The organism is Streptomyces sp. NPDC047081 (genome assembly GCF_040643775.1).
Taxonomy (GTDB): domain Bacteria; phylum Actinomycetota; class Actinomycetes; order Streptomycetales; family Streptomycetaceae; genus Streptomyces.
Map to the genome: position 1 here is coordinate 112,711 of NZ_JBEYUY010000020.1, position 57,671 is coordinate 170,381.

The window sequence follows — 57,671 nt, forward strand, 5'->3', positions numbered from 1 at the left end:
TCCACCATGTCGGGGTGGCAGCCGAGGCCCTCGACGAAGGCGTCCAGGATCCTGGGGCCGCCGGTGTGGGACACCACGAACCGCGGTGCGGGGTCGCAGCCGGGCGGCGCCGTGCGCTCCAGCCAGTCGGTGACCAGCGGCATGGCTTCCCGCACCACGCGTTGCAGCTTCGGCGAGTTGAAGCCGTGCAGTCCGTCGCCGTCCACGTAGGTGCCCACGGTCCCGTGGGTGTCCGGGTGCACGTACTCCCAGGCGCGCAGGAGCTCCATGCGGGGGCCGGCGGCTTCGCTGCGCACCACGCAGGCACCGGCGGCATCGCCGAAGAGACCCTTGAGGATCATCCCGTCCAGGCCCGTGTCGGCGCCGTGCAGATAGTGGCTGAACGCGTCGACGCAGACCACGAGCACGCGGGAGTCCCGGCCGGCGGCCATCAGATCCAGGGCGCGGGCGAGGGCGAACACGCCTCCGGCGCAGCCCACTTGGCTCACCGGCACCCGGCGGACGGACCGGGGCAGCCCCAGCCGGTCCATGAGCGGGACGTCCAGCCCCGGCAGGCTGTGCCCGGTCGAGCTGAGGACCACCAGGCCGTTTATCTCGCCCGGGTCGAGACCCGTCTCCAGGAGTGCCTGCTCCGCGGCCCGTTCGGCCAGGTCCAGGCACTCGCGAAGGTGTGCGCGCGCCCGCTCGGCGAGTGAGGACGGCACGCCGAACTGCTCGGCCAGGGGCCGGGTGTAGCAGCGCGTCCGGACGGTGGTGGCCCGCATGACCCGCCTGATCTGGCGGATCTTGGGATGGTCCGCGTACAACTCCTCGATGCGCTCCATGAGTTCGTCGGTGGTGACCTGATGACGGGGCAGAACGACTACGGGTGCGCTGACGACTGGCACGACGTCTCCAAGGGATGTCGGAAGTCTGCTGGGAACTGCGGGCCGGTCACAACCCGCCCGGGCCGCCCGCGCCGTGGCGGCGGCCACCGCCGCACCCGGCGGCTCTCGCCGCGGAAGTCTGCGCACGCCGAACACCCCCCGGTGTCTGACCGTGCTCCCCCCGTTGGGAGCGCCTGTGCAGCGCGGAAATGAAGAACGCAGAGCTGAGATCGCTGTTCCGAACTGCGGCACGCGACGACCCGGAGCATGCTCGTGGGGGAGCTCCGCCGTCTGGATTACGTGCCGTCTCCAACGTGACCGTACGACAGAGGAGTTGGCTCCGGCAAGGGCGAATTTCAACGCCTGTGGAATCCAGCGGTCGGTCACCGTTCGTCCAGCTCTCAACCACATTTGCGCCCGGGGCAACCACCGCTCACGAAGATATCAACACTCATTGAAATCATTGCTTGTTGAGTTTACTCTGACGGGAGGATCGCCATCGCCACGACGAGAGAGGGACGACCGCCATGTACGCACCGGCGCGCCACCGCGCGGACCCCGACCCCTGGGTGGAACGAGCGGCCTGCCGCGACGCCGACCCCGACACCTTCTTCCCGCCGGCCGGCGGCGCGGAGGCCTCCGACCGGGAGGCGGCGGCCAAACGGCTGTGCGCCCGCTGCCCGGTGACCAGGGAGTGTCTGCGCGAGGCACTGCAGCACGAGGAGGGCACCGGGATCTGGGGCGGCCTCAGCGTGCGGGAGCGGCGCGAGGTGCTGCGCGTCGCGGGGACGTTGGAGGAGATCACCGACGAGCTCGCCGCGTTCCTCGCGGGCGGCGGACGCCGGATCAGCGCGCCGGTTCGGGAACGGCCCGCGTACGTGTGGTTCCTGCGCCGGCACGGCTGGTCGCCGGGCCGGATCGCGGGCGCGCTCGGACTGTCCTTCGGGCAGGTCCAACAGGCCTGGCGGGCCGCGGAGTACGCGTTCGTGTGCACGCGCGGGCCGGTGAGCCGGATACCGCGGTTCTGCCTTCCGGCGCCGCGGGTGGGTGCCGGGCGGGGTGCCAAGTCCTGCTCACCCCAAGGGCGTTCACCGCGCACGGAGTCGGCCGTCGCCGATGTGGCGCGGGCGTCATGAGCGTTGCGGTGTCGGCCGATCCACGCGGTACGGCTCCTGCCCCGGGCGCGTCGAACGGGCCCCGGAGCACGGCTCGTACCGTGGTCACCGACGACGGCGCCGAGCTCGTCGTCCACACGCAGGGTCCGGCGGAGGCACCGGCCACCGTCGTGCTGTGTCACGGGTGGACCATGGCCGCGCGCGACTGGCGGCGGCATGTCGACGCGCTGACCCGGCCCCGGTCCGGTTTTCCCGCGCTGCGGGTGGTCGGCTACGACCAGCGGGGGCACGGGCGTTCCACCCGGGGCGACGCCGTGCTCGACATGGCGCTGCTCGGGCGGGATCTCGGCCGGGTGCTGGACACGGTCACGGACGGGTACGACGGGCCGGTGGTGCTGGTCGGGCACTCCATGGGCGGCATGGCGATCCAGCAGCTCGCGGTGGAGCGGCCGGAGCTCTTCGGGGGCCGGGTGGCCGCCGTCGGGCTGTTCTCGACCTGCCTCGACGGGGTGGGCGCGGTCACGGCCGACGCACCGCCCGCGCGACGGCGGGCGCATGCCGGGTGGCGGGCGGTCGTCGCGGGTCTACTGCGCTCGCCGGGGTGGGCCAAGGCCGTGCACCGGCTGCTCACCGGGCCGTTGACGCATCCGTCGACTGCCCCGCTGTGGCGCGTCCTGTTCGGCGCGCGGCACGGCGGGGACACGGCACGTACGGACGCACGGGCGCTGCGGGCGGTCCCGCCGCTGGCCGTCGCCGAGTTCTACGCCGCGCTCACCACCCACGACTGCGCGGGACGCCTGTCCGCGCTGGGCCGCGTGCCCACGCGGGTCCTGGTCGGCGCGCGGGACTACTACACGCCACCGGAACAGGCGGCACGGCTGGTCGGGGACATACCGGGAGCGGTGCTGCAGACGGTGCCGCAGCAGGGGCACGATCTGCCTTATGAGCGGCCGGTGTTGGTGTTGGAGACCGTGCATGCGTTGCTGCGTGAGATGGCGGGGGGTGGGGGCGGGGTGGTCGGGGTGCGGGGGGCTGGCGACGGTGCGAGGAGCGAGGCCGCCGGTGCGAGGGGCGGGGCGGGTGCGGTAGGTGGTTCGGCCGTATCGGTGAGCGGTTCGGTTGTTGGGACGGGTGGATCGGCTGCTGAGACGGGTGGATCGGCTGTCGGGGCGGGCGCGGAGGCGGCCTCGCCGGTGAGCGAGGCCGTTGGCCGCACGCCTGGTGCGGTGGCCGGGAGTCACGAGTCCCGGTCGGCGGGCGTTCTTCCCATTACGGTCGTCCGGTGACGGCGGGGTTCGCGCAGGGCGCGTCCGGGGCCGAACCGTCGTTGCGTGACGAAGTGTTGACGGCCCGTCGGATCGTGGTGAAGGTCGGGTCGTCCTCGTTGACGACGGCCGTCGGCGGGCTCGACTCGGACCGGGTGGACGCGCTGGTGGACGTGCTGGCGCGGGCCCGGGGTGCGGGTGCCGAGGTCGTACTGGTGTCATCCGGGGCCATCGCCGCGGGGCTCGCGCCGCTCGGGCTCACGGAGCGTCCCCGGGATCTGGCCCGGCAGCAGGCGGCCGCCTGCGTCGGGCAGGGGTTGCTGGTGGCGCGGTACACGGCGTCGTTCGCCCGGCACGGGCTACGCGTGGGCCAAGTCCTGCTGACCGCCGACGACATGGGCCGCCGCGCCCACTACCGCAACGCCTACCGTGCCCTCTCCCAGGTCCTCGCCATGGGCGCCGTACCGGTCGTCAACGAGAACGACACCGTGGCCACCGCGGAGATCCGCTTCGGCGACAACGACCGGCTCGCCGCGCTCGTCGCGCATCTCGTGCGGGCCGATCTGCTGGTCCTGCTCTCTGACATCGACGGCCTCTACGACGGCGACCCGCGCCGGCCCGGGGCCACGCTGCTGCGCGAGGTCCGCGGGCCCCAGGATCTGCGGGGCGTGGAGTTCGGCGGTGCGGGCAGTGCCGGGGTCGGCACCGGTGGCATGGTGACGAAGGTGGAGGCGGCGCGGATGGCGACCGCGGCGGGCGTTCCCGTCGTACTGACGGCCGCTTCGCATGCCGCCGACGCGCTGGCCGGGCGGGAGACGGGGACGTTCTTCCACCGCACCGGGGACCGGGGCGCCGACCATCTGCTGTGGCTGGAGCACGCGAGCAGTCCGCGCGGGACGGTGCAGTTGACCGGGCGGGCCGTGCACGACCTCGCCCAGGGCCGCGGGCCGCTGCCCGCGGAGGACGTGACGCGGGTGGAGGGCCACTTCGTCGCCGGCGACCCCGTGGAGCTGGTGGACGAGGAGGGGCGCCTGGTCGGCCGCGGGCTGGCCTCGCTCGCCGGTCAGGAACTCGCCCTGATCCGGGGCCGTTCGGGCCGCGCGGTGGTCCACCAGGACGACCTGGTCCTCCTCCCGACGGCCACGCGCGCGGAAGTGCCGGCCCAGGTGCGGCGACGGGTGAGCGTACGGATCCGCCCGGCGCACGAGACGGGTCAACCCCCGGCGCCCGTGGAGGAGTTGCAGCGACCGTCGGCGGGGTGAGCTTCGCGGACGGGAGCGCGCGGGATCAACTCCGGCAACGGGAACGGAAACGGGAAAGGGAACGGGAGACGAGCCTCGCCGACGAGAGCCTCGGAACGCCGAAGGCGGCGGTCGCCCCCGATGGGGTGGCCGCCGCCTCGATGTCCGCCCGCCTGGCTGCGTGGCCGCCAGCGGCCTAGCCGCCTGACCGCCTGACCGCCTAGCCGCCTGCTAGTCGATCCCCCGCACGATATGCAGCTCGCGCGGGTCCTCCTCGACCCCGGCCAGACCCAGCCACGGCACCGGCGGCTTCGGCTGGCGTTCGTGGCGCGGGTCCTCCTCGTACAGCAGCCAGCCCGTCGGTTTCGTCTCCGTGATGATGCGAATGTGCATGAACCGGCCTCCCGTCTACGGCAGCGGGGCGGCGGCTCCGCCCCGGATGTGACCGTCGCCCACCAGGACGTACTTGGTGGTGGTCAGCGCGGCCAGTCCCATGGGGCCGCGCGCGTGGAGTTTCTGGGTGGAGATGCCGAGTTCGGCGCCGAGGCCGAGCTCGCCGCCGTCGGCGAAACGGGTGGAGGCGTTGACCGCGACGACCGCGGTGTCCAGCGAGGCGACGAAGCGCCGGGCCGCCGACTGGGAGTCGGTGACGATGGCCTCCGTGTGGCCGGTTCCGTGCCGGCGGATGTGGTCTACGGCGTCGTCCAGGGAGGCGACGACCGCGGCCGACAGTTCCAGGGCGAGGTACTCGCAGTCCCAGTCGTCGGTGGTGGCGGGTACGACCCCTTCGTGGAACGCCCGCACTTTCTCGTCCCCATGCACGAGGACTCCCCGCTCGGTCAGCTCCTTCAGCGCCCCGGGCAGGAAGTCGGCGGCCACGGCCTCGTGGACGAGCAGCGACTCGGCGGCGTTGCACACCGACGGGCGCTGGGTCTTCGCGTTCAGCAGGATCGCCAACGCCTTGTCGAGATCGGCGTGTTGATCGACGTACACATGGCAGTTGCCGACGCCCGTCTCGATCACGGGGACCGCCGATTCGCGGACCGTGGTGCGGATCAGTTCGGCGCCGCCGCGGGGGACGAGGACGTCCACCAGGCCGCGCAGGGACATGAGTTCGCGTACGGAGTCGTGGGTGATGCCGGGAACGAGCTGTACGGCGTCGACCGGGACGGCGGTGCCTGCGAGGGCCTCGCGCAGCGCGGCGACCAGGGCGGCGTTGGTGTGCCGGGCGGTCGAAGAGCCGCGCAGGAGGGCGGAGTTGGCGCTCTTGAGGCAGAGCGCGGCGGCGTCGACGGTGACGTTGGGGCGGCCTTCGTAGATCATGCCGACCACGCCGAGGGGCACGCTCACGCGCGTTACCTGGAGGCCGCCGGGCATGACGGAACCGCTGACCACCTCGCCGACCGGATCGGGCTCGTCGGCCAGCGCCCGCACAGTCCGCGCCAGCCCGTCGAGCTGCTCCCGCGTCAGCCGCAACCGGTCCAGCACGGTCTCCGACCGCCCGGCGGCCCGTGCCTCGACGACGTCCCGCTCGTTGGCGGCGAGGATCCCGGCGGGGTCGAGGGTCAGCCGACGGGCGATCGCCGTGAGCGCGGCGTTTCGTTCGGCACCGGTGGTGAGAGCGAGCCGCCGGGCAGCGGTCTGCGCGGCGACGGCGACTTGACGCACGGACGGGGCGGCAAGAGCGGTCACAGGGTCGGCGTCCGGGCACGGCGCGGCGGCAGGCACAGTCGCGGGGTCGGCGTCCGGCCTCTCGGCGGGGACAGTCGCGGTGTCGGCGTCCTGGCGCGGCGCCGCAGCGTCGGTCACCGCATCCGCAGAGCCACCCCCACCCCCTCCCCCACCCGTCCCCTCCGCGTCGGCCCGAACCTGTGCTCGTGTGGTCATCGCTCGTCCTCCTCGGTCGGACGGACCGTCTGTGGCGGGAAGACGTCCCCGGGTGTCGTCGTGGGCGGGTAGCCGATCAGGTCGATCAGGAGGGACCAGGCGAGGGCGTCGGCCTCGGCGGCGTGGGTCGTACCGTCGGGTTCGGTGTTGTTCATGGCGTCGGGTCCGTGTTGTTCATGGCGTTGTCCTCCTCGGGGCCGGGCGCGCCTGTGTCAGCCGTAGACGCGGAAGCCGGCGCCCGTCTTGCGGCCCGAGCGGCCCGCCGCCACGAGGTGGCCCAGCAGGGGCGCCGGCATCGTGGCGGGGCGGCCGTCGGCGTCGTGCAGCACGCGCTGGATGCTCAGGGACACGTCGAGGCCGATGACGTCGAGCAGTTCGAACGGCCCGAGCGGATATCCGCAGCCGAGCTTCATCACCGCGTCGATCTCGTCGGCCCCGGCGTAGTGGCTCTCGGCAAGCCGCACCGCGCCGTTGAGGTACGGGAAGAGCAGTGCGTTGACGATGAAGCCCGGCCGGTCCATGCACTGCACGGGGTGCTTGCCGAGCCGTCGGCAGACCTCGCGGGCCGTGTCGACGTGCCGGGCCGCGGTCTCCAGCGACGGGATCACCTCGACCAGCCGCATCACCGGCGCCGGGTTGAAGAAGTGCATCCCGATGACGTCCTCGGGCCGCCCGGAGGCGAGACCGCACTCGATCACGGGGAGGCTGGAGGTGGTGGTGGCGAGCAGCGCGCCGGGGCGGCAGACCGTACCGAGACGCCCGAACAGCTGCTTCTTCAGCGGGAGTTCCTCCGCGATCGCCTCGACGACCAGGTCGCAGTCGGCGAGCCTCTCCAGGTCGCTGCTCGGGTCCAGCCGCTCCAGCGCGGCCATCTGGTCCGCCTCGGTCAGCCTGCCCCGCCGTACCGCCCGGCCGGTCGAGGCGGCCACCGCCTCCCACGCCGACTTGGCGCGGGCGTCGGTCCGGCCGACGAGCAGCGTGTCGATGCCGGCCTTGGCGAAGACCTCCGCGATTCCGGTGGCCATGGTGCCCGTGCCGACGACGCCCACCCGGCGCACCAGGGAGGCACCCCGGGAACGGCGGGTGGGGGCGGGCGCAGCGCTGCCGGCCTGTTCCCGGTAGTCGTAGAAGCCACGTCCGGACTTACGGCCGAGCAGGCCCGCGAGGGCCATGTGGCGCAGTCGGCGGGCGGGGCGGAGAGCGGGCTCGTCGTGGCGGACGGCCAGGGCGTCGAGGACGTCGCAGGCGGTGTCCGTGCCGATGACGTCGAGGAGTTCGAACGGCCCCAGGGGCAGTCCGCAGCCGAAGCGCATGGCGGCGTCGATGTCGTCCCGGCCCGCGGCGCGCTGGTCGTACATCGTGACGGCCTGGTTGAGGAAGCCGAAGAGCAGCGAGGCCGAGACCAGCCCTGCCCGGTCGCCGACGGTGACCGTCTCCAGGCCGAGGGCGCGGGCCAGTTCGCGGGCGCGGGCCACGGCGGACGCGTCCGCTATGACGGTACGGGCGATCTCGCCGAGGCCGGCCGCGGGCAGTGGCAGATGCAGGCCGACGACGCGTCCCGGCCGGCCCGAGGCCGCGGCGAGGTCGGTCAGGGAGAGCGCTGAAGTGGTCGTCGCCAGGACGGTGTCCGGCGGACAGGCGCGGTCGAGCTCGCGCAGCACCTCGGCCTTGGCGTCCCGCCGCTCGGGCACGGCCTCCACGACCACCCGTGCCGACGCGAACTCCGCCCAGCCGCGCGCGATCCGGATGTGCCGCCCTGCGGCCCTGGCCTGCTCGGGCGTCTCCCACAGCCCGTCGAGCACCTCCCGCAGATCGGGCCGGGCATCCCGTACGACGACGACATGCCCGGCGAGCACGGCCCGCCGCACGATCGCGCCACCGATGACACCGATCCCGACGACACCGAGGGTGCCGTCGCCGACGCCGTCGGAGCGAGCCGACGCCGAAGTACCGTCCAGCACAGGGCCATTGGCACCCACGGCGCCGACAGCATCGGAACCGACCGACTCCGAAGTACCGCCCGATACAGCGCCGCTGACACCCACAGCGCCCACAGCTTCGGAACCCACCGACTCCGAAGTACCGCCCGGCAGAGCGCCGTTGGCACCCACCGCGCCGCCCGCCCCGCCCCGCTCCGCGTCCGCACGCCCCCTCACGCCGCCACCCCGCTCAGCCGAGCCCCCGCCGCCCGCTGCGCCGCCGCCCGGAACCGGTTGATCGCCGGCTCGTGGCGGGACCGGAGTTCCGGGTCGCGGACGCCGAGTCCCTCCGTCGGGGCCAGGCACAACACCCCCACCTTTCCGTGGTGTTCGTTGCGGTGGATCGACTCGACCGCGTCGGCCACGTCCTCCAGGGCGTAGGTGCGTGACAGCGTGGGGTGGATGCGGGCCTTGGTGATCAGGCGGTTGGCCTGCCAGGCCTCGCGGTAGTTGGCGCAGTGGGAACCGACGATGCGCTTCAGGGACATCCACAGGTACCGGTTGTCGTACTCGTGGACGTAGCCCGCCGTCGACGCGCAGGTGACGATCGTGCCGCCCTTGCGGGTGACGTACACGGACGCGCCGAAGGTCTCCCGGCCGGGGTGCTCGAAGACGATGTCCACGTCCTCGCCGCCGGTGAGTTCGCGGATGCGGGAGCCGAAGCGGCGCCACTCCTTGGGGTCCTGGGTCTGCGGGTCGCGCCAGAAGCGGTAGCCCTCGGCGTTCCGGTCGATGATCAGTTCCGCGCCCAACTCCCGGGCGAGCGCCGCCTTTTCGGGCGAGGAGACGACACACACCGGGTTCGCCCCGCCGGCCAGCGCGAGCTGGGTGGCGTACGAGCCGAGTCCGCCGACCGCGCCCCAGATGAGGACGTTGTCGCCCTGCTTCATGCCGGCCCCGTTGGGGGTGACCAGCTGGCGGTAGGCGGTGGAGTTGACCAGTCCTGGTGCTGCGGCCTCCTCCCAGGTGAGGTGCTCGGCCTTGGGCAGCAGCTGGGTGGCCTTGACGAGGGCGAGGTCGGCGAGCCCGCCGTAGTTGGTCTCGTACCCCCAGATGCGCTGCTCGGGGTCGAGCATGGGGTCGCCATGGCCCTCCGCATCCTCCAGTTCGACGGAGACGCAGTGCGCCACGACCCGGTCGCCGATGCCCCAACGCCGCACCCCGGGCCCGCACTTGACGACGACGCCGGACAGGTCGGAGCCGATGACATGGAACGGCTGGTCGTGCCGCGCGGCGAGGCCGCCGAGGCGGGCATAGCGCTCCAGGAGGGCGAAGGTCGGCACCGGCGAGAACAGGGCACTCCACACGGTGTTGTAGTTCACGGCGCTGGCCATGACGGCCACCAGGACCTCGCCGGGGCCCGGTTCGGGCGTCGGAACCTCCTCGATGTGCACGGAGTCGGCGGGCCGCCGCTCGTGCGGCGGCACCCCCTCGAACCTGCCGGCGTCCTCCTTGTGCAGTACGGCGGCCCGGAAGGAACCGGGCACCCCCAGGGCCGCCACATCGGCCGGCACCGAGTCCGGGGACTCGATCACTTCCACCAGTTCGCGCATCACCGGGCACCACCCTCCACGGGCAAAAAACTCAACAAAGAATGAACTCAACGAAGAGTGAGTTTTCCATGAAGTCAGGGCCCTAGCAAGCCCCGTCAGGGCCGCGGGACGACCCCCGCCGACACTCGAGGCCCCTTGTCCGCGGATCGACCGGCATGCAAAACTCATCACCAGTTGATTTCTACGGTCGTTGAATTTTGTTCGAGATCCGGGCGCCCAAGGGAGAAGCCGTGACGCCGCATCAGCTCGAATCGCTGCAAGCAACCGCCATCGCCGGCATCGCCGGCATCCTGATCGCGGGCACGGCCCTCGCCCATCTTGCCCGCAAGGTGCGCCAGCCCGCGGTCATCGGTGAGATCACGGCCGGCATCCTGCTCGGCCCCAGCCTGCTCGGACTGTTCCCCGGCGACCTGACACACCGTCTCTTCCCGGACAGCGTCCGGCCCTTGCTGTCTATGGTCGCCCAACTCGGCCTGTTGCTGTTCATGTTCACCGTCGGCTGGGAGTTGGACTGGGCGTCGATGCGCCGCCGCAAGAGCTCCGTGGTCGGGGTGACCGCGGGCAGCATGCTGGCTCCGCTGCTGCTGGGCATGGGTGTCGCCGCGCTCCTCTACCACAACCACTCGGTGGTCAACGGCGAGAAGGTGCCGATGCACTCCTTCACGCTCTACCTGGGCGTCAGCATGTCGATCACCGCGTTCCCGGTGCTGGCCCGCATCCTCAAGGACAACGGCCTCAGCCGCACCGGGATCGGGGCGCTGGCCCTGACCAGCGCGGCCTTCGGCGACGTACTCGCCTGGTGTCTGCTCGCCGCCGTCGTCGCGATCGTCACGGCGTCCGGCCCCTCCGGGTTCACCGACACGCTGTGGATGTCGGCCGGTTACGGCGCCTCGATGATCGTCGTCGTACGGCCGCTGCTCGCCAGGGCCGTGGGCCGGATCGCCCGCAAGGGCACGGGAGTTCATCTGGCGACACTGGTCACGGCGGGGTTACTGCTGTCCGCGTACACCACCTCGAAGATCGGCATCCATCCCATCTTCGGCGCCTTCGCCTTCGGTCTGGTCATGCCGCGCAAGCCGCAGGTGCTGCTGGAGGAGCGGATGCTGAAGCCGCTGCAGCACGCCGGGGAGCTGATGCTGCCGGTCTACTTCATCATCACCGGCCTCTCGGTCGACGTCGCCGACATGTCGCTCACCGCCTGGGGCGAACTGGGCCTCATCCTGGCCGCCGCCGTCTGCGGAAAGATCCTCGGTGCCGGGCTGCCCGCGAAGTCGTTCGGGCTGAGCTGGCGTGAGTCGACCGGCGTCGGCGTGCTGATGAACACCCGCGGACTGACCGAGCTGATCATCCTCGGCGTCGGTCTGAGCCTCGGTGTGCTGGACGACACGCTGTTCACCGAGATGGTCCTCATGGCCCTCATCACCACCGCCATGACCGGCCCGCTCCTCCCCCACCTCTTCCCCTCGGTACGGATGGGCCTGGTCAGCTCACGCCCCGCGGCTTCCGTGGTCCGCCTGCCGAAGCCGGCGGACCAGGCCGGCGACCTGGCCGGTTGAAGCGACGCACAGACAAGGAGATGGTCAGGTGCACCCCGTCATCAGCACGCTGTCCCGGGTCTTCGACATGCCGTCGGAGTTCATCGGCGACGAGATGCAGCTCCGTGCCGTGGCCAGCTGGGACGACCTCACCGCCGTGGAGCTCCAGGTCCATCTGGAGCACGAGTTGGGCACCACGCTCGACGACCACCTCATCGAACGCATCGAGTCCGTCGGCCAGTTGCGCGAGTTCTACGACGAGCGGCTGGCCCAACTCGCGGGCGCGAAGGCCCCGCCCGACGCGTCCGCGATCGCCCCGCCGCTGCCCGGACCAGCGCTGCCGGAGGACGCCTCCGAGGTGGTGTTCGGCGAGACCGGCATCTCCGAGGTGGACGCGGTGCGCGGCCGGCTGTCCTACCGGGGCTATCCCATCGAGGAGCTGATCGGCCGGGTGACCTTCGAGGAGGTCGTCCATCTGCTGATCCGGGGCTGGCTGCCCGACCCGGACGAGCTGGCCGGCTTCCGCGCCCGGCTCGCCGCGGCCCGTGAACTGCCCGCCATGGTCGCCACCAACCTGGTGCTCAACGCGGGCTGCAGCACCTCCTCCGTCCTGCGCACCGCGGTCTCGGCGCTCGCGGTCGCCGCGGAGGCGGACGCCGACCCGGCCGCCCACATCGACCTCGGGGAGCGCATCATCGCGCGCATCCCGACCATCTTCGCGACCCAGCAGGCGGCCCGCTCGGGACGTAAACTCCCGCGCCCGGAGCCGGAGTTGTCGCACGCCGAGAACATCCTGCACATGCTCGGCCTGCCGCGGGACCCGGAGCGGGTGCGCCTGGTCGACCTGTGCCTGGTGCTGCAGGCCGAACACGGCTGCAACGCCTCGGCGTTCGCCGCCCGGGTCGCGGCCGGCACCGGCGCCGACACCTTCGCCACCATGTCCGTGGCGCTGGCCACCTTCACCGGCCCGCTGCACGGCGGCGCCGCCCACCAGGTGATCGACCTGGCCCGCGAGGAGAACAACCCCAACACGGCCGCCGCCTATCTGCGCGGCCGGGTCGACCAGGTGCGCGCCGCCCGCGCCCGCCAGGTCTCCTCCGCCGAGGAGGACCCCCGGGTCCGCCCGCTGCGCGAGGCCGCCCGCAGCTTCCGCGGCGGCCCCGACGACGAGCACGTCCTCAGGGTCCTCGACGCGGTACGGGCGGCGGCCCACCCGTCCAAGGGCCCACGCCCCTATCTGACGGTGGACTGCTACGCCGCCGCGATCTACCACATGCTCGGCATGCCCTCCGACCTGTTCGTGCCGATGTTCGCCGCCGCCCGGGTCCCCGGCTGGCTCGCGCACGTCGCCGAACAGCGGGCCCAGCAGGGCGGCATCCAGCCGCGGCTGCGCTATGTCGGCCCGCGGAACCTGCGCCTGCCCTCACCCGAACAGAACTGACAGCGACCGCCGACGGGAGGGCGCCCCCTTCCCCGTACCCCAGGAGAAGATGTGGAGTTCGGCTGGAACGAAGACCAACAGGCCCGCTACGACGAGGTGTTGGCGGCGACCCGGGCCGCCTTCCCCGCGCCGCCCGGCGGCGGGTTCTACAGCCGCAAGGACTGGCTGCTGCTCGGCGAGATCGGCCTCCTCGGGGCCTGTCTGCCCGAGGACTACGGCGGCCAGGGCCTCGGCGCCCTCGACACCGCCCGCGTGGTGGAGGCGGTGGGCCGCGGCTGCGCCGACACCGGCCTGGTGTTCGGCGCGGCGGCGCACACCTTCGCCTGCGCGGTGCCGATCGCCGCGTTCGGCACCCCGGAGACCAGGCGCCGGCTGCTGCCCGAGCTGGCCGCGGGCCGGCTGATCGCCGGGAACGCGATGACGGAGCCGGAGGCCGGCTCGGACTCCTCGCGGCTCGGCATGACGGCGACCGCCGTCGACGGCGGGTTCCTCCTCAACGGCACCAAGAGCTTCGTCAGCAACGGCCCGGCGGCCGACGTGTACGTGACGTACGGGACCGTGAATCCGAAGGCCGGCTTCCTCGGCGTGACCGGCTTCGTGGTCGACCGCGCCGCCGAAGGGGTCGTGGTCGGAGCGCCGTACGAGAAAATGGGCATGCACTCCTGCCCGGCCGGGGCCGTCACCTTCGAGGACTGCTTCGTGCCCGAGGAGCAGGTGCTCGGCGGGGTCGGCGCGGGCGCGGCGATCTTCCAGCACTCCATGGGCTGGGAGCGCGCCTGCCTCTTCGCCCTCTATCTCGGGCTGCTGGACCGGCTGTTGGAGCAGTGCGTCGCGCACGCCAGGTGGCGGCGGCAGTTCGGGCGCCGTATCGGCGAGTTCCAGTCGGTGTCCAACCGCATCGCCGACATCAAGGTGCGCCTGGAGGGTGCCCGGCTGCTGCTGTACCGCGCCTGCTGGTCGATGGACCGGGGCGAGCCGTCCGTGCTGGAGATCGCGCTGTCGAAGCTGGCCGTCTCCGAGGGGGTGCTGGCCTCGGCCGCCGACGCGGTCCGTGTCTTCGGCGGGCGCGGCTATCTGCGCGAGGACGGCGTCGAGGCCGCGCTCAGGGACGCCGTGCCCAGCACGATCTTCTCCGGAACCTCGGACATCCAGCGACAACTGATAGCGAAGGAGATAGGGCTGTGAGGCTCCACCGACTCGTCATCGACTCGGCCCGGCGCGCCCCGGACGCGCCGGCCGTGCGCACCTCCCAAGGGGTGCACAGCTACCGGGAACTCGACGAACTCGCCGACCGGTACGCCGCCGCCCTGCACCGGCGCGGGGTGCGGCCCGGCGACCGGGTGGTGCTGTGGACCCACAAGAGCGTCGACGCCGTGGCTCTGATGCAGGGCGCGCTGCGCGTCGGCGCGGTCTACGTCCCGGTCAGCGCCAACAACCCGGCCGCGCGGGTACGCCGGATCGCCGCGGGCTGCGGCCCGGCCCTGGTGGTGGCCGACGCCGACGGCATCCGGCGCGCCGCCGACACCGACTGGCCCGCCGAGCTGCCGCTGGCCGCCTTCGACGACGTACGCCAGGAGGCGCCCGCGTCGGACGCGCCGCCGGTGCACGAGAACGAGCCGGACGACCCGGCGTACATCCTCTACACCTCCGGTTCCACGGGCGAGCCCAAGGGCGTGTGCATCAGTCACCGCAACGCGCTGGCCTTCGTCGACTGGGCGGTCGCCGAGACCGGCGTCACCGCCTCCGACCGGCTCTCCAACCACGCCCCCTTCAACTTCGACCTCTCCGTCTTCGACCTCTACGCCGCCTTCAAGGCGGGCGCCTCCGTCTTCCTGATCCCGGAGGGACTCGCCTACGACCCCGCCCAGCTCGGCGCGCTGCTGCGCGAGCAGCGGATCAGCGTCTGGTACTCGGTGCCGTCGGCGCTGATCCTGATGATGCAGCGCGGCGACCTGCTGTCCGGCGACGCGCCCGAGGCGCTGCGGGTGTGCGTCTTCGCGGGCGAGCCCTTCCCGATCCAGCAGGTGCACGAGCTGCGCAAGGCCTGGCCGGACGTGCGGATGTTCAACTGGTACGGCCCGACCGAGACCAACGTCTGCACCAGTTACGAGGTGACAGAGCGCGATCTCGGCTCCACCCGTGCGCTGCCGATCGGCGCCCCGGCCTCCGGTGACCGCATCCGGATCCATCCGCCGCGTGCGCGCGAGGGCGAGATCGTGGTCGCCGGTCCCACGGTGATGCTCGGCTACTGGGGCCGCGAACCGCAGCAGGGCCCCTACTTCACCGGGGACATCGGCCGGATGGGACCCGACGGGATGCTGGAGTACGTGGGCCGGCGCGACCAGATGGTGAAGGTGCGCGGGCATCGGATCGAACTCGGCGACGTCGAGTCCGTCATCGCCGCGCACCCGAAGGTGGCCGCCGCGTCCTGCGTGGTCGTGGGCAGCGGCCTGGACGCCAGGATCCACGCGGTGGTGGTGCCGGACGGCCCCAGGGGCCCCGGTCTGCTGGAGCTCAAGCGGGACTGCGCGGACCGGCTCCCGCTCTACATGGTGGTCGACGCGGTGCACGTCGTCGACGAACTCCCGCTGACCGCCAACGGCAAGACGGACCGCCAGGCCCTACTGGATCGGATCACGGCCGATGACTGAGCAACTGGACCCCATGGAGAGTCTGTTGGACCAGGTGGACATCAACACCTTCCGTTCGGTGATGGGTTCACTGCCGACCGGGGTGAGCGTGGTCACCAGCATCACCGCGGAGGGCGAGCCGCGCGGGCTGACGTGCAGCGCGGTGTGCAGCGTCTCGGCCTCGCCACCGCTGCTCCTGGTCTGCGTGAAGCATCCCAGCGCCACACTGGAGGCCATCCACGAGAGCTCGGTCTTCGCGGTGAACTTCCTGTCCTCCGGGATGGCCGACGTCGCCAAGACCTTCGCCTCACCGGTGCCCGAGCGCTTCGAGGGGGTCCCCTGGACCCAGGGCAAACGGATCGCCGCGCCGGTACTGCACGCCACGGTGGCGACCGCCGAGTGCATTCTGACCAGCAGCTATCTGGCGGGCGACCATCAGATCCTGGTCGGGCGGCTGGTGCACGGGGATGTGAGCACGGTGCATACGCCGCTGGCGTACTGGAGGGCACGGTTCTCCGAGCTGGCGGAGGGGACTTCGGCGGCCTGAGCGCTCCACCGGCTGTGCGCGTGTGCGGCTCCGCCGCGGGGCCGCGCCGTGCCGTCTTTCGGCTGCGGCGCCAGCCGCGGCTGATCGCGCCCACGCGGCGGAGCCGCAGGTCGATGCAGCCCCCTTCCCCTTCGGGCGCTGCCGACCGCAGCCGGCTTCGCCACTTTCACCGAGCCCCTCCTGTACGACGCCGCCGGCCTTCCCCGCCTCGCAGGTGGGGAAGGCCGGCGGCGTCGTACGTGCGGCTCAGCGGGCTGCGGCGGCCAGCGGCAGGGCCCGCAGCACGCCCCCGACGTAGGCATGGAACGCCGGGTCGTCGAGCAGGAAGTGTCCGCCGGGCAGCCATTCGATCCGTACGTCGCCCGAGCCGTGGTTCTCCCAGTCGCGCAGTCCGGCGTCGTCCACCATCGGGTCGTCGGTACCCGCGCTGACCCACAGGGGGCAGGCCAGCGGCGGGCCGGGCAGCGGCTCGTACGTCTCGGAGAGGGTGAAGTCGGCGCGCAGCACCGGGGTGAACAGCTCGATCAGCTCGGGCCGTTCGAAGAGCTGCGGCGGGGTGCCGCCGAGCCGACGCACGGCGTCCAGGAACGCCGGGACGGCCAGCCGGTGGATGTCCGGGAAAGTCCGGCGGGCGGTGGGCCCGTTGCGCCCGACGACGAGCACGGCGGCAGGCGGGCGGCCCAACGCGGCCCAGTGGCGGCCGAGTTCGTAGGCGAAGGCGGCGCCCATGCTGTGCCCGAGCAGCACGTAACGGCCGGTGGTGTGCGGGGCGGAGGCGCGGACCAGATCGTCGAGTACGTCCCCGAAGTCGTCGCGGACGGGTTCGGTCATCCGGGTCCCGTGCCCGGGCAGTTCGAGCAGCACGGTACGGGCGGCGCCGGAGACGGACTCCCGCAGGCTCGCAAAGGCCCGCGCGGCGCCGCCGGCATGGGGCAGGCAGAGGAGGGTGGGAGCGTCCGCGGGAGCCGCGGGGGCTGTGGTGGCCGGACCAGGTGAGCTCAGGGACATGTGGGTTTCTCCTTCGAAAGGGGCGCCGGAGGGCACGGGTGGTGCCGGTCGGCACGGAATGGTGAAGCGCGGAGCAGGCCCCATGCACGGGAGCGCTGAGGGGCCGTCGAGCGGGGCGGGGGCGGGACAAGGCGCAGCCGGGGCCGCACAGGCGGAGGCACAGGTGCGCATTCCGGCGAGTGGAACAGCGGGTATCGAAGTCCGTAACACCGAGGGCGCGGAGGCCAGCCGGGGCGGTCGGCGAGGGGGCGCCGTTCATGACGTGGCCGAGGCAGGCCCGCGGGTGCCCGAGGTACGCCGTCCGGTCGGCGGTGCGGCGGGGCACGGTCGGGTCCTCACGGGAGCGCGTCGGCCGGGATGAGCGGTGCCGGGCTGCCCGGATGGTGCCGTGCGGGGGCGAGGCGGTAGGGGGCGCTGGTTGGGGTGACGGCCGCCGCAGCGAGCCCGGCGGTCAGCTGCGCGGGCCCGGCGCCTGACGGCATCCCCAGCACCCGTACCACCTCACCCCCACCCGCGACCGCCACCGCCGCCCTGAACTCCGGCCCGACGTCGACGAGTTGCAGCCCCCAGGCACGCGAAGCGCCCCCCGGCACCCGGTGCAACCGCACCGGCCCACCGCGCCGCTCCCCCGGTGTCACCCACACCGCCGTGAGGTCCCCCGCGAGCCCGCTGCCCAGCGCCTTCAGCACCGCTTCCTTGCAGGCCCAGCGCGTGAACAAGCCGTCGTACAGGGCGCCTTGCGCAGCGACGCCGTGCCGGCCGTCCTCGTCTCCCTCGGACTCCGGCCACCGCGCCGCCTCCCACCCCGACAAGATCTGCCGGCGCAGCCCCGCCGGGTCCCGCAGCGGTCGTACTCGCTCCACGTCGACCCCCACCGGCCCGTCCCGGCTCACCGCGACCAGGGCCAGGCCCTCCGTGTGGGAGAGGCTGATCCGCAGGCCGGGGTCGCCGGAGACATACGGCTTGCCGAACTTTCCCGTTGCGAAAGCGACTTGGGACGCTGAACGGCCGCCGTACAGCGCCGTCACCGCCCGCAGCGCCGCGTGCGAGCACGCGTACAGCACGCGCGAGCCCGGCACGATACGGCCCCAGCGCCGCCGTTCCTCCGGCGACAGCAGCCCGGCGCAGCGGTCCACGAGCGCCTCCCGCCGGGGTCCGGCAGCAGGCTCCGGGATCACCCACACATGCACCTCGCCGGGTGGCGGGCCCCCCGTAACGCCGTGTCTCACCGCACTCATCGCCCCTCCAACCTCGGGTTCATCCCACGCAGTTGGCCCCTTGACGCAGAACTCAACACTAGTAGAGTTCATCAGGAAATGACATCATCAGGCGTTGAAATAATCGGAGGCACGGCGTGGCCAGTGACCGCGAAGAACTGCTCACCCAGCTGACCGAGTTCATCCAGGAGCGGCTGCTCGCCGAGCCCGACCCGCAGGGCCTCGCGCCGGACACCCCGCTCCTGGAGTGGGGGATTCTCACCTCGATGAACACGGCCCAGCTGCTCACCTACATCCGGGACGAGCTGGGGACCAACATCCCGCCGACCGAGCTGACCGGCACCAACTTCCAGAACCTGGACAGCATCACGGACCTGGTGCTGACCCTCCGCTGACCCGCGCGCACACGGCCGGCACGTACTGCGCGGCCGCCGCGGAACACCGCCCGACACCACACCACGACAGGAGAACACCTTGTCCGAGGCATCCGAGAACCAGGCGTCCTACGACTACGACATCGGCATCATCGGTGGCGGCCCGGCCGGTTCCACCGCCGCCTCCTACCTCGCCAAGGAGGGCCTGTCGGTGGTGGTCTTCGAGTCGGAGACCTTTCCGCGCGAGCACGTCGGCGAGTCCCTGGTGCCGGCCACCACCCCGGTGCTGATCGAGACCGGCGCGATGGAGAAGGTCGACGCCGCCGGCTTCCCCAAGAAGTACGGTGCCGCCTGGACCTCCGCGGAGGACCGGGACATCGACCACATGGGCTTCACCGGCCTGCACCACGACTTCCGCGCCGCCGAGGTGCTGTTCAGCGAGCGCGACCAGGCCGGCGTCGACCGCGACCACACCTTCCACGTGGACCGCGGCAAGTTCGACCAGATCCTGCTGCAGCACGCCGAGAGCCTGGGCGCGAAGGTCTACCACGGCGTCCGCGTCAACCGCGTCGACTTCACCGACCGCGACCGCCCGGTCATCCAGGCCAAGGTCGGCAACCAGCCGGTCGGCGTGCCGGTGCGCATGGTGATCGACGCCAGCGGCCGCCGCACGATGATGGGCAACCAGCTCAAGGTCAAGGAGCCGGACCCGGTCTTCAACCAGTACGCGGTGCACACCTGGTTCGACGACTTCGACCGCAAGGCGCTCGCGGTCGACAAGGACCAGGCGGACTACATCTTCATCCACTTCCTCCCGCTGGAGGACACCTGGGTCTGGCAGATCCCGATCACCGACACCATCACCTCCATAGGTGTCGTGACCCAGAAAGCCCGGTTCAAGGAGGCCAAGAACGACCTGGAGACCTTCTTCTGGGACACGATCGGCAGCCGCCCCGCCCTCCAGGACGCGCTGAAGAACGCCAAGCGGGTCAAGGACTTCAAGGCCGAGGGCGACTACAGCTACGCCCTCACCAAGATCGCCGACGACTCGCTCGTGATGATCGGTGACGCGGCACGCTTCGTGGACCCGATCTTCTCCAGCGGTGTCAGCGTCGCGCTCAACAGCGCGCGCCTCGCCGCCGCGGACATCATCGCCGCCCACAAGGCCGGCGACTTCCGCAAGGAGCGCTTCGACGGGTACGTCAACACGCTCCGCGGCGCGGTCAACAACTGGTACGAGTTCATCTCGATCTACTACCGCCTGAACATCCTGTTCACGGCGTTCGTCCAGGACCCGCGCTACCGCCTGGACGTACTGAAGATGCTCCAGGGCGATGTGTACGACGGCGAGCCCAAGGCCCTCGCGGCGATGCGGGACATCGTCGAGGCGGTGGAGAAGGACCCCACCCACCTCTGGCACAAGTACCTGGGCACGCTCAAGGCGCCGTCGGCCGCGGCGAAGTTCTAGCCCGTACGGCCCCCACCGGGTGGCGCGGCGCGCACCCCGCGCCGCCCGGCCCCTCCCCTTCTCTCTCCTCACCACGACCCGTCCGTTCGCTCCGGAACAAGGGGGATCCATGCCCGCCCGCAACGCAGCCAGTACCGACCCGGCCATCGCTCTCGTCGGCATCGGGTGCCGTTACCCGGGCGGTGTGGTCGATCCCGAGTCGTTCTGGCGCGTGCTGCGCGACGGCGTCGACGTCATCGGGGAGATCCCGCCCGAGCGGTGGGGCCCCGAGTACATCAGCGAGGACGGCGCCGCGCCCGGCACCGGCTACTGCCGCTGGGCCGGCGTGCTGCCCGGACTCGACGAGTTCGACGCGGACTTCTTCGGCATCTCCTTCCGCGAGGCCCGCGAGATGGACCCGCAGCAGCGGCTCCTCCTGGAGGTCTCCTGGGAGGCGCTGGAGCACGCGGGACTGACGAAACCGCAGCTCGCCGGGTCCCGCACCGGGGTCTTCTTCGGCATGCTCGGCATGGACTACACGCTGCTGCACTCCAAGACGCGCGGTGTGCAGGCCATCGACCCCTACTACGCGAGCGGCAAGGAGTTCAGCTTCGCGCCCGGCCGGGTCGCCTACACCCTGGGCCTGCACGGCCCGGCGCTCGCGGTGAACACCGCGTGCTCCTCCTCCCTGGTCGCCGTCCACCTGGCCTGCCGCAGCCTGGCCAGCGGCGAGGCCGACACGGCGCTCGCGGGCGGCGTCAACATCCTGGCCGCCCCCGAGCTGTCCATCTTCATGAGCAAGGTGCAGGCCCTGTCCCCCACGGGCCGCTGCAAGCCGTTCTCGGCCGCGGCGGACGGGATCGTACGGGGTGAGGGCTGCGGGGTCGTCGTACTGAAGCGGCTCGACGACGCGCTCGCCGACGGTGACCGGGTGCTCGCGGTGATCCGGGGCAGCGCCTTCAACCACGACGGGCGCAGCGCCGGTCTGACCGTGCCGAACGCCGGTGCGCAGGAGGCCCTGCTGCGGGACGCGCTCGCGCGGGCCGGGGCCACGCCGGAGCAGGTCGCGTTCGTGGAGACCCACGGCACCGGCACCCCGCTCGGCGACCCGATCGAGGCGTACGCGCTCCAGCAGGTCTTCGGGCCCGGCCGCGAGGGCAGGCTGCACATCGGCTCGCACAAGGCCAACTTCGGCCACACCGACGCCGCTGCCGGTGTGGCGGCGCTCATCAAGACCGCGCTGACGGCACGCCACCGGCTGGTCCCGCCGCAACTGCACCTCGGCACGCCCAACCCGGCGATCCCCTGGGGCGACGGGCCGCTCAGCATCTCCGCCGAGCCCGTGCCGGTCGACGGCGCGACCGAGGAGACGCTCTTCGGTGTGAGCGCCTTCGGGCTCAGCGGCACCAACGCGCACCTGCTGCTCTCCGCCCCGGCCACCGAGACCGAGCCGACCCTGCCCCAACAGCCGGGCCCTCAGGTGCTGTTGCTGTCCGGCTCCAGTGAGCAGGCGCTCCAGGAGCGGGCCAGGGACCTCGCCGACGCGCTGGACGCCGAGGACCGTCCCCCGCTGCCCGACTTCCTGCACACCGCGGCGGTACGGCGCTCCCACCACGAGGCGCGCGCCACGGTGATCGGCGCCGACGCGGACGAACTGCGGGCCTCGCTGCGGGAGTTGGCGCAGGGCGAGCCCGACGAGCGGACCGTCACCGGTACCGCCGAGCCGCGGCGCCGGCACCGGACGGTGTTCGTCTTCTCCGGGCAGGGCTCGCAGTGGCGCGGCATGGGCCTGGATCTGTGGGACCGGGAGCCGGTCGCCGCGGCCTCTCTTGAGCGCAGCGACGAGGTGCTGCGCGGCGCCGGGCTGCCGGGGCTGCGCGCGCTGCTCGGGGAGAGCGACCTCGCGGCCACCGAACTGGCCCAACCCGCCGTTGTCGCACTCCAGCTGGCGCTCGCCGAGGTGTGGCGGGCGCGGGGCGTGGAGCCGACCGACGTGATCGGGCACAGCCTCGGGGAGATCTCCGCGGCCTGCTTCACCGGCGCGCTCGACCTGCCCACCGCGCTGGACCTCGCCGTGCGGCGCGGGCGCATCATGAGCGCCGCCGCGGGGACCGGGCGGATGCTCGCGGTGGCGCTGTCGGAGGAGGACGCGCTGCAGGCCGCGGCCGGGACCGGGCGGGCGGTCACCGTCGCGACGGTCAACGGACCGGCCGCGACCGTGCTCGCCGGGTCCGAGGAGGACCTCACGGCCATCGCCGCGCTGCTGCGCGAGCGGTCGGTCTCGGCCCGCTTCGTACCGGGCGACTACGCCTTCCACAGCCCGGCGATGGCCCCGTACGCCGAGCAACTCCGTGCGGAACTGGCCGACTTGACGCCGACTCCGCGCCCGGAGGCCTTCGTCTCCACGGTCTCGCCGGACGAGCCGCCGGCCGTCCTGGACGCGGACTACTGGGCGGCCAACGTGCTGCGCCCGGTGCGCTTCTGGCCCGCCGTCAGGAACCTGATCGCGAGCCAGGGCGCCGACTTCGTCGAGATCGGCCCGCACCCGACGCTCGTACGACCGCTGAACGACGGTCTGGCCGCCCTGCGCCGGCAGGGCGTCGCGGTCGGCTCGCTGCGCCGGGACACCGACGGCGGCGCCACCCTGCTCGCCGCCCTCGCCGAGCTGCACTGCGCGGGCGCGGACGTCCGCTGGGACGAGCTGCTGCCCGGACGGCTGACCGACCTCCCCCGGCATCCCTGGCAGCACGAGTCGTTCTGGCTGCCGGAGGTGACGCCCGGCATGCAGTACGCGGCCGGGGCGCGGCCGGAGGCGGGCGTGCGGCCGGCCCGGCTGGCGGTGCAGCTGATCGACGAGTCGGGCAGGCCGCTGGGGCCGGCCCGGCAGCTCGACCTGGCCGACGACACGGCACCGGTGGCCGCCGGAGCGGACCTCACGACTCCGGTCGTCGCAGGAGCAGGACTCACGACTCCGGTGGAGATCCCCCCCTCCGCCGGTGACTCCCCGGTCACGGCCCCGACCCCCGACGGGGCCGACCGGGAAGTCGATCAGTCCGCCGCCGCCACCGCGAGGAGGCGGAGCGGGGCGGCGGCGGACAACTCGCCCGCGGGCGGCACCGACCGGTTGCGCAGGTCGCTCATGCGGCGCACCTCCGAGGTGCTCGCCGGGGTGCTCGGGCAGGATCCGGGCCGGCGCATCCCGCCGCGGCGCGGCTTCGCCGACCTGGGGCTGGACTCGCTGACCATCGTGGAGTTCGTGGACCGGCTCGGTCTGGAACTCGGCCTGGACATACCGCTGTCCACGCCGTTCGAACGGCCTTGCCTGGACGAGTTGGTGGACCATCTGCTGCCGCAGGTGGCGGAGCGGGAGGCGGCGGCCGGCAGCGCCGAGGAGGCGCCCTCCGCCGAGGCCTCGCCGAGTGCGGAACTCGCCGTGTCCGAGCCCCCGTTGGCCGAACCCACCCCCGCCTCCTCCCCCACTGACGACCCCATAGCCGTCGTCGGCATGAGCTGCCGTTTCCCCGGCAGCCCCTCCGTCGGTGACTACTGGCAGCTGCTGCTCGACGGCCGCGTCGTCATCCGGGACGTGCCCTCCGACCGCTGGGACGGGCAGGCCTTCCTGGCCGACGGCCCCTGGACGCCCGGCACGATCACCTCCCTGCGCGGCGGCTATCTCGACGACGTCCGCGGTTTCGACGCGGCCTTCTTCCGGGTCTCCCCGCGCGAGGCCCGCAGCCTCGACCCGCAGCACCGGCTCTTCCTGGAGGTCGCCTACGAGGCCCTGGAGGACGCCGGGGCGACCCGGGACCGGCTGCGCGGTTCGGCGACCGGCGTCTTCGTCGGGATGAACAGCTCCGACCACTCCCAGCAGGTCGCGAACCGCCTCCAGGACGTCGACCTCTACTACGGCACCGGCAACTCCTTCGCCGGGGCCGCCGGACGGCTGTCGTACTTCCTCGGCCTGACCGGCCCCAGCATGGCGGTGGACACCGCGTGCTCCTCCTCGCTGACCGCGGTGCACCTGGCGATCCAGAGCCTGCGCTCCGGTGAGAGCGACCTCGCGGTGGCCGGCGGCGTCAACGTCATCCTCAGTCCGGTCATCCCGGTCTCGGTGTCGGCCGGCGGCGCGCTGTCACCGTCCGGCCAGTGCCGCACCTTCGACGAGGCGGCCGACGGCTATCTGCGCGGCGAGGGGTCCGGGGCGGTCGTACTGAAGCGGCTGTCGGCCGCGCTGGCCGACGGCGACCGGGTGTACGCCGTGCTGCCCGGCAGCGCGGTGAACCAGGACGGTGCGAGCAGCGGGCTGACCGTGCCGAACGGGACGGCACAGCGGGCGCTGATCCAACAGGCCCTGGAACAGGCCGGGTTGAGCGGACCCGAGGTCGGTTACGCGGAGGCGCACGGTACGGGCACGCCGCTCGGCGATCCGATCGAACTGCGGGCGCTGGCCCAGTCGTTGCGGCCACAGGGCACGGACGGCGTCGCCCCGCTGCTGGTCGGCTCCGCCAAGCCCAACATCGGGCACCTGGAGGCGTCCGCGGGGATGGCCGGCCTGATCAAGGCGGTCCTGGCGGTGCACCACGGGCGGATCCCACGGCACGTCGGCGTCACGACCCGTCCGACGCCCCAAGTGCCCTGGGAGCGACTGGGGTTGGCGCTGGCAGAAGGCGCGGACAGCTGGCCCGAGCCCGGCCGTCGCCGGATCGCGGGCGTCAGCTCCTTCGGCTTCACCGGCACGAACGCGCATATCCTGGTCGCCGAAGCGCCTGTGGAAGCGGCCCACCAGACGGCCCAACAGGCGGCGCCTGCGGCCCGTTTCGCCCTCCCCCTCTCCACGGCCCACGAGTCGGCTCTGCCCGCCGCGGCCCGCCAGTATCTCGACCTGCTGGAGTCGGCCGACGCGCACGCGCTCGCCGACCTGGCGTACACCGCGGGCGCGCGCCGCAGTCACCTCGACCACCGTGCGGTCGCCGTCGGCCGGGACGTGGTCTCGGTCCGGTCGGCCCTGCGCGCCCTGGCCAAGGGCAACGAGCACCCCGGCTGGCTCACCGGGACCGCCGACGCCCCCCGCTCCTGTGTGTTCGTGTTCTCCGGCTTCGGCTCGCAGTGGGCCGGCATGGGCCGTCAACTCCTCGACAGCGAACCGGTGTTCCGTGACGCGGTGCTGGCCTGCGAGGAGGAGATGCGCAAGTGGATCGGCTGGTCGCCGCTGGCCTCGTTGCGCGGGGAGCCGGACAGCCGGCCGTTCGACGAGGGCATCCCGCAGGAGCTGATCTTCACCGTGCAGGTGGGGCTGGTCGAGCTGTGGCGCAGCTGGGGAGTCGAGCCGGCCGCGGTGGTCGGGCACAGCATGGGCGAGGTCGCCGCGGCCTGGGCGGCCGGGGCGCTGACGCTGGCGCAGGCCGCGGAGATCCTCTGCCTGCGCTCACGGCTGCTGGACACGCTGGTCGGCACCGGCGGTTCGGTGGTCGTGGGGCTCGGCCGGGAGGAGCTCGCGCCCTATCTGGTGCTGTACGAGGACAAGTTGGGCATCGCCACGATCAACGGGCCGCGCACCACGGTGGTCGCGGGTGATGTGGACGCGCTGGAGGAGCTGACGGAGGAGCTGGCCGAGGCGAACGTCTTCGTACGCCGGGTCAAGGTCCCCGTGGCCCCGCACTCGCCCCTCATGGAACCGCTGCGCGAGCGCCTGGTGTCCGGCCTCGCGCACCTCACTCCCGCCGAGGCCCAAATCCCTCTGTATTCGGGGGTGATGGGCGGCGAGGTGTCCGGCCTCGACCTCGACGCCGCCTACTGGGGCCGCAATCTGCGCGACACCGTGCTCTTCCAGGACGCGGTGAGCGCGGTCGAGGACGCGGCGGACCGGGTGTTCGTGGAGGTGTCGCCGCATCCGGTGCTGGTCTCCGGCACCGAGGAGTCCCTCGCCTCGGCCGGCGCGGGGCGCCCGCCGGTGCTGCCCTCGCTGGTCCGCGACGAGGACGAGGTGGGCGCGCTGCTGACCACGCTCGGTGCGCTGCACGCGCACGGGGTGCCGGTCGACTGGGCCGCGTTCGCGGGACCCGGCCGCAGCGTGGTGGACGTCCCGCCCTACCCCTGGCAGCGCAAGGAACACCGGCTCCCGGACCTGCCGGTGGACCGCACATCCGCCACGGGCACGCTGGTCGGCCCCCCTGTCCGCCCGGCGAACGCCCCCTGGACGGCACTGGTCCCGGTGACGGTCGACGGCACGCGCAGCCCCTGGCAGACAACGGGCGAGGGCTCCCGTACGACGGTGTCGGCACCGGCCCTCCTGGAGGCGGCCCTCGCGACGGCAGCGGCCACCGGCTCGGCGACACCGACCCTGAGCGACATACGCTTCGGCACCCCGCCCCGCACGGACACCGACAACCGCGCGACACTGCAGGCGGTGGCGGACACCCGCCAGTCCACACTGGTCCTGCGCTCACTGGCGGAGGACGCACCGCTCGATCCGGCACTGAGCGCGACGGTGGGGGCGGCGGAGGACTTCGGGACGGGCAGCGGCTTCGATACGGCGGTGAGCGCCGCGGACCTGGCGGCGGCGCACGGGACGGCCGCGGACACGACCGCCACGCGCGGCAGCACCGCGAAGCCTGCCTCCGGCACCGCAGAACCTTCCGCCGCGCACGGCAGCATCGCAAAGACTTCCGCCGCGCAAAGCCCCGCCGCGGACGCGACGCTCGCCCCCGAGCCCGGCGCGGACCTCGCCGCCACCTCGTCCCACAGCACCGCGCGCCCGGCCGGACCGGCCGAGCTCCGGCCCGGCTCGGCCCACGCCCACACGCCCGACCCCCTCGCCGACGACGAGCCCCTCCGGGCCACGCTCGCCGACGCCTTCCCCGCCCTCGGGGTGGAGTCGGCGGGCAGTGGCCGGGGGCTGGCCGAGGTCACCGTGCGGATGCCGGACGCGGCGGCGCGGCACCGGCTGCCCGCCGAACTGCTGCGGCTGGCCCTGTGGTTGACCGCCGACGGCACGACCGAGCGGGCGGCCGAAGCGCGCGTCGCGAGCATCGGGTCGGTGCGGGTCAAGGCCGCGGTCGACGGCACCGTACGACTGCTTCGTGGGCCGGTGCGGCCCGGTGCCGACGGGGCGCCGGAAGCGGATCTGACCGTGTTCGACGCGGCCGGCCGTGCCGTGCTGGAGCTGGCGGGGCTGCGGGTGTCCTCCCCCGAGGCACCGGTGGCCGCGGACGCGGGGCGGGACCGGCTGGAGAGCCTGCTGTACCGGATGGTGTGGACGCCGGCGGGCCAGCGGTCGGCATCCACCGACCAGGACGGCACCGCCCAGCCCGCGACCCGCTGGCTGGTGTGCGGCGACACGGAGCACCTGGCCGGAGCGGTGGCCGAGCAGCTGCGGGCGGCCGGCTGCGATGTGCGCCGGGTGCGCTCGCGGGCCGGTGGCGGCCGGGCTCTCGCTCTCACCGACGCCCAGGCCATTCCGGCGATCACCACCCCGGGCGACCGGCAGACCACCCCGTCCACCGCCGACCCACGCGACCTCACCCTCGACCCCACCGACCGCGACGCCTGGAACACCCTCCTCGCCGTCCACGCCAACGAACCCACCACCGGCATCTGCGACCTGTGGCCCTTGGAGGACCTCGACTCGCGGCCCGCCGGCTGGCACTCGACGGTCGCGCTGACCGCCGCGCTGGCCGAGGCTGAGGGGCCGACGGCTCGCCTCTGGCTGGTCACCCGGCACGCGCTGCTGCCGACCGGGCACGCCGGCTACCCCGACGGCAACCAGGGCGCGCACGCGGGGCTCGGCCGCACGCTGGCGATGACCCGCCCGGACGCGTGGGGCGGACACGTCGACCTCACCCACGGCAGCTCGGAGGAACTGCGCACCCTGGTGACCCGTCTGCTGGGCGCGCCCGGCGACGAGCACGTCCGGATCGAGCACTCGGCGGTCCAGGTCGGCTCCCTGGTCCGCGGCGCACCCCCGCAGCGGACCGCGCGCAGGACCCTCCCCGCCGACCGCTGGCACCTGGTCACGGGTGCGGGCGGCGCGCTGGCCCCGTGCGCGGTGGACTGGCTGATCGGTGCCGGCGCCCGGCGCGTCGTCCTGGTCGACACCGAGTCCGTGTCAACTGCGGGAACCGCACCCGACCGGATCGCCGCCTGGCGCGACCTCGGCGTCGAGATCCGCACCGCGGCCACCCACGGCTCGCGCCCCGAACTCGCCTTCCTGGTCGAGGAGTTGCGTGCCGAGTGCGGTATCGCCTCCGTCGTCTGCGCGGGCTCGCCCGGCGCCGCCGTACCGCTGGAGGAGACCACCGAGGCCGTCCTGCGGGGCGAGTTGAACCGGGCGGAGACCGCCGAGGTGTTGCATCGGCTCACCGCCAAGGACCCCGTGCGGCTGTTCGTGCTGCTCGGTTCCGTGCCCGGCACCTGGGGCGGTGCCGTCACCGGCGCCTCCGCGCCCTCCGACTGGTCGCTGCGCGCGCTCGCGGCGCGACGCCGGGCCGCCGGGCTGCCGGTGACGCATCTGGAGCTGATGCCGCTGGTCGGCAGTGAACTCCTCGACGAGCGGACGACGTTACTGCTGAAGACCAGCGGTATCGGCCCGCTGGAGGAGCAGGACCTGGTCGCCGCGCTCGATCTGCTGGCGTGGGACGACTCGGTGCACTGGGCGGTCGCGGACGTCGACTGGCAGCAGTTCCGCACCGCGCTCGCCGACGCCCCGCACCGGCGGCTGTTCGCCGAGGTGCTGGGCGGTGCGCAGCGCGCGGACGGCACCGGGTTCGTGGCCGGCCTCGACGCCCTCGACCCCGAGCAGCGCCGGGACCGGACGCTGGACTGGGTGTGCGGGCAGGTGGCCGCGGTGCTCGGGCTCCCGGAGGACGAACTCCGCGCAGACCAGGGCTTCTTCGATCTCGGCATGGACTCGGTGATGTCGCTGACGCTGCGGCTGAGGCTCGCCCGCGAGCTGGACGTCGAGCTGTCCTCGACGGTCGCCTTCGAGCACCCGACGGCCCTCGCGCTCACCGCCCATCTGCTGGAGCGCCTCGGCTACCCGGCCGACGCACCGGACCGGGCAGGCCAGGACGACGGGCCCGCCGAACCGGCCGCCGCCGAGGGCACGGGCGACCTCGACGATCTCGACGACGACGAACTGCTACGCCAGTTGGAGGCGGAGATCTCCGACTCACAGAACTTCGGGTTTGAGGAGAACTGATGACGAAGAGCCACGCCGAGCAGCCGAGCCAGGACGTCCTGCGCGGCCGGCTGAAGGACTCGCTCGGCACGATCCGCAGCCTGCGCGCCCGCGTCCAGGAGCTGCAACGGGCCCAGCCGCTCGCGGTGATCGGCATGTCCTGCCGGCTGCCGGGCGGCGCGAGCCCCGAGGAGTTCTGGCAGTCCCTGTCCGACGGCCGCTCCCTGACGTCGCAGTTCCCCGAGGAGCGGCATTCCGTCGCCGGTTTCTACCACCCGGACCCGGACCACCCGGGCACGGCGTACACCCTGTCCGGGAACTTCCTCGACGGCCCGGTGGACGCCTTCGACCCGACGGTGTTCGGCATCTCGCCCCGCGAGGCCGCGGGCATGGACCCGCAGCAGCGCCTGGTGCTCGAACTGGCCTGGGAGGCCATGGAGAACGCCTGTCTGCCGCCCGCCGAGCTGGAGGGCTCCCGGGTGGGTGTCTTCCTCGGCGCCAGTACGAGCGACTACGTCCGGATGCGGCAGCAGAAGGGCGCGATGGCGGACGTCGACGCCTACCAGCTGATCGGCGAGCCGAGCTTCCTGGCCGGCCGGGTCTCGTACACCTTCGGTTTCCAGGGCCCGAGCATGGTGATCGACACGGCGTGCTCGTCCTCGTTGGTGGCGCTGGAGCAGGCGGTGCAGAGCCTGCGTTCGCGGGCCTGCGACACCGCGCTGGTGGGCGGTGTGAACCTGATGCTGTCGCCGTACGGGTTCGTGCTGGTCAGCAAGTTGCGGGCGCTGTCGCCCGACGGGCGCTGCAAGACCTTCGACGCCTCCGCGGACGGGTACGCGCGCGGCGAGGGCGGTGCCCTGTTCGTGCTGAAGCGGCTCAGCGACGCCGAGGCGGCCGGAGACCGCGTCCTGGCCGTCGTGCGCGGGGTGGCCACCGAGCACGACGGCCGCAGCAGCGGTCTGACCGTGCCGAACCCGGCCGCCCAGCAGAACGTCATCACCTCGGCGCTGAAGAACGCCGAGGTCGCCGCCGAGGACCTCTCCTACGTCGAGGCGCACGGCACCGGCACCCAGCTCGGCGACCCGATCGAACTCCAGGCGCTCAACGCGATCACCAGCGTGAACCGCCCCAACGACCGTCCCCTGCTGGTCGGTTCGGTGAAGACGAACATCGGCCACCTGGAGCCGGCCGCGGGCGCCGCGGGCATGCTCAAGGTCGTCCTGGCGCTCCAGCACGACACCCTGCCGAGGCATCTGCACCTCAACGACCCCAATCCGCAGATCCCTTGGGAGCTGCTGAACGTCAAGGTCACCACCGTCGACACGCCGTGGCCCGAAGGCCCGCGGCTGGCCGGCGTCAGCAGCTTCGGCGCGAGCGGCACCAACGCGCACGCCGTCCTCGGCGAGGCCCCCCGGCCCGCACCCCGCGAGGGCAACCCGCGCGAGGTGGGACTGCTGACCCTCAGCGCCAACAGCCCCGAGGCACTGCGGGCGATGGCACGGGCTTACGAGGCTCCGGTGCGCGCGGCCGATCCACGCACCCTGTCGGACATCTGCTACTCGACGCACGTCGGCCGCGCCCGGATGAAGCACGGGCTGACCGTGACCGGCGACCGCGACCAACTCGCCGCCGGGCTGGCCGCGTTCGCGTCGGGCGAGCGGGCCGAGCAGGTGGCCGTGCACGGTCCGGCCGGCGCCAAGGCACGCAGGGTGGGCTGGCTGTTCACCGGGCAGGGCTCGCAGTACGCGGGGATGGCGGCCGAACTCGCCGCCACGGAGCCGGTGTTCGCGGAAGCGCTCGCCGAGTGCGTGGCGGCCCTGGACCAGTATCTCGACGAGCCGCTGGGGCCGGTCCTCGCGGGCGCCGGGGACGGTGAGCGGATCAACCGTACGGGCTTCACGCAGCCCGCGTTGTTCGCCGTGGAGTACGCGCTGGCCCGGATGTGGGAGGCGTGGGGTGTGCGGCCCGGCGCGCTGATCGGGCACAGCCTGGGCGAGATCACCGCGGCCTGCGTGGCCGGGGTGCACTCATTGGAGGACGCGGCCCGGCTGGTGACCGCGCGGGCCCGGCTGATGGAGGCGCTGCCCGCGGGCGGGGTGATGGAGACCCTGGTCTGCGACGAGGAGTCGGTGCGCGCGGCGCTCGCGGAGGCGGGCCCGCTGCCCGGGACCTCGGTCGCCGCGGTGAACGGGCCGACGGACGTCGTCCTGTCCGGGCCCGAGGAGGAGGTCGGCCGGGTGGTCGGCGTACTCGCGGCGCGGGGCGTCAAGCACCGGCGGCTGAACGTCTCGCACGCCTTCCACTCCCCGCTCATGGCACCGATGCTCGACGAATTCCGGTCCGTCACCGAGAGCCTGACGTTCCATCAGCCGAAGTACCCGATCATCTCGAACGTCACGGGCCGCGAGTGGGGTCCCGAGCAGCTGAGCCCGGCCTACTGGTCGGAGCACGTGCTGGCGCCGGTCCGCTTCTACCAGGGCGTCACCCGCCTGTACGAGACGGGCTGCCGCACCTTCCTGGAGCTCGGCCCCGCCCCTGTCCTGCTCGGGCTCGGCGCCCGCTGCCTGCCCGAGGACGGGGTGGCGTGGATCCCCTCGCTGCGCCGGGACCGCGAGGACGCGCACATCGTCGGCCAGGCCCTGGGCGCCCTGCACCACCGGGGGGTCGTCGTCGACTGGCAGGCCGTGCACGCCGCCGAGCAGCCCCGCCGTACCACCATGCCCAGCTACCCGTGGCAGCGCGAGCGCTACTGGTTCAACGACGGCGACCCGTCCGGCGAGGCGTCGGCGCTGCCCGCCGACGAGGGCCCGGGCGCGCTCTTCGAGGGCCATCTGATGTCCGGGCCGCCCACCTTCTCGCCCCAACTCGACCAGCTCTCCGAGGTGTTCGTGCAGACCGGCCCGGACGGCCGCCGTCAGGTGTCGGCGGGCGGGTTCTGCAACTGGGCGCTGGCCGGTGCGGCCAAGCTGCCCGGCGCGCAGCCCCGGCTGGTGGACCGGTTCGTGGTGGGCGAGCCGCTGCTGCTCGACCCGGAACACCGGCCCGCGAAGATACGGGTGTATGTGCTGCCGCAGGACGACGAGGGCCGTTCGCTGTTCCTGTGCTTCTCGCGGCAGGGCGTCGAGTCGGTGGAGTCGGGCAGCTGGCGGCTGCACGCCCGCGGGGTGCTGGTGCGCCGGCCGCCCACCGACACGGGCGGCGACCTGGAGTCCATCCGGGCCCGCTGCGTGCCGGCCGACCCGGCCGGGATCAGCGTGCCGGCCTGGGCCGAGCCGGTCGTCAACGAGGTCTACCAGGGCCCCGGCGAGGTCCTCGCCGAGGTCAACCAGGAGGCCGAGAAGCTCCCCCGCGGTGCCCTGCTCGACCTGACGCTGGGCCTGCTGCGCCAGTCGGAGCACGCCCCCGAGCCCGCTGCCGCGCTGCCGACCGCGGTCCCGACGGGCACCCGCCGCTACGTCCACGGCTGGCTAAGCGGGCCGGGCGAAGTCGGCTGCGGTTCGGCAGCGCCCCAAAGGGGCGCGGGGAACTGCGCGACCAGCCACGACGGCGCCGCAGACGAGCCACGACACACCGCCGCACATCCAGCGGAGCGCTCAGCCCCCTCCCCCGGCGAGGGCGGGCTGCGCGGCGGCCTGGAGATCCTGGGCGCCGACGGCAGCGTGCTGATCGCCATGCGGGACGTGCAGCTGCGCCCGTCGGCCGAGCCCGCCGCGCCCGAACCGGCGCGCGCCGAGCACGCCGAGACGGTGTGGGAGGAGGTCTGGCGGCCCGCCGACCCGGCGCGCTTCACCACCCGGAGCCTGCGCGGGGAGCGGGTGCTGCTGCTGGGCGGCGGTGAGCTCGCCGAGGACGTCACCAAGCAGCTGGTGCTGCGCGGCGCCGACGTGACCCGCTCGGACGCCGCCGCCGACACGGCCGTACTCGCCCTGAAGCTGAACGGGACGTACGAGCACGTCGTGCTGCTCGGGGCGCTGGAGCTGCCGGTGTCCGGGTTCGACGCCGACTCGGTGCGGCTGGCGCGGGAGAGTGTCGAGCACGTGTTCCTGGCGGTGGCGCGGACGCTGGCGGAGCGGGAGGCGCCGACCCGGATGTGGGCGGTGACCCGGGGTGCCCAGTGGACCGGGGCCGGACAGCGTGAACTGTGCGTGCCCGCAGGGCCGTTGTGGGGGCTCGGCAAGGTGGCCGCGCTGGAGCATCCCGAGCTGTGGGGCGGTCTGCTGGACCTGGATCCGCGCGGTGCGGCGGACGAGGCGGAGCAGATCGCGACGCTGCTCGCCACCGAGACCGCCGAGGACCTCACGGCCCGGCGCGGCGGCGAGATCCTGGTGCCGCGCCTCGTCCCGGTCGCGCCGGCCGAGCAGCGCCCGCCGCTGCGGCTGAGCGACCTCGGCAGCTACCTCGTCACCGGCGGTCTCGGCAGCCTCGGTCTGCTGGTCGGCGAGTGGCTCGCCCGCTCCGGCGCGGGCACCGTCGTCCTCATCGGCCGCACCGGACTGCCGGACCGCTCCCGCTGGGAGTCGCCCGACCTGGACGACGCGACGGCCGCGAAGATCGCCGGGGTACGGCGCATCGAGGCGCAGGGCGCGGAGGTGCGGGTCGAGGCGATCGACGTCTGCGACGAGATCGCGCTGCGCTCGCTGACCGACCAACTCGGCCTGGCCGGACGCCCGTTGCGGGGCGTCGTACACGCGGCGGGTTTGTCCGAGCCGCAGTTCCTGCGGGAGAGCGACCCGGAGACGTACGACCGCTGCCTGCGCCCGAAGGCCGACGGCACCTGGGCGCTGCACAACGCGACCGTCGACCAGGACCTGGACCTGTTCGTGTCCTTCTCCTCGATCGCGTCGGTGTGGGGCTCGCAGCATCTGGCGGGCTACTCGGCCGCCAACGCCTTCCTGGACTCCTTCGCGCACTTCCGCAACCTGCGGGGCCTGGCCGCCACGACCGTCAGCTGGGGGCCGTGGGGCGCGCGGTCGGGCCTCGCGGACGACTCGGTGATGGCGTTCCTGCGCTCCATCGGGCTCGTCCAGCTGGACCCGGAGCACGCGCTGGAGCTGCTCGGCGCGGCAATCGCCGACGGTGTCGCGCACCGCACGGTGTGCGCGGCGGACTGGGCGCTGTTCCGGGACCTGATGGAGGCGCGCCGGGAGCGGCCGGTCCTCGCCGAGATCCGCAGCGCGCCCGCCACCGGCGGTGCGGGCGACGATCCCGAACTCGGGCCGCTGACCGCCAAGTTGATCGGTCTCCCGTACGCCGAGCGGCTCGCCGAGCTCAACGAGTACATCCGCGTCCAGCTCTCCGCGATCCTGCGCATGGAGCTGGACACCCTGACCGAGGACACCCGCCTCGCCGACATGGGCCTGGACAGCCTGATGGTGATGGAGCTGATCAGCCGCTGCCGGGACGACCTGCGCCTGGAGATCAGCAGCCGCGACTTCTTCGCCTGCCCCGGCATCCACTGGGGCGCCCATCTGCTGGAGCTGGTCGAGGCGAAGCACCCCGCGCCCGCCGCCCAGGCGTGACCGACCGGCCTTCCGCCCCGACCACTGGAGGAACGAGCATCATGCAGCCACTGCCCGCGTCCGGACCGTCCGGCCCGGCGGACTTCGACGTCGCCGTCCTGGGCGCCGGCATCGCCGGTTCCGTACTCGCCGCCATCCTGTCCCGCAACGGCGTGAAGACCGTCCTGATCGACGCGGGCACCCACCCGCGCTTCGCGGTGGGCGAGTCGACGATCCCGTACACCTCGGTGATGCTGCGCATTCTCGCCGCCCGCTACCGGGTGCCGGAGATCGCGCACCTGAGCCACTTCTCCACGATGCGCTCCAAGGTGTCGTCCAACTCAGGCCAGAAGCGCAACTTCGGCTTCGTCTACCACCGGGAGGGCGCGTCTCAGGACCCGCACGAGATCAACCAGTTCGTGATCCCGGTGGCGCTGTCCACCGAGTCGCACATGTTCCGCCAGGACGTCGACGCCTACATGTACAACGTGGCGCTGAAGTACGGCTCCACGGGCCGCCTCGGCACACGGGTGAGCGACGTCGACATCGACGGCTCGGGCGTCACCCTCGCCGTGGAGAACGGACCGGACATCCGCGCCCGCTACATCGTGGACGCCGGTGGCCACAACTCGCCGCTGGCAAGGAAGTTCGGCCTGCGCGACGAGGTCCCGCAGCAGCGCACCCACTCGCGCACCATCTTCACGCACATGATCGGGGTGCGTCCGTACGACGACTGCCCCGCCGCCCGCTCGCACGACAACCCGAGCCCCTGGCACCAGGGCACGCTGCACCACATCTTCGACGGCGGCTGGGTGTGGGTCATCCCGTTCGACAACCACAAGGGCGCGACCAACCGGCTGTGCAGCGTGGGTCTGACCCTGGACCCGCGCCGGCATCCGAAGACGGACGAGCCGCCGGAGCGGGAGTTCGCGCGGTTCCTGGAGCGCTTCCCGGACATCGCCCCGCAGTTCAAGGACGCGAAGGCGGCCCGGCCGTGGGTGTCCACCGGGCGGCTGCAGTACTCGTCCAAGCAGGTGGTGGGCGACCGCTTCTGCCTGACCTCGCACGCCGCGGGCTTCGTCGACGCGCTGTACTCGCGGGGCCTGACCAACACCACGGACGTGGTCAACTCCCTTGCCTGGCGGCTGATCGAGGCCGTCAAGGACGACGACTTCTCGGCGGAGCGCTTCGCCCACGTGGAGACCCTCCAGCAGGGCCTGGTGCGGGCCCACGACGACGTCGTCGCCTCCTCCTTCACCTCCTTCCGCGACTACGGCATGTGGAACGCGACGTTTCGCATGTGGGCGCTGGGCACCGTGCTCGGCACGCTCAACGCCCAGGACGCGCTGACCCGCTTCCAGCGGACCAACGACCCCATGATCTGGCGGGAGTTGGAGGCGCAGCCGCACCCCGGGGCGCTCTTCCCTGCGAGCGTCGGCTTCAACAAGATCACCGATGCGGCCTGGTCCGCCTGCCGGGACGTCGAGGCGGGCCTGATGACGCCCGACCGGGCCACGGGCGAGCTCTTCGACCTCCTCCAGGACGACGCCTACGCCCCGCCGCCCTTCGGCCTCCACGACCCGGCCAACCGCTTCTACAACCCCAACCCGCCCCGCATGCTGCGCACCATGCACTGGGCCAAACGCGGCTCGGCGGCCCCCGACACGGGCCCGGTCGTCGCCAGTGCCCTGGCCGGCTTCCTGCGCTCCCGTCTGCACAGGCCCGCGTGAGCGGGAAGGAGGATCCGACGATGCCCGAGAAGGAAGCGTCACCGAAGCCCGCGGCGGCGACCGGGCCGACGGCGGCCGAGCCCGGGACCCCGGCAACCGGCACCGGAAGGCAGCGCCGTCCGGCGACACCGAAGGACCTGCGGGAGCGGCGGACACCCGCCCCCGCCAAGGACACGGCCGGCACCGCACGGGTACCGGCAGCGGGAAAGAAACCGTCGAACGGCTCACCGACGTCAGGGACGGCGGCGCCGACCGAGGAAGCCAACTCCAAGGCTGCGAGCGCCAGTTGGCTAGACGGGGCCGATGCCGTGGGAGCAGCCGAGTCGGCGCTCCCGGACGAACCGGACGAACCGTCGGGCGCGCCCACGGACGCCACCCGGCTCCACGACTCGGCACAGCCCGGCCCCGCCACCTCCACCTCACCGGCCGCCCCCTCCCCGGACACCCCCCGCCACAAGGTCGCCGTCCTCGGTGCCCACCTCGGCGGTGCCATGCTCGCCGCCGTCCTCGCCCGCGCCGGGGTCGACGTCGTGCTCGTGGACTCGCGGCACGACTCCGAGATCCCGGCCGGTGAGACGACCGTGCCGTACACCGCCGAGGTCTTCGAACTGCTCGCGCGCCGCTACGGCGTCCCGGAGCTGGCCGCGCTGGGGCACTTCGGGCAGCTGCCCGAGCAGGTGCGCCGTACCTCGGGGCTCAAGTCGAGCATCGGCTTCGTGTACGCCCGCCCCGGCGCCCGCGTCCGCCCGCACCAGGTGCTCCAGTTCAACGTCCCGAGCGAGCACGGCGAATCCCATCTGTACCGGCCGGACGTGGACGCCTGGGTGCACCGCGTCGCCGTCGGCCACGGGGCACGGGTCCCCCGCAACCGCCCCACGCTGAGCGAAGTCCGCGGCGAGGCAGGGGACTTCACCGTCGAGCTCGCCGACGGCACCGCCGTGGCCGCCGAGTTCGTCGTCGACATGTCCGGCCCCGACGCCCCGATGCTGACCCGCCTGGGCACCCCCTTGCGCCCCCTGCGCCACTCCTCCCGTGTGCTCACCGCCCACCTGCGGGGCGTACGCCCCCTGGAGCGGCGCGTCGACCCCGGCGCCGGCGGCACGCCCTGGACGGGCGGCACGACCCAGGTCGTCTTCCCCGGCGGCTGGATCCAGCTCGTGCCGTTCGGCGCCGAGCGCACCGGCGAGGACGCCCTGACCAGCGTGTCGGTCAGCCTCGACACCAAGCTGTGGCCGCAGGGCTCGGCCTCGGCGGAGGAGGACTTCCAGCAGCTGGTCGCCCAATTCCCGGATCTGGCCTGGCAGTTCGCGGAGGCTACGGTGGTCCGCCCGTGGACGAGCGCGGAGGGCTGGCAGTACGCGGCCACCGCGACCACCGGCCCCGGCTTCGTCGTCCTCGACCGCTCAGCCGTACGCTGTGACTTCACGCTCTCCCGTGACGTCACGCTCACCGCGGAGCTCGTCCACGCGGCGGCCGCCCACCTCATCGCGGCACACGAGGACGGCGACTGGTCCGAGGCCCGCTTCGGCGGCCTGGCGGCCCTGCAGTCGTCCCTGATCGAGCACAGCGAGCGCCTGCTCGGCACGGCGCTCACGGCGACCACCGACTTCCGGCTCTGGAACGCCTTCTGCCGGGTGTGGCTGCTGCACTCGATGTTCGCCGCCCTCTCCCTGAAGCGGGCCCGCAACGACGCCCTGGCCAGCGCCGGCGTCCCCGGGCAGTGGCGGGAGGTGGGCCGGCACCGGGGCGCCGGCCTGTGGTTCCCGGTGTACGCCGGGTTCGTGGCCCTCTTCGACGACGCGGACCGGCTGCTGCGGCAGGTCGCCGACCAGCGGCTCGCGCCCGGCGACGCGGCCGAGCGGATCTTCGGCCAATTGCGCCGCGCTTCCTTCGTCCCGCCGCTCTTCGGCTTCGGCGACCCGACCGACCGCTACTACAACTTCACGCCGCTCAAGCGGATCAAGGTCCTGCTCTGGGCCAAACGCCGCGCCCCGTACGCGGTGCGCCGGGTCCTGACGCCCGGCGCCACCGTCCTGCCCAGCGTCGAGCGGTGACCCGCGGGCAGATGACTCCCTGAAGGGCGGCAGGGAAGGAGCCGCCGTCCCGTGTTCACCGGGCGATGAGCGCGGGGCGGCGGCTCGCCGCTGCCGTTCGCGGTGCCGCCGGGTCCGGTTCGACTCCCCTTCGGCCGTGGCCTGTTCGGATCCGGCCAGACTCCGTACCGGCGCGCGGGCGCGGCTGGACACCGCGCACGCGTATCGGAATGCTCCCTACCGGGGAGTCCTCGCATGTGGAATGCTGGTAACGTTGATTTCCACAGCACATGAATTAACGACGGAGGGGGCAATGAGCAACGGAGCCGGAAGCCCCTGCCCGAACAGCACCGGCGTGCCGCGCGGCGCGCCGGCCCGTGCGAAGCGGCCCACCCGCGGTGGTGGCCGGCGGCCGGGTCAGAGCGGCACGCGGGACCAGATCCTCACCGCCGCGCTCCAGCTCTTCGCCGACAAGGGGTACTCGGGCACGACGATGCGCGGCATCGCGCAGCAGGCCCAGGTGGACCCGGCGCTCATCCACCACTTCTTCAACAACAAGGACGGCCTGTTCCAGGACGCGGTCTCCTCGCGGATCGACATGTCCGCGCTCTTCGACTCCCTCACGGACGAGGAGGTGGAGGCCGGACTGAAGGACCGCGGCGAGTGGATCGCGCGTACGTTCCTCTCCTTCTGGGAGGACGAGTCGACGCGGCCCGCGCTGGTCGCCGTATACCGGACGAGCCTGTCGGACGAGGCGACGGCGAAGACCTTCCGCGACCAGATCGAGGCCGCCTTCGAGGCCTGCCTGCGCCGGATCGTCCCCGAACACACCGAGCGCACACCGGCGTTCACGTCCCTGGTCTCCGCACAGCTCGCGGGCCTGGTGATGCTCCGCTACGTCCTCGCCGTGGAACCCCTCGCCTCACTCGACTTCGAGGAACTCATGGACTGGCTCGCCCCTGCCATCGAGGTCCACTTCGAGCGGGTGGTGCAGCGGTAGGGGGTGGGGGGCGGCGGACACCGGGACGCCTTCCCGGCGTGCGGCGAGACCGGGCGCGGCCTGCTCGTGCTCGCGCACCTCGGCGCCGCGTCCGGCTGGCGGCTCACTCCATGCGTCGGGCCCGCGCCCGGCCGGCGACTCACTCCACGCGTCGGCACCGCGCCCGGCGCGTTCCTCTCCCTGCGCACCGCGGCTCTGTCCGGCCCACGCCTCCTCCCGCTCGCCGCCACTGCTCCTGCCCCTCATCTCCCCCCGCCCGCCCGCGCCTTCGGCCCGCGCAAGGACGAACACCCCTCGCCCGGCGGCGAGCGCGGCAGCAACGCCGGCGACGACTGTGGGTGCGCCTGTCGGATAGCGGTCGCCCAGGACGACGGCCCCGATCACCGCGGCGAACACCGGGTTGACCAGTGTGACGGTGGCGAGCGGGGCCTCCAGGCCGGTGCGGTAGGCGAGTTGGCAGAGCAGGAGCCCGGCCGGCGCGAGGAGGAGAACGCCGACGGTGACCAGGATCGCGGGGCCGGGTCGGCCAAGTCCCCCGCCGGTCAGCTCCAGTACCGCCGTCTGGGCGAGAGCGGAGGCGGCGGCGAAGGCAACCCCAGCGGCGGCCGCGTACGCCAGGCTGGCAGTCGACGCGCGGCGGGCCGCGGCCGCCATCGCAACCGGCATGCCGAGCGCCACGGCGGCCAGGCCCGCCACCTGAGCCAGTTCCGCCCCGTCCAGCGCGCGGCTCGTGCCCGTCGCCGGGATCAGCGCCAGCATTCCGGCCACGCCGGTGACCGTCAGCGCCGTGCCCGACCACTGCGCGGCGGTCATCCGGCGCCCGAGGACCAGGGACGACAGCAGCGGTGCCGCGACCAGGGTGAGGACGCCGAGCATCTGTACGGCGACCAGTGAGCCGTAGCGCAGACCCGCGGTGTGCAGCAGCGCGCCCAGCGCGTTGAGCAGGACGGAGATCCACCACGCGGCCGAGCGCCCGAGGGGCCGGCCGCCCGGCCCGGCGCTGCGCACGGCCGCCGCCCGTTGCGCGACGGCCGCAGCGGCGTACACGAGGGCCGAACCCGCACCGAGCGCCAGTACCGGAAACACGGTGCTCACGAAGTCCTTTCGCCCTGCGGGGCACGGCAGTTGAGGGGAGTTGAGGGGAAACGACCGGGCCGGGGTGCCGCGTCGAACGGCGCGGTACCCCGGCCCGGAGGGGGGTGATTCGCGGCTCACGCTCCGCCCGGCACGTCCTGGACGTCCTCGGGGCGGATCCGCGGCAGGGCGAGCACCAGCAGGCAGGACAGGCCGAAGCAGCCGATCTGCCAGTACACGACCTGTTCGAAGCTGTCGCTGAAGTTGGCCTTGCGCGCCTCGGGCAGAGCCGTGCCGAGGACCGCCGACCTCACCTTCTGCTTGACCTCCTGCGGCAGCGGGCTGTTCGCCATCTCCGTCTGGATCTTGGCGCAGCTGGCCGGCGTCTCGGTGAGGTCCTTCTGGTTCATCTTGTCGTGGAAGCAGGTCGTGAAGGCCGTGCTGATCTGCGCCTGCTGCGCCTCGGCGACTCCCGCGGCCGCGAGGTCGGAGCGCAGCTGCGGCACGGCCGAGGAGCTGGCCTCGTCGGCGTTCGTGCCGAGCAGCCCGTAGAAGAGGATGCCCGCGACCGCGATGCCGATGGCGATGCCGACCTGCTGGACGGTGGCGAGCATGCCGGACGCGGAACCGGCGTTGCTGGAGCGGATACCCGCCAGGATGATGCCGGTGCACGGGGCGAGGAAGAACCCGCCGCCGAGGCCGGCCACCATCAGGGAGGGGATCAGCTGGTAGCCGTGCAGGTCGGAGCCGGCCCAGTGCAGGGTGCCGATCACGCCCGCCATGCCGATCAGGAGCAGCCCGGTGCCCAGCGCGAGCGTCTTGGTGCCGAGCTTCTTGACCACCGCGGCCGACCGCGCCGAGCCCACCGCGATCAGCGCGGCGAAGCCGAGGCTGACCAGACCGGCGGAGATGGGCGTGTAGTTGAAGCCGATCTGCAGGCTCATGAAGAACGTCATGAAGAACGACGGGATGCCCGCGAAGAAGACGACGCTGATGATGAGCCCGACGGTGAACGACCGCTCCCGGAACAGCCCGGTGGGCACGAGTGGTGAGCGGTCGACGAGTTTCGTCAGCTTGTTCTCGTAGACGAAGAACTCGGCGAGCAGCAGCGGACTGAGCACAAGCAGCACCAGGCTCCAGCCCGGCCAGTCGTGCTCACGGCCGATGACCAGCGGCAGGATCAGGCTGAACAGACCGGCGGTGAGGATGACCGCGCCGGTCACGTCGAGCCGCTGCGCGCCCGGCGCCGAGGACTCGGGGATCTTCGCCATGCCGAGGCACAGCGCGATCAGGCCGATGGGCAGGTTGACGTAGAAGATCGCCCGCCAGTCGGTGCCCAGGATGTCCAGGTCGATCAGCCAGCCGCCGAGGACCGGGCCGAGCACGGTGCCGAGGCCGACCGAAGCGCCGTACATGGCAAGGGCCTTGGGGCGTTCCTGGGTCGAGAAGGTGACCTGGATGATGGACAGGACCTGGGGGAACATCAGGCCCGAGCACATCCCCTGGAGGATCCGCGAGGCGATCAGGAAGGTCGAGTCGGGGGCCGCGCCGCACAGTGCCGAGGCGATGGTGAAGCCCAGCATGCCGATGAGGAAGACCTTCTTGCGGCCGTGGATGTCACCGAGCCGGCCGCCGGTCACCAGGGTGCAGGCGAAGGCCAACGAGTAGACGGCGACGACCAGTTGGATCTCGGCGAAGGTCGCGCCGAGATCGCTCTGCAGCGAGGGCAGGGCGACCATCGTGATGGTCGTGTCCAGCATCTGCATGAAGATCGCGGACAGGGTGACCGCGAGGATCACCCAGCGTGCCGGGTTGCCGGTGGCGGACGGTGCGGGCGGGGCGCCGGGCGGAGCGGCCGCCTGGACGCCGGTGTCGATGGATTCCATGTTTCCTCCCTGGGTCCACTGCCTGCCCGACAGCGCCCTCAATATTTCACTCTCCAATGAAGTCTACGAGTACTGAATTCTTTGGCGCAACCGCGGAGACCGCGATCCGGACACCCACCGTCCGCCCAATGACACGCAGCGGCACCGCTGTTGGACCTGCGGCGACGAGCACGGAGGGCAACGGACCGGGCCCCGCGGGGCGTTTGCGGGGAGGAACGGGCACGGCAGAGCGGACGCCCCGGCGAAGAGCGCGGGGCGTCGAGGTCAACAGGCGCCGAACGGCAGGGGGTTCAGGAGGCGTCGCGCACGGGGTCGACATCACCGTGCCGCGCGACAGCCAGGTAGGAGGCGACCACCGGGGTCAGGGCGTGCACGAGCTCGTCGCCGCCGTCCGCCTCCGCCAACTCGGGTGGCAGCAACCCCATATGACGGGAAGTCATCACACCGATGAACAGGCTGCTGATCAGCCACACCCTGACCTCGTCCGGCCCGCCGTCCGCGACCCCCTCGGACAGCAGAGACTGGCTCAAACGCTCCCTCGCCGCGGGCAGATCCGAAGCAGAACGGAGCACTCCGAGGATGCGCCGGCGCTGCACCGGGTCGTTCCAGTCGGCGACGGCATGCCTCAGCAGCCACTCCGCCGCACCCATGTCACCCCGCTCCAGGGCCTCGCGGATCACCTCGGCCGGCCGGACCGTCTCTTCGACGACAGCTCGATAAAGCGCCTCCTTCGAAGCGAAGTAGTGCGTGACCAGGGCCGGATCACATCCGGCGTCCGCGGCCACGGCACGCATCGAGGTGTTGCCGAAGCCGAGTTCCGCGAAGAGATCCGCCGCGGAGCGCATGATCGCGTGGCGGGTTCCGGACGCGCCTCTAGCCTTTGCCACGGCGGCACTTCCTCTCGATCCCGAGTCCCCCGTAGGACGCGCGACACTAATTCATGTTGGCGTGAAGTCTACGGTCCGTGATTTCTCAGGTCAAAGCTTCTCGGTGACGACCTGGTGACGCCGCGTCAAAGTGCAGGCCAGAGGGCGGATCGAGCTTCACAGGTGACCGCCGACTCAATTCAACGCCCATTGAAATCATCGTTTGTTGAGCTTACGCTCACGGCGGGGCGCCGGGCCCACACCCGAGCCCGTCCGTGCGACACGCGCATTTCCGCCCAGGGAGAGGCACTTGCCGGTGACGTATCAAACAGAGCAGCTCGACCGGGTCGTCATTCGCTTCTCGGGCGACTCCGGCGACGGCATGCAGCTGACAGGCGATCTGTTCACCTCGGAGACGGCGTCGTTCGGGAACGACCTGGCGACGCTGCCGAACTTCCCCGCCGAGATCCGCGCCCCCGCAGGCACCCTGCCGGGCGTCTCGTCCTTCCAGCTGCACTTCGCCGACCACGACATCCTCACCCCGGGCGACGCGCCGAACGTCCTGGTCGCCATGAACCCGGCGGCCCTCAAGGCCAACATCGCCGACCTCCCGCGCGGCGGCGAAGTCATCGTCAACACCGACGAGTTCACCAAGCGGGCCCTGCAGAAGGTCGGCTACGAGGCCTCCCCGCTGGAGGACGGCTCCCTCGACGCCCACCATGTGCACGCCGTCCCGCTGACGACACTGACGGTCGAGGCGCTCAAGGACTTCGACCTGTCCCGCAAGGAGGCCGAGCGCAGCAAGAACATGTTCGCGCTGGGGCTGCTGAGCTGGATGTACCACCGGCCGACGGAGGGCACGGAGAGGTTCCTGCGGGCCAAGTTCGCCAAGAAGCCGCAGATCGCCGAGGCGAACCTGGCGGCGTTCAGGGCGGGTTGGAACTTCGGGGAGACGACGGAGGACTTCGCGGTCTCGTACGAGGTGGCACCGGCCTCGAAGGCGTTCCCGCCGGGCGTCTACCGCAACATCTCCGGCAACCTCGCCCTGGCGTACGGCCTGGTCGCCGCCTCCCGCCAGGCGGATCTGCCGCTGTTCCTGGGCTCGTACCCGATCACCCCGGCCTCGGACATCCTGCACGAGCTGTCGAAGCACAAGAACTTCGGCGTACGGACCTTCCAGGCCGAGGACGAGATCGCCGCGGTGGGTGCCGCGCTCGGCGCTGCCTTCGGCGGCTCGCTCGCGGTCACCACGACCTCGGGCCCGGGCGTCACCATCAAGCAGGAGACCATCGGCCTCGCCGTGTCGCTCGAACTCCCGCTGCTCATAGTCGACATCCAGCGCGGCGGCCCGTCGACCGGCCTGCCGACCAAGACCGAGCAGGCCGACCTCATGCAGGCGATGTACGGCCGCAACGGCGAGGCCCCGGTCCCCGTCGTCGCCCCGCGCACCTCCGCCGACTGCTTCGACGCGGCCCTGGAGGCGGCGCGCATCGCGCTGACGTACCGCACGCCCGTCTTCCTCCTCTCCGACGGCTATCTCGCGAACGGCTCCGAGCCCTGGCGCGTCCCGTCCCTCGACGAACTCCCGGACCTGACCGTGCAGTTCGCGCAGGGACCGAACCACACCCTGGCCGACGGCACCGAGGTCTTCTGGCCCTACAAGCGCGACCCGCACACCCTCGCCCGCCCCTGGGCCGTCCCGGGCACCCCCGGCCTCGAACACCGCGTCGGCGGCATCGAGAAGCAGGACGGCACCGGCAACATCTCCTACGACCCCGCCAACCACGACTTCATGGTCCGCACCCGCCAGGCCAAGATCGACGGCATCGACGTACCCGATCTCGAAGTCGACGACCCGAGCGGCGCCAACACCCTGATCCTGGGCTGGGGTTCGACCTACGGACCGATCACGGCGGCGGTACGGCGGCTGCGCGCGGCCGGCGATTCCGTCGCGCAGGCCCATCTCCGGCACCTCAACCCGTTCCCGCGGAACCTCGGTGGCGTCCTGCGCTCCTACGAGCGCGTGCTGATCCCCGAGATGAACCTCGGCCAGCTGGCCCGGCTGATCCGGGCCGAGTTCGCGATCGACGCCGAGTCCCACACGCAGGTCAACGGCATGCCGTTCAAGGCGGAACAGCTCGCGCAGGCTCTGAAGGAGGCCGTCCATGCCCACTGAGGCAATCCCCCTGATCCCGAGGAGCGAACTCGCCCTGACGGCAAGGGACTTCAAGTCCGACCAGGAAGTGCGCTGGTGCCCCGGCTGCGGTGACTACGCGATCCTCGCGGCCGTCCAGGGCTTCATGCCGGAACTCGGCCTGGCCAAGGAGAACATCGTCTTCGTCTCGGGCATCGGCTGCTCCTCCCGCTTCCCGTACTACATGAACACGTACGGCATGCACTCCATCCACGGCCGCGCACCCGCCATCGCCACCGGACTGGCCTCCTCCCGGCGGGACTTGAGCGTGTGGGTCGTCACCGGCGACGGCGACGCGCTGTCGATCGGCGGCAACCACCTGATCCACGCCCTGCGCCGGAACGTCAACCTCAAGATCCTCCTCTTCAACAACCGGATCTACGGCCTGACCAAGGGCCAGTACAGCCCGACGTCCGAGGTCGGCAAGATCACCAAGTCGACGCCGATGGGCTCCCTGGACGCCCCCTTCAACCCGGTGTCCCTCGCCATCGGCGCGGAGGCCTCCTTCGTGGCGCGGACCATCGACTCCGACCGCAAGCACCTCACCGAGGTCCTGCGCCAGGCCGCCGCCCACCGCGGCACGGCGCTGATCGAGATCTACCAGAACTGCAACATCTTCAACGACGGCGCCTACGAGGTCCTCAAGACGCCCTCCGATTCAAAAACGGGACAGCAGGACCAGGTCATCCGTCTGGCGCACGGGCAGCCCATCCGTTTCGGCGGCACCCGCGGTGTGGTCCGCGACCGGGCCACCGGCGATCTGAAGGTGGTCGAGGTGACCGACGACAACGCGGCGGACATCGTGGTCCACGACGCCCACTCCCCCTCCCCCACCACCGCCTTCGCCCTCTCCCGCCTCGCCGACCCGCACACCCTGCACCACACCCCGATCGGCGTCTTCCGCGCCGTCGACCGGCCGGTCTACGACAGGCAGCTGGCCGACCAGCTCGACACCGCGATCGAACAGAACGGGAAGGGCGATCTGGCCGCCCTCCTCGCCGGCAACGACACCTGGACCGTGGAGAGTTCCTCATGACGTACGTCATCGCCCAGCCCTGCGTCGACATCAAGGACAAGGCCTGTGTCGACGAGTGCCCCGTGGACTGCATCTACGAGGGGCCGCGCAAGATGTACATCAACCCGGAGGAGTGCGTCGACTGCGGCGCCTGCGAGCCGGTCTGCCCGGTCGAGGCGATCTACTTCGAGGACGACGTCCCCGAGGAGTGGTCGGCCTTCCGGGCGGCGGAGACCGAGTTCTTCGCCGAGCTGGGCTCGCCGGGCGGGGCGAGCGGCCACGGCCCGGTGGACGAGGACCACCCCGTGGTCGCCGGGCAGCCCGTGTCCACCGGCTGAGCGGCTCCGGTTGGCCTGAGTGTCTCCTGCGCTCCCCCGTGACCTGTGCTTACTGTCGGCACGTCAGTTTCCGCGGTGGGAAGGGAGACACGACGTGCGGGTACGGCCCTGGGGACGACGCGTGTCCGTGGTCGCGGGCGCGCTGCTCACCGCGGTGGCGGTGGCGGTGCCCGCGCAGGCCGCGCGGACGAGGGAGCCGCTCCCGCTGGAGCGGCTCTTCGACAACAGCGCCGTCAGCGACGACGCACTTCCGGCCGCCGCGGACTTCGACGGCTCCGGTGCCTCGCTGTCGGCGCGGGACCTGGCGGCCGCCGGCTGGACACCGGGACGGGAACTCACCGTCCAGGGCGCCCGGTTGACCTGGCCGGACCGGCAGCCGGGCGAGCCGGACAACGTCCGGGCCTCCGGACAGACCGTGCGCGTCGGCGGCCGCGGTGACGCCCTCGCCTTCCTGGTGTCCGGCACGAGCGGCAGCGACGTCACCGGCACGGGCTCGGTGTCGTACCGGAACGGCAGCCGCTCCTCGTACCGGATCACCGCCCCCGACTGGCGTACCGGCCCGCTCGCCACGAAGGCGGTCGCGCTGCCGCATGTGAACGAGCCTGTCGGCCAACTCGCCGAGCAGGCGCGGTTGTACGTCGTCACGGTGCCGCTGGCGGCGGAGCGTGAGGTCGCCTCGGTGCGGCTGCCGCGGGCGGCCGGGCTGCATGTGTTCGCCCTGGCGGTTCGGGCCTCGGGCCGGGGCTGGAGCGGGAGTTGGGGCACTTCGACGTCCGGCTACCCGGCGGTCGGGCCGTGGAGCGACCGGACCCTGCGGCTGGTGGTGCACACCTCGGTCGGCGGGCCGCGGGTGCGGCTGGGGTTCGACAACACCTTCGCTGCGGCGCCGGTGCGGATCGGGAGCGCGACGGTGGCGGTGCAGCGGGCGGGGGCGACGCCGGTGGAGGCGCCGGTGCCGGTGTCCTTCTCGGGTGCGGGCGGCGTCGAGATCCCGGCGGGGGCGCAGGCGTTCAGCGATCCGCTGGACTTCGCGGTGCCCGCCCACGCCAATCTCCTGGTCAGCTTTCATCTGCCGGAGCTGGTGACGGCGGCGCCCGTGCACCGACTGGCCGTGCAGCGGTCGTATCTGAGCGAACCCGGCGACCATACGGCTGACGACTCCGCGACGGCTTATCCGAGGGTCCTGACGAACTGGCCGCTGCTGACGGGTGTGGACGTGACCGGCGGGCCGGGGTCCGTGGTGGCGCTCGGGGACTCGATCACCGACGGCGACCGGTCCACGACGGACGCCAACCGGCGCTGGCCCGATGTGCTGGCCGCACGGCTGGCGGAGCAGGACGTGGTCCCGCACTACGGGGTGCTGAACCAGGGGATCTCCGGCAACCGTGTCGTCTCCGACCGCTATCCCGGCGACGGGGTCTCGACGGACTCGGCGGGCGTGAGCGCCCTGCACCGGTTCGACCGGGACGTCCTCGCGCAGCCCTCGGTCCGCAGCGTGATCGTCTTCGAGGGGATCAACGACCTGCTCGCGAAGGCCACCGCCGGGCAGGTGACCGCCGGGCTGCGGGAGCTCGCGGACCGGGCCCACGCGCGGGGGCTGCGTGCACTGGCGGCGACGATCCTTCCCTGCGGGGGCCGGGCGGGCTGCACGGCCGAGGTGGACGCCGAACGGACCGCCGTCAACGACTGGCTCCGCACCACGGACCTGTTCGACGGCGTGCTGGATTTCGACGCGGTGATCCGCGACCCCGCCCTGCCGACGCGCATGCTGCCCGCGTACGACAGCGGGGACCATCTCCACCCGGGGGACGCAGGGCTGGCCGCGCTCGCCCAGTCCGTCGAACTGAAGCTGCTGTAGGCGTCAGACGTCCAGGTCCACCACCACCGGCGCATGGTCCGAGGCGCCCTTGCCCTTGCGCTCCTCCCGGTCCACGTACGCGTCCGTGACGGCCTTGGTGAAGGGCTCGTTGGCGTACACCAGGTCGATGCGCATACCGCGGTTCTTGGGGAAGGCGAGCTGGCGGTAGTCCCAGTACGTGTACGGGCGGTCGTACTTGAGGGGGCGCGGGACCACGTCGGACAGGCCCGCCTCGCGCAGGGCGGCCAGGGCGGCGCGCTCGGCCGGGGTGACGTGGGTGAGGCCCTCGAAGGCGGCCACGTCGAAGACGTCCTCGTCCGTCGGCGCCACGTTGTAGTCGCCGAGGACCGCGAAGGGGCGGCTGCCCTGCGCGTCTCCGGCGATGGCCGCCTTCAGAGCCTCGAACCACTGGAGCTTGTAGGCATAGTGGGGGTGGTCCACCTCACGGCCGTTCGGGACGTACACCGACCAGACGCGGACCGGGCCGCAGGTCGCCGAGATGGCCCGGGGCTCCTCCGCGCCGTCGTAACCGGGGTCGCCGGGCAGGCCCTTGACGACGTCCTCCAGGCCGAGCCGGGACATGACCGCCACGCCGTTCCACCGGCCGGTCGCGTTCACCGCCGCCTCGTAGCCCGCCGCGCGCAGCTCGTCGTACGGGAACTGCTCCTCGGCGAGCTTGGCCTCCTGCAGGCACAGCACGTCGGTGCCGCTGCTCTCCAGCCAGGCCAGGAGCCTGGGCAGGCGGGCGGTGATCGAGTTCACGTTCCAGGTCGCGATGCGCATGCCTCACAACCTACCGGGCAGGACTGACAACGCCCTCGCCCCGCCCGGTCGGGCAGCAGGGACAGGCGCTCAGACCTCCGCGGAGTCGCCCGGCGCGAGCCGCAGGTGCTCGGCGCCGCCCAACGCGCCGATCTGGCGGTCGTAGACGGGGCGGGCGAGATCGGTGAGCAGGGCGTCGTGGATGTCGTACGCGCGTTGCGGCTTGAGCTCGCGGACGTAGTCGATGACCTCGGAGATCTTGCTCCAGGGGGCCTGCACCGGAAGCATCAGCGTCTCGACGGGGTGGTCGGGGACGGTGAGGGCGTCGCCGGGGTGGAAGAGCTTGCCGCCGTCGATCAGGTAGCCGACGTTGGTGATGCGCGGGATGTCCGGGTGGATGACGGCGTGCAGTTCGCCGTGAACCTGGACGTCGAAGCCGGCCGCGGTGAAGGTGTCGCCGTGGCCGACGGTGTGCACGCGGCCCGGGAAGGCGGCGGCGATCTGCTCCGCCACGGAGGCGAGGGTCCAGATCTCGGTGGCGGGGTCGGCCTCCATGGCCGCCCGCAGCCGCTCCTCGTTGAAGTGATCGGGGTGCTCGTGCGTGACGAGGATCGCGTCCGCGCCGATCGCGGCGTCCTCCTCGCTGAACCCGCCCGGGTCCAGGACGAGCGTCCGCCCGTCCTTCTCGAGGCGTACGCACGAGTGGGACTTCTTCGTGAGCTTCATGACTCCCATCCTGCCGCGTTCCGCCCGCTCCGGGGCGGCGCAGCCCGGTGCTCTCGCCACCAGCCTGAAGATCACCTCTCGCGGCGAGCCCGGGTCACTCCACGGGGGTGGTCTCCTCCTTTATGACCTGCTGGGCCACCTTGAACGCGCTGTTCGCCGCCGGTACGCCGCAGTAGACGGCCGCCTGCAGCAGCACCTCCTTGATCTCCACCGGGGTCAGACCGTTGCGCAGGGCGGCGCGCACATGGAAGGCGAGCTCCTCCAGGTGGCCGCCCGCGACCAGGGCGGTGAGCGTGACGCAGCTGCGCGAACGGCGGTCGAGGCCGGGCCGGTCCCAGATCTCGCCCCAGGCGTAGCGGGTGATGAACTCCTGGAAGTCCCCGGAGAACTCGTCGGCCTGCGCCAGCGCCCGGTCGACATGCGCGTCGCCGAGCACCTCGCGGCGGACCTTGATGCCGGCGTCGTACGGGTCGGGCCGCCCGTTGGTCTGCGGGGGCACGACGACAGCAGGCGCGATCTCGGCGATCGGCACGGACTGCGGAGGCTGCTGGGGCGCGGCGGCGAGGACCGGCTTCACCGGCGCCGCGGGGATGGCGATCTGGCCCGTGGAGGACTCCACGTAGCCCGGCTGCCAAGCCGTGGAGAAGTGCCGTACCAGCAGGTCGGTCACAGCGGCCGGCTGCTCGACCGGCACCAGGTGGGAGGCGCCGGGGACGACGGCGAGGCGGGCGTCGGGGATGCCGGCGACCAGGGTGCGTGCCTCGGCGGGGCCGGTGACCTTGTCGTCCGAGCCGACCAGGACGAGCGTCGGTACGCCGACGCTGCCGAGGTCGGCCCGCACGTCGAAGGTGGCCAGCGCCTCGCACGCGCTGATGTAGCAGCCGGGGTCGGTGGTGCGCACCATCTGCACGGCCCAGTCGGTGATCGCGGGCTGCGCGGCGGCGAACCCGGTGGTGAACCAGCGATCGGGGGACGTACGGGCGATCGGGTCGAGCCCGTTCGTACGCACGATCACTCCGCGCTGCCGGAACTCGTCCGCCGTCCCGAACCGGGGTGAGGCGGAGATCACCGCGAGCGAGGCGAGCCGCTCCGGGTGGCGCAGCGCGAGCTCGACGCCGATCGCGCCGCCGAGCGCACAGCCCGCGTAGCCGAAGCGCTGCACGCCGAGCGAGTCGAGGGTGACCAGGAGGCGGGCGGCGAGGTCGCCGACGGAGCCCGCGGGGTAGGCGGGGGCACCGCCATGTCCGGGCAGGTCGAACCGGAAGACGCGCCACTGCTTGATCAGCTCGGGCACCTGCCGATCCCACATGTGCCATGTAGTACCAAGGGACGGTCCCAAGATCAGGACAGGTGCGTCTTCTGGCCCGTCAAAGCGGTATTGCAGGATGTTGGACGTACTCTCACTCACCCGGCTCACGCTCCCACATCTCACGATTTCTCACGTACCTGGGTGCCATCCCCGTGCAAGCCATCCCACGTTGTGGCGGCTTCGCGAAGATCCTCTACATCTGGTTTCACATACCACCGCTTCGTAGTGGCCACGTTCGTGTGTCCGGCCCACCGGGCAAGGATGTGGTCCGGCACTGCGTTGTTGGCCAGGTACGTGAGGCAGGATGCGCGTGCATCGTACAGACGCACCCTGCGAAGCTGCAGGAGCTCCATAATCCGGTATGCCCGGCGGCGGATCTGCTTGATGTTCCGGGGCTCACCACCCTCGTCCACTACGACATACGGGGAATCCGTGTACGCCTCCCCCAGAGCCAGCTTCTCCTTCGCCTGGAGGGCCTTGTAGCTCTTCAGGGCACTCCACACAGGAGCAGGCAGAGGGAGACCGCGTTCACCCGCCATGGACTTGGTGTCCTTCTCCACTACCGTCCTGTTGCCCATCATCGTCCGGGTGTTGGCGACCAAGAGAGTCCCTGCTTCAAGGTCGATGTCCTCCCAACGGAGTCCACAGACTTCAGCCGGCCTCAGTCCCATAAGGCATAGCAAGAGCGGAGCGTAGAGTCGGTCTTCCCGGATGCCCTGGACGAACGTCTGTACCTCCTTCACATCCCACGGCTTGAGCTCCCTCTTCGTCTTCCGCTCCTCCTTCCGGGCTTTACGCGGGATGCTGACGTGTTGGGCGACATTGATGGTCACCAACCTGCGCGTCACCGCACGATTCAGCGCTTCTTTCAGACGAGCCAGCGTCATGTCCACACTCGTGACACTGAGCGGAGTACCAGCCTTGCCGCCCCGAACGCGGCCATGAGCCAGAGCCCACTTCATCCACTGCGCCACATCGTCTTCAGTGAGCTCCTGAAGGCGAACGTGCCCGAGCATCCCCCGGCACCGGTCCAGGGTCACCTGGTAGTTGTAGATAGTGGTCTCTTCCAGGTCTTCAGCCTTCATGGCCAGCCACTGGTCAAGCCAGTCATCCACGGTGAGCTTGTTGGGAGGTATAAACGTCCCTTCATGGCGACGGTTACTAATCCGCGCATACTCGGCCTTCGCTTCCTTCAGCGTGTCGAAGGTGCGGGTAAGCTGCTTACGCTTCCCAGTGGCAGGGTTGACCCCTACATCGATCACGAATCGGTACCGGACCACACCCTTGGCGTTGGGGGGCAGCTTCTTTATCGGAATGGACAGGATTGATCACTTCCTAAGCTCGGGACAGAACCTCATTTAAAATGCGTCGCTCGGTTAACGGCGCTAAGCGAACACGATCAATGCTCCGCACGATCCCCGGTTTCGGTAACCGGGGATCGTCTGCTATAGATCGCACTGCGATCCGGCATCCTGCCTCACCTCCATCTTTTCCACCTTGGCCAGGGCCAGGTGGCGCGAGCGGAGGACATTGGCAGGCCATGGGCACAGATACGAGAGGCCCTCTCTTGGTCTCGGCGCTATCCGCATGGCCGCGAGCCCTCAGCGGCCAGTCTCGCCGCTCAGACACAGAGGTACAGCGGCACAGACTCCACGACATAGCCATCCGGCACCCGGACAGCCAACGGGTTCACAGCGTTATCAGGATGGGTTCCGAAGCCAGCAGATCGGAGCGCAGGATTCAGCAGGTGGGCCTCCTTGGGGCAGTACTCCGTCATAAGGCCGAGTAGCGAGAGCTGTGGACTGGGCGCATCTGCCCGGCGCAGCATGTGGGCCCCACGTCCTTCTCTGACCTGGCGTTTCCGGGTAGTTGTACGTTGGCATGATCCTGACGGAGGTTCCAGTCCGTTGGGGCACTTCCTCGTCTGCCATGAGCTGAAGGTGGCCGGCGGACGATCACGTCTGTGAACTGCGCGGCTCGTTCGCAGCGACAACCGGTGGTGGCTTCGTCTGAGCGAGGGGCAGACCGCCGCAGTGTCGTACGGGCTGTAGCCTCCACGCGGCACACGGCGCGACGAGGGCGATGTCCGCCACTGTCATCACCCGGTGGGTGCTCCGACCGTCGGCGTAGGAGGACAGGGCACTGTTGAACCGGCCCATGCCCGCAGAGATCGTGACCACGACCAGGGCGGGCAGGGCAGCATGCAGACGGTCATCGCCTGGGAGGTGAAGGCGAGGACGACGGCGGCCACGGTGCCGGCGAGCACCTGCAGGCGAAGCAGGACCACGCCGGTCCCGTCGACGGACCAGGCCATCCGCGCGACCTGCCCAAGCACGGTGGGAAGGCGCCGGCACATCGGCCCGAAACTCGCGCCTGCCAGCGGGTTCCGCCCATGCACGCCTTCGAACGTGATGGTGGCGGGTCGGTGACCTACCTGGATGGCTCGGCGCTGCCCGGCATAACGACCTGTCACGGGATTCGAACGCGCTCGCTTCCATACGTTCGCCGACCTAGAACTGTCGGGCACCGAACCTTCGAGGACAGCAGGAACGGGCCCGCAGATCGCTTTGAAGTGATCGAAACGCCGAGCTTGACGCCGATGTGACGAATGGGGACTGGACCGGTTGGGGCGACGGAGGAGTGCCAATCGGACCGACGGCTGCTTGAGTCCTGCCCGCCTCGCCAGAAGATGCCGTGCTGTAGTTGGTGGATCGGTAACCTCATGGCGTGACTGGTGAAGGATTCGACCTGCCCTCGACGGACAACTTGCCTGTGGTGGCGGACGCCTACGGGCTCGGCACCGTGTACTCGGGGCGGTATCTCGCCGAGGGCCTGCTGAACCGAAACTGGAGGATCACCACCGACAAGGGCACGTTCGCCCTCAAGGAAGTCGTCAACACTCCGGTCGACAAGCTGCGACGCAGTCTCGCCGTCCTTGGCGAACTGGAAGCCACCGGGCTCCCCGTATGTGCCCCGTACCTGAGCCTGGCAGGTGAACCGGTCGTTACCGTCGGCGAGCGGAGTTACTGCCTGCTTCCGTGGGTGGAAGGCGAGCACCGGCCGGGAGCCGAGCTTCAGGAGAGCGAGGCCACATCGCTCGGCGTGCTGCTTGGGCGCATTCATCGAGGTCTCGCCGACCCTGCCCTCCCTCTGGGAGAGGTCGGGGAGCGGCCCCGGGCCAAAGTCACGGCACCCGAGGCAGCGCTGGCCGAAGCCGAGCGGTTTCTTCGGCTGATCGCACAGCTGGACACACCTGGTGCGTTCGACCAGGCGACGGAGCGCGCGTTGAAACAGCGCACGAAGCTCATCGCAGAGCACGCTGAACAGCGTCCGGCCGACGAGTGGCCGCGTGGGCCGTGGGGCTGGACCCATGGCGACTTCCAGCCCTTGAACCTGCTGTGGCGCCACGAGGCGGTCGCAGCCGTCATCGACTGGGACCGCTTGGGCATTCGCCCCTACGGGGAAGAGGTCGTCCGCACGGCACAAGTCCAGTTCGGAACCGCCGCCGGGCACCTTGATCTCCAACTGGTGGCTGCGTTCGTTGCCGGATACCGCTCGCAGCAGAACCTGGCTGACGAAGACCTCGTGGACGCGATTGAGCGACTGTGGTGGAAGCGGATGACGGACTACTGGCAGCTTCAGTTCCACTACGACAAGAGCGACTTTGGCGCCGATGCGCTGTGGGAATCCGGTGAGCGGCTTATCGCTTGGTGGACCCAGGATCGGGATGCTGTCCGCTCCGCGTTCCTCGGCAACCCAGCGCGATAGGCAGTTCACGAGCGGATCACACCGGCGTCCGCGAGTTCCGGCAGGCACGGACGCAACAGCCGCTCGGCCCGACAGTAGGCGTGCCGGCCCAGAGCTTCGAGTCGAGGGCGCGTGAGGGTGCGGATATGCGTGGCCCAGGTTTCCGGCGTGGCTTCCGCGCCCGCCAATAGCTCCTGATGCTCGACGGCTTCCGGTATCCCGCCTCGTCGGACACCGAGGGCAGGGAGCCCAACGAGCCCGGCTTCCACGATGACCCGAGGAAACGCGTCGTCGACGAGCGACGGCACGAGCAGCAACTGGTGCCGGGCATAGAGGCTGCCCATGTCGTACGTGCGCGGCACGTAGGTGACGTTGGAGTGTTGCGCGAACTCAGCGGAGGTGTCCCACCAGCCTTCGACCAGGGTGAAGTGCCGCTCCGGCAGCAGCGCAATGAGTTGATGCAGAAGCTCGGAGCCCTTGGCCGGAACGGGATTGACCATGAGCAGATCACGGTCACGAGGACGTGGTGATACTTCCGGAGCGGCGAAGGGCGGGTAGAACAGCACGCAGTTTTGCGCGCCGTGGGCGCGGCCGAGAACGAACCGCGACGTCGCCAAGGCGTGGTGCGGGGCGCCGTCCAGGACGTGCAGGCCGGTCTTCGACACCGAATGCAGCCAGCCGGCCACCGTGGTCCGTTCCCGCGCCAGGCGTGCGAGCTCGGCAGACCCTTCCTGCGAGGTGATCACCAGTTGAGGGGACAGGGCGTCAAGTGTGTGCTCCAACTCGGCGACGATCCGACCGCGAGGCAGAGCTCGGACGAGGACGCCGTTCCACGTGTAGGTGACCTCATCCTTCGCCTCGGAGCAGAGGTAGGGGACGCCGGCGTCGGTGAGGTGGCGAAGTATGGACGGCAAATCCGAGCTCTCACTCCACGGAGGCTCATGGCTGGCCAGGTACACCGTGTTCCAGCCGGCAGCGGCGAACTCCTCGGCGAGGAGCTGCTGAGATACCTCCGCGCCACCGATGAGGAACGGCGGAGGGACACGTCGCCAGACGAACACCACAGTGCGCTGCGTCATCGTCGCGATGCCCCCGATCGGAAGAACCGCTCGGCGAACCGAGCCTGACCGCTGCGCTGCCGCAGTGGTGCGGCGACCGTCCAGGCGTAGCGCAGCGGCCGGTACAGCGCGGCATCGGGCTGTAGCTGGGAGGCATGCAGCCGAAGCAGCGTGAACTTGTCGAGCAGCACCGGGGTGATGTCGTACCTCTCCTCGGTGAGGCTGTCGCCGACACGTTCCCTGAACAACTGCCGGTCGTCCACGGACAGGCCGTAGGTGGACCAGAACGCGACGTCCTCCCAGAACCAGCGGCACCCCAGCCGCCTGGCCGCCTCGTGCACGAGCAGATGATCAGGGTGACGCGTGACCGCGGCGGGAGCGAGGAGTTCGGCATCCGGCAGGTGCGACAGGGCGTTCTCCAGGTCTTGGACGACCTTGTCGAGGAGCGCCGGATCGTACGGGCGGTACGGAGGACGCGCGTCCGGATGGCCGAGCAGAACCCGCCTGGCGGAGAAGACCCGGAGGGCTTCCCTGGCTTCGATCGCCCGCAGCGTCGATACGGCGGACTCGTCCGGGTACCGCTGCCGGGCGGTGCGGTGCACCGTGTTGGAGCGGGTGAACACGGTGATGACGGTCATCGGCCGGGACTGGGAGAGGAGCATGCCGCTCGCCGACAGGGCGAGGTCGTCATGATGCGGTTCGATGACGACGAGCGGCCGGGGGGCCTGCGCGGGCCGTTGGATCACGAACCGCTGACCGGTGTACGGCGCGGTGACGTCGATGACCGAGGTGTCGCCGCCACAGAGCTGGGCATCCAGCACCTGCTGATGGCTCCTGTGAGCGTCGAGCAGGGCTTCGGGAAACGTGTAGATGCCGTCGGCATCCGGCTCGGGAAGGTTGATCGGGGGCATGGAGGCGTCACCTCATCGGACGGTGTTGTCGTACCAACCCCGCCAGAAACGACGGGAGTTGAGGAAGAGCCGCGCGGTGACCGGGTTCGTGTACCAGATCATTCGCCAGCTCGACCAGGTCTCGAAGCGGCGGGGAGAGGGCCTGACCTGTAGGTGGTCGAGCGAGACGACGGGGGCGCGGGTGCGTTTGCCCAGACGGGTCAGGCGCGCGAAGAACTCGACGTCCTCGCTCATGTAGCGATCGGAGCGGTAGCCGCCGACGGTGTCGTACGCACTCCGTGTGCAGAACTGGGTCACGCCCTGGGCGCCGCCGCGTATCGCCCTGATCCCGCGCCACATGCCGAACAGCACCCGGGTTGCTCGCTTCGTCGGCTCGTACAGGGCCG

The 57,671-nt window shown here is 71.7% G+C and carries 37 protein-coding genes and 1 pseudogene (2 of these 38 only partly in view); 20 read left to right on the top strand and 18 right to left on the bottom strand.

Annotated elements, in window-relative coordinates; translation table 11 throughout:
* On the bottom strand, positions 1-887 hold the 5' portion of the coding sequence (locus ABZ848_RS32320; RefSeq protein ID WP_360837643.1) for a type III polyketide synthase. Its footprint begins 175 nt before the window's first position; 887 of the gene's 1,062 nt are visible here — the first part of the coding sequence; its start codon is at positions 885-887; its stop codon lies off the left edge, out of view.
* Between the two features lie 506 nt (positions 888-1,393).
* On the opposite strand from ABZ848_RS32320, the gene ABZ848_RS32325 reads away from it, so the two are divergent.
* The 3 genes from ABZ848_RS32325 (at position 1,394) to proB (ending at position 4,508) form a co-directional block, all read left to right on the top strand.
* Positions 1,394-2,002 carry a WhiB family transcriptional regulator gene (locus ABZ848_RS32325; protein ID WP_360837644.1) on the top strand — a complete coding sequence of 203 codons (609 nt, stop codon included), beginning with the start codon at positions 1,394-1,396 and terminating at the stop codon, positions 2,000-2,002.
* 80 nt (positions 2,003-2,082) lie between these two features.
* Positions 2,083-3,267 (top strand): alpha/beta hydrolase, encoded by a 1,185-nt coding sequence (locus tag ABZ848_RS32330; RefSeq protein WP_360837646.1) that lies wholly within the window; start codon positions 2,083-2,085, stop codon positions 3,265-3,267.
* A gap of 53 nt (positions 3,268-3,320) precedes the next feature.
* Positions 3,321-4,508, top strand: a complete 1,188-nt coding sequence (gene proB, locus ABZ848_RS32335) for a glutamate 5-kinase (protein WP_360837728.1) — start codon at positions 3,321-3,323, stop codon at positions 4,506-4,508.
* A gap of 210 nt (positions 4,509-4,718) precedes the next feature.
* Here proB and ABZ848_RS32340 read toward each other — a convergent pair whose 3' ends face one another.
* The 5 genes from ABZ848_RS32340 to ccrA all read right to left on the bottom strand — a co-directional run bounded on the left by ABZ848_RS32340 (position 4,719) and on the right by ccrA (position 9,906).
* The gene (locus ABZ848_RS32340) at positions 4,719-4,880 is read right to left on the bottom strand and encodes a hypothetical protein (RefSeq protein WP_360837647.1); all 162 of its coding nucleotides are present in this window, start codon (positions 4,878-4,880) and stop codon (positions 4,719-4,721) included.
* A 15-nt stretch (positions 4,881-4,895) separates the two neighbouring features.
* Positions 4,896-6,374 carry a glutamate-5-semialdehyde dehydrogenase gene (locus ABZ848_RS32345; protein ID WP_360837649.1) on the bottom strand — a complete coding sequence of 493 codons (1,479 nt, stop codon included), beginning with the start codon at positions 6,372-6,374 and terminating at the stop codon, positions 4,896-4,898.
* A complete protein-coding gene (locus tag ABZ848_RS32350; protein WP_360837650.1) occupies positions 6,371-6,529 on the bottom strand; it encodes a hypothetical protein in 159 nt (52 codons plus the stop codon). Before ABZ848_RS32350 ends, ABZ848_RS32345 begins: the two co-directional genes overlap by 4 nt.
* 57 nt (positions 6,530-6,586) lie before the next feature.
* Positions 6,587-8,335 carry a 3-hydroxyacyl-CoA dehydrogenase NAD-binding domain-containing protein gene (locus ABZ848_RS32355; protein ID WP_360837651.1) on the bottom strand — a complete coding sequence of 583 codons (1,749 nt, stop codon included), beginning with the start codon at positions 8,333-8,335 and terminating at the stop codon, positions 6,587-6,589.
* Positions 8,336-8,526: 191 nt separating this feature from the next.
* A complete protein-coding gene (gene ccrA / locus ABZ848_RS32360; RefSeq protein ID WP_360837653.1) occupies positions 8,527-9,906 on the bottom strand; it encodes a crotonyl-CoA carboxylase/reductase in 1,380 nt (459 codons plus the stop codon).
* A 230-nt stretch (positions 9,907-10,136) separates the two neighbouring features.
* Here ccrA and ABZ848_RS32365 point away from each other — a divergent pair, with 230 nt between their 5' ends.
* Genes ABZ848_RS32365 through ABZ848_RS32385 form a run of 5 tightly spaced genes read left to right on the top strand, consistent with a single transcriptional unit; the run spans position 10,137 to position 16,059 of the window.
* Complete coding sequence (locus tag ABZ848_RS32365) at positions 10,137-11,462, top strand: cation:proton antiporter (RefSeq protein ID WP_360837654.1); 1,326 nt, start codon at positions 10,137-10,139, stop codon at positions 11,460-11,462.
* A 28-nt stretch (positions 11,463-11,490) separates the two neighbouring features.
* Complete coding sequence (locus ABZ848_RS32370) at positions 11,491-12,882, top strand: citrate/2-methylcitrate synthase (protein WP_360837655.1); 1,392 nt, start codon at positions 11,491-11,493, stop codon at positions 12,880-12,882.
* A 51-nt stretch (positions 12,883-12,933) separates the two neighbouring features.
* Entirely contained in the window at positions 12,934-14,067 is a 1,134-nt protein-coding gene (locus tag ABZ848_RS32375) for an acyl-CoA dehydrogenase family protein (RefSeq protein ID WP_360837657.1), read from the top strand.
* A complete protein-coding gene (locus tag ABZ848_RS32380) occupies positions 14,064-15,533 on the top strand; it encodes an amino acid adenylation domain-containing protein (RefSeq protein ID WP_360837658.1) in 1,470 nt (489 codons plus the stop codon). Before ABZ848_RS32375 ends, ABZ848_RS32380 begins: the two co-directional genes overlap by 4 nt.
* Complete coding sequence (locus ABZ848_RS32385; RefSeq protein ID WP_360837660.1) at positions 15,526-16,059, top strand: flavin reductase family protein; 534 nt, start codon at positions 15,526-15,528, stop codon at positions 16,057-16,059. The genes ABZ848_RS32380 and ABZ848_RS32385 overlap by 8 nt, the downstream gene beginning before the upstream one ends.
* 246 nt (positions 16,060-16,305) lie before the next feature.
* Here ABZ848_RS32385 and ABZ848_RS32390 read toward each other — a convergent pair whose 3' ends face one another.
* Together ABZ848_RS32390 and ABZ848_RS32395 are read right to left on the bottom strand one after the other, a co-directional pair.
* Positions 16,306-17,067: an alpha/beta fold hydrolase gene (locus ABZ848_RS32390; RefSeq protein WP_360837662.1), complete on the bottom strand. Its 762-nt coding sequence runs from the start codon at positions 17,065-17,067 to the stop codon at positions 16,306-16,308.
* 335 nt (positions 17,068-17,402) lie between these two features.
* Complete coding sequence (locus ABZ848_RS32395) at positions 17,403-18,203, bottom strand: 4'-phosphopantetheinyl transferase superfamily protein (RefSeq protein WP_360837663.1); 801 nt, start codon at positions 18,201-18,203, stop codon at positions 17,403-17,405.
* 218 nt (positions 18,204-18,421) lie between these two features.
* Between ABZ848_RS32395 and ABZ848_RS32400 the strand changes: the two genes are divergently transcribed.
* The 7 genes from ABZ848_RS32400 (at position 18,422) to ABZ848_RS32430 (ending at position 39,541) form a co-directional block, all read left to right on the top strand.
* On the top strand, positions 18,422-18,679 hold the full coding sequence (locus tag ABZ848_RS32400; RefSeq protein WP_360837664.1) for an acyl carrier protein: 258 nt from the start codon (positions 18,422-18,424) through the stop codon (positions 18,677-18,679).
* Between the two features lie 79 nt (positions 18,680-18,758).
* Positions 18,759-20,126 (top strand): NAD(P)/FAD-dependent oxidoreductase, encoded by a 1,368-nt coding sequence (locus ABZ848_RS32405; protein WP_360837666.1) that lies wholly within the window; start codon positions 18,759-18,761, stop codon positions 20,124-20,126.
* A gap of 109 nt (positions 20,127-20,235) precedes the next feature.
* Positions 20,236-29,301, top strand: coding sequence for a beta-ketoacyl synthase N-terminal-like domain-containing protein (locus tag ABZ848_RS32410; protein WP_360837668.1), 9,066 nt, complete (start codon positions 20,236-20,238; stop codon positions 29,299-29,301).
* The gene (locus tag ABZ848_RS32415; protein WP_360837669.1) at positions 29,301-34,799 is read left to right on the top strand and encodes a beta-ketoacyl synthase N-terminal-like domain-containing protein; all 5,499 of its coding nucleotides are present in this window, start codon (positions 29,301-29,303) and stop codon (positions 34,797-34,799) included. The genes ABZ848_RS32410 and ABZ848_RS32415 overlap by 1 nt, the downstream gene beginning before the upstream one ends.
* A 41-nt stretch (positions 34,800-34,840) precedes the next feature.
* Complete coding sequence (locus ABZ848_RS32420; protein WP_360837670.1) at positions 34,841-36,508, top strand: NAD(P)/FAD-dependent oxidoreductase; 1,668 nt, start codon at positions 34,841-34,843, stop codon at positions 36,506-36,508.
* A 20-nt stretch (positions 36,509-36,528) separates the two neighbouring features.
* Entirely contained in the window at positions 36,529-38,562 is a 2,034-nt protein-coding gene (locus ABZ848_RS32425; protein WP_360837671.1) for an FAD-dependent monooxygenase, read from the top strand.
* A gap of 292 nt (positions 38,563-38,854) precedes the next feature.
* Positions 38,855-39,541: a TetR family transcriptional regulator gene (locus ABZ848_RS32430; RefSeq protein WP_360837673.1), complete on the top strand. Its 687-nt coding sequence runs from the start codon at positions 38,855-38,857 to the stop codon at positions 39,539-39,541.
* Here ABZ848_RS32430 and ABZ848_RS32435 read toward each other — a convergent pair.
* The 3 genes from ABZ848_RS32435 to ABZ848_RS32445 form a co-directional block, all read right to left on the bottom strand.
* Positions 39,464-40,636 (bottom strand): hypothetical protein, encoded by a 1,173-nt coding sequence (locus ABZ848_RS32435; RefSeq protein ID WP_360837675.1) that lies wholly within the window; start codon positions 40,634-40,636, stop codon positions 39,464-39,466. The genes ABZ848_RS32430 and ABZ848_RS32435 overlap by 78 nt on opposite strands.
* Before the next feature lie 116 nt (positions 40,637-40,752).
* Positions 40,753-42,501, bottom strand: a complete 1,749-nt coding sequence (locus ABZ848_RS32440) for an MFS transporter (RefSeq protein WP_360837676.1) — start codon at positions 42,499-42,501, stop codon at positions 40,753-40,755.
* Between the two features lie 290 nt (positions 42,502-42,791).
* Entirely contained in the window at positions 42,792-43,388 is a 597-nt protein-coding gene (locus ABZ848_RS32445) for a TetR/AcrR family transcriptional regulator (protein WP_360837677.1), read from the bottom strand.
* 313 nt (positions 43,389-43,701) lie between these two features.
* On the opposite strand from ABZ848_RS32445, the pseudogene ABZ848_RS32450 reads away from it, so the two are divergent.
* The 4 genes and pseudogenes from ABZ848_RS32450 to ABZ848_RS32465 form a co-directional block, all read left to right on the top strand.
* Positions 43,702-45,543: pseudogene (locus tag ABZ848_RS32450) on the top strand (2-oxoacid:acceptor oxidoreductase subunit alpha); the annotation flags it as partial.
* A complete protein-coding gene (locus ABZ848_RS32455; protein ID WP_360837679.1) occupies positions 45,533-46,597 on the top strand; it encodes a 2-oxoacid:ferredoxin oxidoreductase subunit beta in 1,065 nt (354 codons plus the stop codon). The pseudogene ABZ848_RS32450 and the gene ABZ848_RS32455, both read left to right, overlap by 11 nt.
* The gene (fdxA, locus tag ABZ848_RS32460; RefSeq protein WP_360837681.1) at positions 46,594-46,914 is read left to right on the top strand and encodes a ferredoxin; all 321 of its coding nucleotides are present in this window, start codon (positions 46,594-46,596) and stop codon (positions 46,912-46,914) included. The genes ABZ848_RS32455 and fdxA overlap by 4 nt, the downstream gene beginning before the upstream one ends.
* A 154-nt stretch (positions 46,915-47,068) precedes the next feature.
* Positions 47,069-48,772, top strand: a complete 1,704-nt coding sequence (locus ABZ848_RS32465) for an SGNH/GDSL hydrolase family protein (RefSeq protein ID WP_360837730.1) — start codon at positions 47,069-47,071, stop codon at positions 48,770-48,772.
* Between the two features lie 3 nt (positions 48,773-48,775).
* Here the strand turns inward: ABZ848_RS32465 and ABZ848_RS32470 are convergent, their stop codons facing one another.
* The 4 genes from ABZ848_RS32470 to ABZ848_RS32485 form a co-directional block, all read right to left on the bottom strand.
* Positions 48,776-49,555 carry an exodeoxyribonuclease III gene (locus ABZ848_RS32470; RefSeq protein WP_360837683.1) on the bottom strand — a complete coding sequence of 260 codons (780 nt, stop codon included), beginning with the start codon at positions 49,553-49,555 and terminating at the stop codon, positions 48,776-48,778.
* Positions 49,556-49,624: 69 nt separating this feature from the next.
* Entirely contained in the window at positions 49,625-50,260 is a 636-nt protein-coding gene (locus ABZ848_RS32475; protein ID WP_360837685.1) for an MBL fold metallo-hydrolase, read from the bottom strand.
* Positions 50,261-50,354: 94 nt separating this feature from the next.
* A complete protein-coding gene (gene pcaC / locus ABZ848_RS32480; protein WP_360837687.1) occupies positions 50,355-51,668 on the bottom strand; it encodes a 4-carboxymuconolactone decarboxylase in 1,314 nt (437 codons plus the stop codon).
* A 20-nt stretch (positions 51,669-51,688) separates the two neighbouring features.
* Positions 51,689-52,831 (bottom strand): site-specific integrase, encoded by a 1,143-nt coding sequence (locus tag ABZ848_RS32485; RefSeq protein WP_360837689.1) that lies wholly within the window; start codon positions 52,829-52,831, stop codon positions 51,689-51,691.
* A gap of 1,465 nt (positions 52,832-54,296) precedes the next feature.
* Between ABZ848_RS32485 and ABZ848_RS32490 the strand changes: the two genes are divergently transcribed.
* Complete coding sequence (locus ABZ848_RS32490; protein ID WP_360837691.1) at positions 54,297-55,337, top strand: phosphotransferase; 1,041 nt, start codon at positions 54,297-54,299, stop codon at positions 55,335-55,337.
* 5 nt (positions 55,338-55,342) lie between these two features.
* On the opposite strand, the gene ABZ848_RS32495 is transcribed toward ABZ848_RS32490, so the two are convergent.
* The 3 genes in view from ABZ848_RS32495 to ABZ848_RS32505 are tightly spaced (at most 12 nt apart) and all read right to left on the bottom strand, a layout consistent with a single transcriptional unit that may run on beyond the window.
* Entirely contained in the window at positions 55,343-56,395 is a 1,053-nt protein-coding gene (locus ABZ848_RS32495; protein WP_360837693.1) for a glycosyltransferase, read from the bottom strand.
* Positions 56,392-57,285: a PIG-L family deacetylase gene (locus ABZ848_RS32500; RefSeq protein ID WP_360837694.1), complete on the bottom strand. Its 894-nt coding sequence runs from the start codon at positions 57,283-57,285 to the stop codon at positions 56,392-56,394. Before ABZ848_RS32500 ends, ABZ848_RS32495 begins: the two co-directional genes overlap by 4 nt.
* Before the next feature lie 12 nt (positions 57,286-57,297).
* On the bottom strand, positions 57,298-57,671 hold the 3' portion of the coding sequence (locus tag ABZ848_RS32505) for a glycosyltransferase (RefSeq protein WP_360837695.1). Its footprint extends 361 nt past the window's final position; the window shows 374 of its 735 coding nt (coding positions 362-735); the start codon falls outside the window, past its right edge; it ends in the stop codon at positions 57,298-57,300.

Bases quoted from the DNA above. Each gene is read 5' to 3' on its own strand.
- ABZ848_RS32385 (WP_360837660.1), top strand. From the start codon at position 15,526: ATGACTGAGCAACTGGACCCCATGGAGAGTCTGTTGGACCAGGTGGAC.
- ABZ848_RS32430 (WP_360837673.1), top strand. From the start codon at position 38,855: ATGAGCAACGGAGCCGGAAGCCCCTGCCCGAACAGCACCGGCGTGCCG.
- fdxA (WP_360837681.1), top strand. From the start codon at position 46,594: ATGACGTACGTCATCGCCCAGCCCTGCGTCGACATCAAGGACAAGGCC.
- ABZ848_RS32495 (WP_360837693.1), bottom strand. From the start codon at position 56,395: ATGACGCAGCGCACTGTGGTGTTCGTCTGGCGACGTGTCCCTCCGCCG.
- ABZ848_RS32440 (WP_360837676.1), bottom strand. From the start codon at position 42,501: ATGGAATCCATCGACACCGGCGTCCAGGCGGCCGCTCCGCCCGGCGCC.
- ABZ848_RS32455 (WP_360837679.1), top strand. From the start codon at position 45,533: ATGCCCACTGAGGCAATCCCCCTGATCCCGAGGAGCGAACTCGCCCTG.
- ABZ848_RS32325 (WP_360837644.1), top strand. From the start codon at position 1,394: ATGTACGCACCGGCGCGCCACCGCGCGGACCCCGACCCCTGGGTGGAA.
- ABZ848_RS32410 (WP_360837668.1), top strand. From the start codon at position 20,236: ATGCCCGCCCGCAACGCAGCCAGTACCGACCCGGCCATCGCTCTCGTC.
- ABZ848_RS32415 (WP_360837669.1), top strand. From the start codon at position 29,301: ATGACGAAGAGCCACGCCGAGCAGCCGAGCCAGGACGTCCTGCGCGGC.
- ABZ848_RS32390 (WP_360837662.1), bottom strand. From the start codon at position 17,067: ATGTCCCTGAGCTCACCTGGTCCGGCCACCACAGCCCCCGCGGCTCCC.
- ABZ848_RS32345 (WP_360837649.1), bottom strand. From the start codon at position 6,374: ATGACCACACGAGCACAGGTTCGGGCCGACGCGGAGGGGACGGGTGGG.
- ABZ848_RS32475 (WP_360837685.1), bottom strand. From the start codon at position 50,260: ATGAAGCTCACGAAGAAGTCCCACTCGTGCGTACGCCTCGAGAAGGAC.
- ABZ848_RS32425 (WP_360837671.1), top strand. From the start codon at position 36,529: ATGCCCGAGAAGGAAGCGTCACCGAAGCCCGCGGCGGCGACCGGGCCG.
- ABZ848_RS32350 (WP_360837650.1), bottom strand. From the start codon at position 6,529: ATGAACAACACCGAACCCGACGGTACGACCCACGCCGCCGAGGCCGAC.
- ccrA (WP_360837653.1), bottom strand. From the start codon at position 9,906: ATGCGCGAACTGGTGGAAGTGATCGAGTCCCCGGACTCGGTGCCGGCC.
- ABZ848_RS32420 (WP_360837670.1), top strand. From the start codon at position 34,841: ATGCAGCCACTGCCCGCGTCCGGACCGTCCGGCCCGGCGGACTTCGAC.
- ABZ848_RS32340 (WP_360837647.1), bottom strand. From the start codon at position 4,880: ATGCACATTCGCATCATCACGGAGACGAAACCGACGGGCTGGCTGCTG.
- ABZ848_RS32500 (WP_360837694.1), bottom strand. From the start codon at position 57,285: ATGCCCCCGATCAACCTTCCCGAGCCGGATGCCGACGGCATCTACACG.
- ABZ848_RS32470 (WP_360837683.1), bottom strand. From the start codon at position 49,555: ATGCGCATCGCGACCTGGAACGTGAACTCGATCACCGCCCGCCTGCCC.